Raw genomic sequence first — 55,664 nt, forward strand, 5'->3', positions numbered from 1 at the left:
TGTCGCTGCCGTTCGTGATCCGCAAGCTCGGGTTCCACGGCGACGAGGAGCGGACCGACGCGCTGGCCGAGGCGCAGGTGCAGCACGCCGCCGCGCAGGCCGCCGTGCGCAAGCTGGACGAGATGATCGGCGACGACGGGACGTCGGACGACGTCGTGGACCGGTTGCGGATCATGGCCGAGCACCGGGGCAACGCGGCGTGGGAGCGGTTGGGCCGGCAGGAGGACGAGAGCCCGGCCGCGTCCTACCGGCGGCTGCGGCGCACGATGCTGGAGGCCGAGCGGCAGGTGTTCGTCCAGGCCCGCGACGACGGGCGGATCGACGACGAGGTGCTGTTCCGGGTGCTCCGCGAGCTCGACCTGGAGGAAGCGGCCATATCCAGGGAGTGACGAACTCCGAACCCCTCCCCACGCGTTCACCGTGACGTGGCCGGTTCTTCGCCTTAGCGTGTTCGGGACGTCGCGGTGCGCGACGAGGCTGCCGCGCGTCAGGAGTCTCCGGGCAGGAACCCTTTGGGGAGGTCGGCGATGGTGCGGACGAGGATCGTCGGGGCGGCGCTCGCGGCGCTCGCGGTGGCGGGGGCGGTGGTGCTGCCCTCGGCGTCGGCGAGCGGTGACGCGGAGGTGGCGTCGTCCCGCAGGGGCCCGCTGGTGATCGGCCACCGCGGCGCGTCGGGCTACCGGCCCGAGCACACGCTGGCCTCCTACGAGCTGGCCGCGCGGATGGGCGCCGACTACGTCGAGCCGGACCTGGTGGTGACCAAGGACGGCAGGCTGGTCGCCCGGCACGAGAACGAGATCGGCGGCACCACGGACGTGTCGGCGCGCCCGGAGTTCGCCGGGCGCCGGACCACCAAGGTCATCGACGGCGCGTCGGTCACCGGCTGGTTCACCGAGGACTTCACGCTGGCGGAGCTGAAGACGTTGCGGGCGAAGGAGCGCATCCCCGAGGTCCGGCCGCGCAACACCCTCTACGACGGCCGCTTCGAGGTGCCGACGCTGGAGGAGGTCATCGACCTGTCCCGCAGGCTGACCCGCGAGCTGGGTCGCGACATCGGGATCTACCCGGAGACCAAGCACCCGACGTACTTCCAGGACATCGGCCTGCCGCTGGAGCCGCGCCTGGTCGACGTGCTGACCAGGGCGGGCCTGAACCGGCACGGCGCGAAGGTGTACGTGCAGTCGTTCGAGGTGGCCAACCTCAAGCAGCTCAAGGGCAGGCTGCGGGTGCCGCTGGTGCAGCTGGTGAACGGGTCGGGCGCGCCGTACGACTTCGTCAAGGCCGGTGACAAGCGCACCTACCGCGACCTGGTGACGCCGGAAGGGCTGCGGGAGATCCGCACGTACGCGTCCGGGATCGGCGCGGCGAAGGACTGGATCATCCCGCGCGACGCGGCGGGGTTCCTGCGCGAGCCGACCACCCTGGTGCGCGACGCCCACACGCGTGGCCTGATCGTGCACGCCTGGACGTTCCGCAACGAGAACACGTTCCTGCCGGCGGACTTCCGCGGGTCCACCGACCCGGCGGCTTACGGCGACGCGTTCGGCGAGTACGCGAAGTTCTACGCGACGGGCCTGGACGGCGTCTTCGCCGACAACCCCGACACCGCCGTCGAGGCCCGCAAGGGCTGACCCGCGCCACGTCCCCGGTCCGGCCTCACCTCCGAACCGGGGACGGCGTGGTCAGGAACCGCCGTGCGCGGCTTCGCGGAGGTCCCCGCCAAGGGGAGCCCCCGCGGTGATCCGACCGGCGGGGACCGGCAGTCCCGGGTGGTCGTGGGTCGCCGGGCGGGCCAGCAGGCCGCGTGCCGCCAGGATCGGGAGGACGCCCTCGCCGAACCAGTAGGCCTCCTCCAGGTGGGGGTAGCCGGAGAGCACGAACTCCTCCACGCCGAGGTCGTGGTACTCCTCGATCAGGTCCGCCACCTCCTCGTGGCTGCCGACCAGCGCCGTGCCCGCGCCCCCGCGCACCAGGCCGATGCCCGCCCACAGCCCGGGGTGGACCTCCAGGCCGCGCACCCCCCGGCCGAGGTCGCCGCCGTGCAGCGCCACCATCCGCTGCTGCCCCACCGACTGCGACGTCCGCAGCTGCTCCTGCGCCGCGGCCACCTGCGCGGGGTCCAGCGCCTCCAGCAGCTTCTCCGCCTCGCGCCACGCCTCGGCGGACGTGTCGCGGCTGATCGTGTGCAGCCGCACGCCGAACCGGATCGGCCGGTCGCCCGCCAGCGAGCGCACCCGGCCGATCTTCTCCGCCACCTGCGCCGGCGGCTCGCCCCACGTGAGGTACACGTCGGCCCGCCGCGCGGCGACCGGCAGCGCCGCGTCCGACGACCCGCCGAAGTAGATCGGCGGCACGGGGTCCGGCGCGGCCATCACGGTCGCGCCCGACACCCGGTAGTGCTCGCCGGCGAAGTCCACCGGCCGCCCCGACCACACCGCCCGCACCACGTGCAGGAACTCGTCGGTCCGGGCGTAGCGCCGGTCGTGGTCGAGCCAGTCGCCGAACCGGCGCTGCTCCACCTCGTCGCCGCCGGTCACGACGTTGAGCAGCAGCCGGCCGCGCGAGATCCGCTGGTAGGTCGCGGCCATCTGCGCGGCCAACGTCGGCGAGATCACCCCGGGCCGGAACGCGACCAGGAACTTCAGCGTCGAGGTCCGCGCGAGCAGCGCCGCCGTGGTCAGCCACGCGTCCTCGCACCACGTGCCGGTCGGCGTCAGCACGCCCGCGAACCCGTTGTGCTCGGCCGCCCGCGCGATCTGCGCCAGGTAGTCGATGTCCGGTTCGCGCGCGGCCGCCGCGCCCCGGGACCGGTTGGCGTGGAAGCGCTCGACGACGGTCCGGCCGTCACCGGACGTGGGCAGGAACCAGTGCGGCACCACGCTCATGACAGCTCCTCCTGGAAACGCGTGTCCACGAACTCCCGGAAATCGACCTTGCCGGGCAGCGCGCCGTCCGCCGTGAACGCGTCGGCCAGCTCCTGCTCGGACGCGATCACCTCGTCGTCCAGCGCCACCGGCAGGTCGCCGCCGCGCTCCACGGCCGCCCGCGCCACCTCGAGCTTCAGCCCGGTCTCCGCGGCCCACGCCCGCGCCCACTCGTCGCGGTGCGTGTCGGCCCACCGCTGGGCCTCGCCGATCCGCTTCACGAACTCCTTGATCGCCTCGCTCTTGCCCGGTGACGCCAGCGCCGCCCGCCCGGCCACCTGGAACGTGTAGCCGTTGGACTTGCCGCGCCCGTCGGTCAGCACCCGCGCGCCCGCCTCCAGCTCCGCCTGCGCCGTGTAGGGGTCCCAGACCGCCCACGCGTCGACCCGCTTCTGCGTGAACGCCGAGTAGGCGTCCGACGGTTGCAGGAAGTTGAGCGTCACGTCCTTGGTCGTGAGCCCGGCCGAGGCGAGCGTCAGCAGCACCTGGCCGTGCGCCGAGCTGCCCTTGGCCACCGCGATGCCGCGCCCCTTGAGGTCCTGCACCGTGCGCAGCGGCGAGTCGGCGGGCACGAGCAGCGCGTCGCTCTCCACGTTGCCCTTCGCCGAGTACACCGCGGCGATCTTCGCGTTCGCCGCCGCCGCGAAGATCGGCGGCGTGTTCCCGACCCCGCCGACGTCGATCGCGCCCGCCGACGCCGCTTCCAGCAGCGGCGGACCGGACGTGAACGTGGACCACTCGATCGCGTGCGGGAAGTCGTCGAGCAGCCCGGCCGCCGTGAGCAGCGCCTTCGAACCGCCCTTCTGGTCGCCCACCTTGAGCACCACCGGGCCGTCGGCCGACGACGACGCCGTGCCGCAGCCCGACAGCGCCAACACCGCGACCACCAGCGCGCTAAGCAGCTTCGACATCGTCCACTCCCAGGTCCGACAGCACTTCCGACCGCAGGTCGGCGAACGACGCGCGGCGCCGCGGTCGCGGCAGGTCGACGTGGTGCTCGGCCACGATGCGACCCTCGTCCAGCACCACGACGCGGTCGGCCAGCAGCAGGGCCTCGTCCACGTCGTGGGTCACGAACAGCACGGCGGGCCGGTGCTCCCGCCACAGCTGCTCCACCAGGTGGTGCATGGCGAGCCGGGTCAACGCGTCCAGCGCGCCGAACGGCTCGTCCAGCAGCAGCAGTTCCGGCTCGCGCACCAGCGCCCGCGCCAACGACACGCGCTGCGCCTCGCCGCCGGACAGCGTCGACGGCCACGCGTCGGCGTGGTCGGCCAACCGGACCTCGGCCAGCGCCCGCTCCGCGACGGCACGCCCGCGACCGTCCACACCGGTCAGCCCGAGCGAGATGTTGCGCCACACCCGCCGCCACGGCAGCAGCCGGGGCTGCTGGAAGGCGACGGACACGCGTGCGGGCACCGAGAACGTCCCCTCGACGTCGGCGTCCAGCCCGGCCAGGATCCGCAGCAACGTCGACTTGCCGCACCCGCTGCGCCCCAGCAGGGCCACGAACTCGCCGTCCGCGACGTCGAGGTCGAGCCCGGCCAGCACCCGGCGCGGCCCGAAGTCCTTGACCAGTCCCCGGATCCTCACCGCGCCCGCCACCGCAGCACCCTCCGTTCCAGCGCGCGCACGAGGGCGTCCGTGGTCAGCCCGAGCAGCGCGTAGACCAGCAGGCCCACCACGACGACGTCGGTGCGCAGGAACTCGCGCGCGTTGTTGATCAGGTAGCCGATGCCCGCGTCCGCGTTGACCTGCTCGCCGACGATGAGCGACAGCCACGCGGTGCCGAGCGCGATCCGCAGGCCCACCAACGTCTGCGGCACCGCCGACGGCAGCACGACGTGCGCGACCCGGTCGGACCGGGAGTAGCCGAGCACGCGCGCGGCTTCCAGCAGCGCCGGGTCGGTCTGCCGGATGCCCGCGTGCAGGTTCAGGTACAGCGGGAACGCCACGCCGGCCGCGACCAGCGCCAGCTTCGGCTCCTCGCCGATGCCGAACCACAGGATGAACAACGGGACCAGGCCGAGGTGCGGCAGCGTGCGCAGCATCTGCACCGGCGGGTCGAGCAGCCGTTCACCCCAGCGGGACAGGCCGGAGGCGAGGCCGAGGGCGCCGCCGACGACCGCGCCCAGCGCGAACCCCACCGCGACCCGGCTCGACGACACCAGCAACGCGTCCACCAGCTGCCCGTCCACGACGAGCTCGTAGGCGGAGCGGAACACCGTCACCGGCGACGCGAGCTTGTCCGGCGGCAGCACGCCCGCGCTGCTCGCGGCCTGCCACAGCAGGAGCAGCCCGAGCGGGCTCAACCACCGGCCCAGGTCGGGCCACTTCCTCTTCCTCGTGGCGGGTGCGCGCGCGGTGGCAACCGATTCAGGACGCGCGAGGACACCCGCGGTGGAAATCGACACGGATTTCTCCCAGCGGACGGGGAACATCGGACGCGCTGATCAGCGAGTCCGAGTTTCGATATCCGGCCGGGGCAAGTCAACGCGTCCCGAATTGTGAAAGTGCCTCCGACGCCGATTGCTTCGGCCTCGGAGGCACTTCTCGCCCGAAGGCTCAGATGATCTCGTGGCGCACGATGGTCTGGTCGCGGCCGGGGCCGACGCCGATCGCGGACATCCGGGCGCCGGAGATCTGCTCCAGGTGCTCCACGTAGGCGCGCGCGTTGGCGGGCAGCTCCTCGTAGGCGCGGCAGTGGCTGATGTCCTCGAACCAGCCCGGCAGCTCCTCGTACACCGGCACGGCGTGGTGCACGTCGGTCTGCGACATCGGCATCTCGTCGACCCGCTCGCCGTCGATCGTGTAGCCGACGCAGACCGGCACCTTCTCCAGGCCGGACAGCACGTCCAGCTTGGTCAGGAAGTAGTCGGTGATGCCGTTGACCCGCGCCGCGTAGCGGGCGATCACCGCGTCGAACCAGCCCGTGCGCCGGGACCGCCCGGTCGTCACGCCGAACTCGCCGCCGGTCTTGCGCAGGTGCTCGCCCATCTCGTCGTCCAGCTCGGTCGGGAACGGGCCCGAGCCCACGCGCGTGGTGTAGGCCTTGAGGATGCCGATCACCGTGGTGATCCGCGTCGGCCCGATGCCCGACCCGGCGCTCGCGCCGCCCGAGGTCGGGTTCGACGACGTCACGAACGGGTAGGTGCCGTGGTCGACGTCGAGCAGGGTGCCCTGCGAGCCCTCCAGCAGCACCGTCTCGCCGCGCTCCAGCGCCTGGTTGAGCAGCAGGCGGGTGTCCGCGATCCGGGAGGTGAACTTGGTGCCGTGCTCCAGCACGCTGTCCACCACCTGCCCGGGGTCGAGCGCCTTGCGGTTGTAGACCTTGACCAGCACCTGGTTCTTGAAGTCGAGCGCGGCCTCGACCTTCTGCCGGAGGATCTTCTCGTCCAGCAGGTCCTGCGCGCGCACGCCGACGCGGGCGATCTTGTCCTGGTAGCACGGGCCGATGCCGCGACCGGTGGTGCCGATCTTGGCCTTGCCCAGGTACCGCTCGGTGACCTTATCGATCGCCACGTGGTAGGGCATGATCAAGTGCGCGTCCGCGGAGATGAGCAGCTTGCTGGTGTCGACGCCCTGGGAGTCCAGCCCCGCCAGCTCCTCGAGCAGCACGCCGGGGTCGACCACGACGCCGTTGCCGATGACGCTGGTCACGCCAGGGGTGAGGATGCCGGAGGGGATCAGGTGCAGGGCGAACTTCTGGCCGTCGGGCAGCACCACGGTGTGCCCGGCGTTGTTGCCGCCCTGGTACCGGACCACCCACTGCACCCGGTCACCGAGCAGGTCGGTTGCCTTGCCCTTGCCCTCATCGCCCCACTGGGCACCGATCAGCACGACGGCCGGCATGTGAAACTCCAAGCGGTTGGACGGGTAAGCGCCGAGTGTCCTGTGGTGGTCCAGCCGTCACAGGACGGCTGTTGAGGTTAGACCAGGAGATGAAGGTGCGCGGAATCGTGCTGGCCTGCGGAAACTCGCAGTCGCCATTGATCACGGACGGTGACCGTTTCGAGGTCCGCCAGGTGGCGGAACGGCCCGGGAAGGCCGAGGTGGACGCGGTTCTCGCCGATTCGGGTGACAAACGTCTCGTCGTGCACGGCACCGACGGCGACCTCAACGCGGTCGTGCTGCGGCTGCTGCGCACCGAACGGCTCGCCGACGTGCCGCTCGGGTACGTGCCCGCGGACCCGCGGTCCGAGGTGGCCGCGCTCTGGGGCCTGCCGACCGACCCGGGCCGCGCGCTCGACCTCGCGCTGTCGGGTGATCCCGACCGGGTGCCGCTCGTCCGCGACGACGTCGGCGGCGTGCTCGTCGGCCTCGGCTCGCTCGGCCCGGTGCGCGGGGTCGGCTACGGGGACGACACGGTGGTGCTCCGGGGCCAGGCGTCCCGGCTGGAGGTGACGCCGGACCCGGAGGGCGGGCCGGGTCTGGTCGTGCGGGTCATCCACAAGCGGTTGCTCGGGCGGAAGGTGACCAGCACGCAGGCGCGCGCGTTCCAGCTGGGCTGCCTGCCGGTGCAGGTGGACTCCGACGGCGTCCCGCACCCGCGGCCGATGGGCAAGTGGACTTGGTACCGCCACACGGAAGATTTGCGGCTGGTCCGCGGGATGTAGCGACGGAGGAATTTTCTCGGCCGCCATTCAGGCGTCACTCGAAAGCGTTGTAACGGAAGGAGAATTGACCCAAGGTAATTCCGACAGCTTCCAACTAGGAAGGTCGGAATTATGTCAACGGTCAACAAAACCGCGCGTTCCACCGCATTCCCGCGGCTTCCGGCTCTTTCCCTGCTCCTGGCTGGTGCGCTGGCAGTCGGCCTGGTCACCCCCGCCCAGGCGACACCGCCGAACATCCCGAGCACCAGCACCGCCCTGTCGGAGCTGGCCGCGCTGAGGGTGGCCACCGAAGGCTCGACCAGCGGCTACTCGCGGGACCTGTTCCCGCACTGGAGCACCGTGTCGGGCGCCTGCAACACCCGCGAGACCGTGCTCAAGCGCGACGGCGCGAACGTCGTCACGGACTCCGCCTGCGCGGCCACGTCCGGCCGCTGGTACAGCCCGTACGACGGCGCGACGTGGACGGCGGCGTCCGACGTCGACATCGACCACGTCGTGCCGCTGGCCGAGGCGTGGCGCTCCGGCGCGTCGTCGTGGACCACGTCGCGCCGGCAGTCCTTCGCCAACGACCTGACGAGCCCGCAGCTCATCGCCGTCACCGACAACGTCAACCAGGCCAAGGGCGACCAGGACCCGGCGCTCTGGAAGCCGCCGCTGACCTCCTACTGGTGCACGTACGCGAAGATGTGGACGCGCTCGAAGCACACGTGGGGTTTGAGCGTGAACCCGGCGGAGAAGTCTGCACTGCAAAGCATGCTCGGGAGGTGCTGACGACCGATGGCTGACCTGTCTTCCGCCTTCGTGGCCGGACCCGGCGGCGTGATGACCGACGAGGTCGGCGTGGTGACCGGCGACCTGGAGCTGCGCACCACGCTCGACGGCGGGAAGCTGCGCGCGAGCGTGCGCTACGAGGGCGCCGAGGAGTGGTACGCCATCACCGGCGCGTCGTGCGAGATCGCCGACCCGGCCGACCACCAGGCGGTGCACGCCGTCCTGCTCGGCGTGCTGAACCGCCCGGAGGGCTAGGCGCTCCCGGAGTCGTTGCCGCCCGCCGGACCGCGCCGGCGGCTCACCGCCGGGTGAGGGGCGGCAACGACTCCGCGGCTTCCGACCTGGACAGCCCGGTCGCCTGGAGCAGGTCCACGGCCACCGACCGGACCTGCGCCAGCACCACCTTGGTGGAGAAGCCCTCGCCGCCCAGGTGCTGCGCCGTGGCGCAGGTCGCCGCGTCGCGCACCGCCGCCCGCGCCCGCTTCGGCTCGACACCGCGCTCCAGCTCGCCGCGCAGCACGTCCACCGCGTCCGCGTACTGCCGCAGCACGTCGGGGAGCACGTCCGGCATCCGCTCGCCGTCCCGCAGCGCCGCCAACGCCCGCCGCGCCAGCACCCTGGTGTTGCGCAGCGCGTAGTCCACCGGCGTCGCGGCCGTCTCGTACCGGCCCAGCTCGTGCCGCCTGCGCCAGCGGATCGGCGCGATGGTGGCGATCTCGCCGCCGGTCTTCAACGCCGCCGCGAACTCGTCCACCGCCTCCTGGCTGCCGCGCAACCGCGCCAGCACCCCGGCGGCCTGCACGGCGTCGGACTCGGTCACCGCCGTCGCCACGCCCCGCAGCGCCTCGGTCAGCTCGCCGAGCACGACCTTCGCCTGCCGGTGCGCCACGGTCAGCGGGTTCGCCGGCAGCAGCGCCGTCACGGCCAGCCCCACGAGGCCGCCGACCAGCGCGTCCACCATCCGGTCCAGCCCGCCGCCGGCGCTGGGCGGCAGCAGCGTGGCGACCAGCACCGCCGACGAGCCGGACTGCAGCGCGATCACCGCGCCGCCGTCCAGCAGCACCGCCGCGGACATCGCCAACGCCACGACCAGCGCGATCTGCCACGGCCCGGAGCCGATCAGCGAGATCAGCACGTCGCCGACGCCGACGCCGACGGACACGCCGACGACCAGCTCCACCACCCGCCGCAGCCGCTGCCCCAGCGACACGCCGAGGCAGACGACGGCGGCGATCGGCGCGAAGAACGGGTGCGCGTGACCGACCAGGCCGGTGGCGACCAGCCAGGACAGACCGGCGGCGAGCGCGGCCTGGCCGATCGGCAAGGCCGTGCTCTGCCACCGCTTCAGCCTGCGCGCCACCTCGTCGCGCACGGCACCCACGTGCTCAGCTCAGGCCGAGCGCGGCGGGCGCCGCCGGGTCGCTGTCGCCGAGGAACTTGCGGCAGCGCTCGTACTCCTCGCTCTCCCCGATCTCGTCGGCGGCCCGCGCCAGCGCCGCCAGCGCGCGCAGGAAGCCCTGGTTGCCGCGGTGCGACCAGGGCACCGGGCCGTGGCCCTTCCACCCGGAGCGGCGCAGCTGGTCGAGACCGCGGTGGTAGCCGGTGCGCGCGTACGCGTAGCCGGCCACCGGGTCGCCGGTCTGCAGCGCCCGCTCGGCGAGCAGCGCCCACGCCTCGCTGAAGTCGGGGTAGGCGCGGACGATCTTGGCCGGGTCGGTGCCCGCCTCGGCGGCGGCCTGCGCCTCCGGGCGGTCCGGCAGCAACGTGGGTTCGGGACCGAGCAGGTTGTCCATGCCCTCAGCTTAGGAATACCCGGGCCACCGCAGCGACCAGTGCCAGCACCAGCGCGGTGACGATGAGGCCGGCGACGACCTTCTTTCCCATGGAGGCGCTCCTCGGTTCTCAGTGAACTCTCAGGGCGGCACCTTTCCCGTTGCGGCCATTCGGAGCAACGAACATCACCTGTTAGCATGAGTCGACCCGGAATACGCTGGTCATGGACATCCCCTAGGGGATGTTCCGGGAAAATTCCAGGGCGGGGCACCCTTCCAGCCACCCCAGCCGGGACGCATCATGGGCGGGTGAACATGGGGGTAACCAATCGCGTCGCGCACTTCCGCGACCAGTACTGGGAGCGCGGCGAGCCGGGGCGTGAGACGCCACCGGCGCTCGTCGCCGGGCTCTACAAGCTCTGGCTCGTCGGTCTGCTGCTCAAGCTGATCGGCTCCTCGTGGGACGTGGCCTGGCACTTCAAGTGGCTGCGCGACGAACTGGCGCCACCACACATGATCAACACCGTGGGCACGGTGATCGTGGTCGGGTTGACCCTGTTCCACACCTACACCGGCTACGGCGCGGACAAGACCGCGCTGCGGCTGATGCAGTGGGGCACCGGCGTCTTCCTGGTCGCGCTGCCCATCGACCTGATCAACCACCGGATCAACGGCCTCGACATCACGTCGTGGAGCGGGTCGCACGCCCTGCTGTACCTGGGCACCGCGATCATGATGGCGGGCGCGATCCGCGGCTGGATCCGGCTCTTCCCGGCCGGCGGCCGGTGGCGGGTGCTCGGCCTGACCGGGCTGTGGCTGCTGTTCCTGGAGAACATGTGGTTCCCGAACCAGCACCAGGAGTACGGCGTGCTGGAGATCGCCTCGTGGGACCGCGGCGACCCGTACGCCGAACCGAGCCTGCTGCAGTTCGCCGCCGACCAGATCGGCCGGCCCGTGGACCGCGAGTCGATCGTCCAGTTCTCGCTGCCCATCCCCGACTGGGTCTACCCGGTGTGGGGCCTGGTCGCGGCGGCGCTCGTGCTGGTCATCGCGCGGCGCACGATCGGCGTGCCGTGGGCCGCGACGGCGGTGGCGGGCGGCTACGTCGCCTACCGCCTGCTGATCTGGCCGCTGCTCGGCGTCGCCGACTTCCCGCTGTCGACCGTGCCGGTGTTCCTGCTGCTGATCGGCCTGGCCGTGGACGCGGCGCACCTGGGCAGGCTGCCCGGGCCACTGGCCGCCGTGCTCGGCTCCGCGGCCGTCACCGGCCTGGGCTACGGCGGGATCTGGGCGTTGCAGGCGGTCGACGCCGCGCCGCCGATCCTGTACCCGTCCGCCGCGGTGACGTTCGTGGTGCTGACCGCGCTCTGGCTGGTCGCCGACCGGGTCGAGGTGGGGCAGACCCCCGGACGACCACTGGTGGTCGCCTGATTCCGGGCGCTCCGGTTCCCCCCGAGGATCGGTCGGGCACAGCCCGAACCCTTGGGGGAACCTTTCATGCGCCGACTTCTCCGCGCCGCCGTGGCCGGGGCACTGGCCCTGTCCCTGACCGCGACCACCGCGGGCCTCGCGGCCGCCGCCCCGCCGGACCGGTTGGCGAGCGCCGTCGACCGGGCCCTGGCGGCGGGCGTCCCCGGCGTCGTCGTCCGGGTGGACGACGGGCGCGGCCGGCCGGTGGAGGTCGCCCGGCAGGCCCGCTGGACGCTCCCGGACCACCGGCTCCGGTCCGACGACGAGTTCAAGATGGCGTCCAACACGAAGACGGTGTCCGCGACCCTGGTCCTGCGGCTCGTCGCCGAACGGCGGATCGGCCTGGACGACCCGGTCGGGCGGTGGCTGCCGGGTGTCGTGCCGAACGGTTCGGCGATCACGCTCCGGATGCTGCTCAACCAGACCAGCGGCCTGTTCGACTACCTCGACGACCCGCGCCTGCTCGGCCTGCTCACGGGGTGGCAGCCGCGGCCCTGGCCGCCCGCCGACCTGGTCGCCGTGGCCGTGTCGCACCCGCCGCTGTTCGCGCCCGGTGAGCGCTGGGACTACAGCAACACGAACTACACGCTGATCGGGATGGTGCTGGAGGCCGTGACCGGCCGGCCGTACACCGACCTGGTGGAGCGGCAGGTGCTCCGGCCGCTCGGGATGGGCGACACCTACTTCGCCGACGGGACCGGGTTCCGCGGCCGGCACGCCCGCGGGTACGAGCCCGACGCCGAGCACCTCGGCCCGCTGCTCCCGCCCGGCGTGCCCGTCGGCGACGGCTTCGCCGGTCCTCGGCGCCACGAGCACGTCGACGTGACCGGGATCGACCTCAGCCCCGCGTGGGCCGCCGGTGGCCTGATCTCCACCCCCGCGGACTGGCGCCGCTTCCTCACCGCCCTCATGTCCGGCCGGCTGATCCCCCGCCACCTGCTCGCGGAGATGCGCGACGCGGTGCCCCAGGGCGGCTCCAGCCCCCACGGCTACGGCCTGGGCGTCATGGAGGTGAAGACGTCCTGCGGCACGGTCTGGGGCCACTCGGGCGGCTTCCCGGGCTACCGCAGCCACAACTACGCCGACGCCGCCGGCGACCGCACCGTCACCGTGCTGCTGACCACCAATTTCGCCCTCGCCGCGCCGGACGCGGCCGCCGCGCAGGCGGAGCTGGTGGACGCCGCCGTCTGCCGCCTGAACGGCAGGTAGCGGGTCGGCCGGGAACGCGGAACGGCCCCCTCCGCGACCGGGAGGGGGCCGTTCGCCGTGCGGGACGTCTCAGCCGGCGATCATGCGGCCGGACGACTTCAGGTGCTCGCACGCCTGCGCGATGCGGGCGGCCATGCCCTGCTCGGCGGCCTTGAGGTAGGACCGCGGGTCGTAGGCCTTCTTGTTGCCGACCTCCCCGTCCACCTTGAGCACGCCGTCGTAGTTGGCGAACATGTGACCGACGATCGGCCGGGTGAACGCGTACTGCGTGTCCGTGTCGATGTTCATCTTGATCACGCCGTACGTCAGCGCCTCGTGGATCTCCTCCAGCAGCGAGCCGGAGCCGCCGTGGAAGACCAGGTCGAACGGCTTGGAGCCGGCCGGCAGGCCCAGCTTCTCGGCCACCACGTCCTGACCCTGCTTGAGGATCTCCGGGCGCAGCTTCACGTTGCCCGGCTTGTACACGCCGTGCACGTTGCCGAACGTCGCCGCGACCAGGTAGCGGCCCTTCTCACCGGCGCCGAGGGAGTCCACCGTCTTCAGGTAGTCCTCGGGGGAGGTGTAGAGCTTCTCGTTGATCTCGGCGACGACGCCGTCCTCCTCGCCGCCGACGACGCCCACCTCGATCTCGAGGATGATCTTCGCCTTGGCGGTGAGGTCGAGCAGCTCGGACGCGATCTTCAGGTTCTCGTCGAGCGGCACGGCCGAGCCGTCCCACATGTGCGACTGGAACAGCGGGTTGAGCCCGCGGTCCACCCGCTCCTGGCTGATCGCGACGAGCGGCCGGACGTAGCCGTCGAGCTTGTCCTTCGGGCAGTGGTCGGTGTGCAGCGCGATGTTCACCGGGTACTTCTCGGCGACCACGTGCGCGAACTCCGCCAGCGCAACCGCGCCGGTCACCATGTCCTTGACCTTGGTGCCCGAGGCGAACTCGGCACCACCGGTCGAGACCTGGATGATCCCGTCGCTCTCGGCTTCCGCGAAACCTCGCAGGGCCGCGTTGAGGGTCTCGGACGAGGTGACGTTGATCGCGGGGTAGGCGAACTCGTTCGCCTTCGCGCGGTCGAGCATCTCGGCGTAGACCTCGGGGGTTGCGATGGGCATCTGTGGGTCCTCCTCGGGTGCCCGGAACGCGGTGTCGGCAGCATCCTACGGGCACGGGCCGGCGACCGAAGATGATCAACGGCATAGTGGTGTCATGGCGATCGCACGGTGGAACGGCGAGATCATCGCCGAGAGTGACAAGACCGAGATGGTGGAGGGGAATCACTACTTCCCCCTGGAGTCGGTGCACGCCCAGTACCTCAGGCCGTCGGACACCACGTCGGTCTGTCCCTGGAAGGGCACGGCGAGCTACTACACGCTGCACGTGAAGGGTCAGGACAACGCCGACGCCGCGTGGTTCTACCCGACGCCCAGCGAGGCCGCGGCGAACATCAAGGACCACGTCGCGTTCTGGAAGGGCGTGGAGGTCTCCGAGAACTAGTCGTCCTCCAGCGCGGCGGCGACGTCGCGCAACGCCTGCTGGGCGTCGGGGGCGCCGACCACTTGGACGGCCACGTGGTCGGCGCCCGCTTCGTGGTGCTCACGCAGGCGTTTCGCCACCCGTTCGACCGAGCCCCAGGCGACCAGGGCGTCCACCAGGCGGTCGCTGCCGCCGCCGGCCAGGTCGTCCTCGGTGAAGCCGTGCCGCAGCCAGTTGCGGGTGTGGTCGGGCCGGCCCAGGTACTCGGCCAGCGCCTCCCGCCCCAGGTCACGGGCCCGTGCCGGGTCCTCCTCCAGCACCACGTGCTGCTCGGGGGCGAGCAGCACGCCCGCGCCGACGGTCTCGCGCGCCCTCGCCGTGTGGTCGGGCGTCACCAGGTAGGGGTGGGCGACGCTCGTCCGGGCGGCGGCGAGCCGGAGCAGCCGCGGGCCGAGCGCGGCCAGCGCCAAGCGGTCGCGCGGCACGTCCAGCTCGTCCAGGTAGTGGATCAGCTTCTGGTAAGGGCTGTGATGGACCTCACCCACGAGTTCACCGTTCCCGGTGCCGATGCCGACCAGGAACCGGTCCGTCCACGCCAGCGCCCGGTAGCCGTCGTTGACCTCGCCGGCCGGTGTCGTCCAGACGTTCATCACGGCGGTCGCCACGGTGATCTTCTCGGTGGCGTCCAGGAGCTCGGAGACCGTGGTCATGACGCTGCCGTCGGGCGACCCGCCCAGCCAGAGCGCGCCGAACCCGAGCCCTTCCAGCTCGGCCGCGTCCTCGCCCCGGCCCACCCACCGCGCGGCCCGGTCCCACACGCCGTACCTGCCCAACTCGACCGTCATTTCGTCTCCCCGCGAACTAGGTGCTGACGACTGCCAACCGCGCCGCCGCGCCATTTAGTCCTGGCTGGTCCATTCGGCGAGATCGGACCGGCGCGCCTAGCTTCGCGACATGACGAAACTCGGAACCAGCGACCTCGACGTGTCGCGCCTGTGCCTGGGTGGCAACGTGTTCGGCTGGACCGCCGACGAGGACGCCTCGTTCGCCGTGCTCGACGCCTTCACGGCGGCCGGGGGCAACTTCGTGGACACCGCCGACGCGTACTCGGCGTGGGCCGAGGGCCACGTCGGCGGCGAGTCGGAGACGATCATCGGCCGGTGGCTGCGCAGCCGCGGCAACCGGGACTCGGTCGTCGTCGCGACCAAGGTCGGCATGCTCGACGGCCTGGCCGACCTCAAGGCCGACACGATCGAGCGCGCCGCCGAGGACTCCCTGCGCCGCCTCGGCGTGGACCACATCGACCTGTACTACGCGCACAAGGACGACCTCGACACGCCGCAGGAGGAGACGCTGGCGGCGTTCGACCGGCTGGTCCGCGCCGGCAAGGTCCGGCACGTCGCCGCGTCCAACTACACCGCCGAGCGGCTCACGTCGGCGCTCGCCGTGTCCGGGCGCGAGGGCTTCGCCGGGTTCGTCGCGCTCCAGCAGGCGTACAACCTCGTGGACCGCTCCTACGAGGGCGAGCTGTCCCGCGCGGTGGCCGACCACGGGCTCGCGTCCGCTCCGTACTGGGGCCTGGCGAAGGGCTTCCTGACCGGCAAGTACCGGCCGGGCGTCGAGGTGGAGAGCGCGCGGGCCGCCGCCGCGTCGAAGTACCTGGACGAGCGCGGCCTGCGGATCCTCGCGGCGCTGGACGAGGTCGCGGCCGCGCACGGCACCACCCAGGCGGCGGTCGCCCTGGCGTGGCTGGCGGAGCAGCCGACGGTGGCCGCGCCGATCGCGTCCGCCCGCACCGCCGACCAGCTCGCCGACCTGCTCCCGGCCCTGGAGCTGGAGCTGAAGGCCGACGAGGTGGCGGCGCTGACCGCGGCCGGCGCCGTTTAACTCCCCAGTAGCTTACTGGCGGTAAGTTGCGTTACGGTGGCCTCCCTGGCTGGACGGGCTGAGGAGGTCACCGTGGACGTTGCGGGCAAGGTTGTCCTGATCACTGGCGCGGCGAGGGGCATCGGCGCGGAGGTGGCGCGGCGGTTGGCCGCGAAGGGCGCGAAGCTCGCCCTGGTCGGGCTGGAGGGCGACCGGCTGCGGCAGGTGGCCGAGGAGTGCGGCGGCCGGGCGTGGGAGGCCGACGTCACCGACTGGGCGGCGCTGGAGACCGCGGTGGCCGGCGTGGTCGACCACTACGGCGGCATCGACGTGGTCGTCGCCAACGCGGGCGTCGCCGCCACCGGTTTCATCCGGTCGATGGACCCAGCGGCCTTCGAACGGGTCATCGAGGTCAACCTGCTCGGCGTGTGGCGCACGGTCCGGACGTGCCTGCCGCACCTCGTCGCGAGCCGCGGCTACTGCCTCGTCGTGTCGTCGCTGGCGGCGATCGTGCACATCCCCGGCAACGGGGCCTACTCCGCGGCGAAGGCGGGCTGCGAGGCGTTCGCGGACAGCCTGCGCGCGGAGGTGCGGCACCTGGGGGTGGACGTCGGCGTGGCGTACTTCTCGTGGATCTCCACCGACATGGTCGACAGCGCCGACGAGCACCCCGTGTTCGGCCCGATGCGCCGCGGCATGCCGGGGTTGGCGGGCAAGAAGTACCCGGTCGCCGACGTCGGCAAGGCCGTGGTCCGGGCGATCACCCGGCGGTCGAAGGCCGTGCACGTGCCGGGCTGGGTCGGCGGGCTGAAGCTCTTCCGCGCGTTCACCCCGAAGGTCGTCGACCGGCAGGCGGCGAAGTCGGTGCCCGCCGCCGACCGCGAGATGGCGGCGAACGACCTGTCCGGACTGGTCGGACCGGGCGGCTCGGCCGCCGCCGCGGCCGAGAAGGGCTAGAGCCAGACGCCCGTCAACGCCTGCCACTCGTGCACGCGCGTCTCCTTGACGACGCCGGCGGGCGTGTACGGGTCGGCGGCGAGGACGTCGCGCAGCTCCGCCTCGTCGGCGACCTCGTAGACCAGCAGGGCGCCGGACTGGTCGGCGTAGGGGCCGGACACGAGCAGCACACCCCGTTCGACCAGCGTCGCCAGGTACTCGCGGTGCGCGGGTCGGACCGCCATCCGCTCGTCCTGGTTGTCGCCGAAGACCAACTCGACCGCGAACCGAGCCATCGAATGCCCACCTCCGTTGTGCAGCGCCGCACCGAAGCTACCCCGTGAGGAGGTAACGTCATTTCCGTGGTCGGTCCCGATCGGAACAGCGGCGGCATCGCGCGTGTGCAGGACACGCTGACGAACCTGCGGATCCAGGACGGCGCGGCACCGGCCCCGACCGGCCCGCTGACGCTGGAGGACCTGTACCGCCAGCACCGGATGCGGCTGGTCCGGCTGGCGCTGCTGCTGGTCGACGAGCCCGCCACGGCGGAGGACGTGGTCCAGGAGGCGTTCACCGGCCTGTACCGCAACTGGAAGAACCTGCGGGACGCGCAGGCGGCCGTCGGCTACCTGCGGACCGCCGTCGTCAACGGCTCGCGCAGCGTGCTGCGGCGGCGCAAGACGGCCCGCGACTACACCCCGCCGCACGTGGCGAACGCGCGTTCGGCGGAGAGCCTCGCCATGCTCACCGCCGAGCACCAGGCGGTCGTGCGGGCGCTGTCCCAGCTGCCGCCGAGGCAGCGGGAGGTGCTCGTGCTGCGCTACTACGGCGACCTCTCCGAAGCCGAGATCGCCGAGGCCACCGGCATCAGCAAGGGCACGGTGAAGAGCACCGCGAGCCGCGCTCTGGACGCCCTGCAGAAGATCATGGCCGGCAACTAGCCGCCAGGCTCGCGGTCGCCGGGTCCGCCGGTCGCCGGGCCTCGCCCCTCACGGCCACGTCGTCGCCCGACCCACGGGCGACCGGCCGTTCCGAACGGCATCGCGGAACCCGGCCGACCCGAACCGACGCCGGCCTCCGCCGGCCTGTCGCCTCGCCGACCGTCACCCGGGGCCGGCCCTCGCCCACCGTCGGGCCATCGAGTCGCTGGTCGCCCGCCCACCCCCGGCGAGCCGGAACGGCTGCGCAGGGGTCCCCGCCCAGGGGATCCCTGTTCTTGATCCTGCCACCGAGCACCGACGGATCCGGCCCGGCGAGGGCGGCCTGTGGACAACTCGCGGCCGGACCGGACTCGCCCAATCGGACACTTGGTATAGACCAATGGCGGTCGGATGCCGCAGTATCGGTCCTCGTGGCGCGCACAAGACACGTGATAGCCGTCGACGTCGGCGGGACCGGGACGAAGGCGGCCCTGGTCACCGGTGGTCCCGGCGGGGTGGTGGCGGTGAAGCAGCAGCGGCGCGCGACCAGGCCCGGCGGTGACGCCGTGGTCGAGGACGTGGCCCTGCTGGTCGACGAGCTGCGCACCGCCTCGGAGCACCCGGTCGACGCGATCGGGCTGGTCGTGCCGGGCATCGTGGACGAGGCGACCGGCACCGGGGTCTACTCGGCCAACCTCGGCTGGGCCGACTACCCGTTCCGCGACCGGATCGAAGCGGCGACCGGCCTGCCGGCCGCGTTCGGCCACGACGTGCGGGCCGGCGGCCTGGCCGAGCTGCGCCAGGGCAACGCCCGCGACCTGACCGACGCGGTGATCATGCCGATCGGCACGGGCATCGCCGCCGCCCTCGTCCTGGACGGCCGGATCTCGTCCGCGCCGGGCGAGGTCGGGCACGTGGACGTGGGCCACGGCGACCCGTGCGGCTGCGGCCAGACGGGTTGCGTCGAGGCGCGGGCGAGCAGCGCCGCGATCGCCCGCCGCTACACCGAGCGCACGAACCGCCACGTCAACGGCGCGGTGGACGTGGCGAGGCTGCTCACGGAGGGTGATGTCGACGCGGCCGAGGTGTGGCGCGAGGCCGTCGACGCGCTCGCGAAGGGCATCCTGCTGGTAGCCGCGCTGCTGGGCCCGCGAGCCGTCGTGCTCGGCGGCGGCCTGGCGCTGGCGGGTCCGAAGCTGACGGATCCGCTGGGCGGACGACTGGACGAGCTGATCACGTTCCAGCGACGCCCGGAACTGCGGTTGGCCGCGTTGGGCGACGAGGCCGGGTGCCTCGGGGCCGCGCTGCTGGCCATCGACATGCTGGAGGAGAGATGAGCACGTGGGGTGGACCCGTGGACGTGACCCTGACCGGTGGTCGGGTCGTCACGCCCGACGGGGTGCTCGACCAGGGGTGGGTGGCGGTGCGGGACGGCCTGATCGCGGCCGTCGGCGAGGGGGCGCCACCGGACGGCCCGACGACGGACGTGGGCGGCGGCTGGCTGGTGCCGGGCTTCGTCGACATCCACTGCCACGGCGGCGGTGGTGAGGCGTTCACCAGCGCCGACCCGGCCCGGGTGGTCAAGGCGGCGAACGCGCACCGCAGGCACGGCACCACCACGCTGCTGGCGAGCCTGGTGTCCAGGCCGGTGCCGGAGCTGGCCGACCAGGTCAGGGCGCTGGCCGAGCTGGTGCGGGACAACGTGGTCGCGGGCATCCACCTGGAGGGCCCGTTCCTGTCCGCGGCGCGCTGCGGCGCGCACGACCCGGCGATCCTCCGCCCGCCGGACCGCGCCTCGATCGACGAGCTGCTCGGCGCGGGCGGCGGCGCGGTCCGCATGATCACCGTCGCGCCCGAGCTGGAGCACGGCGTGGACGCGGTGCGCCACCTCGTCGCCAACGACGTCCTGGCCGCGATCGGCCACACCGACGCCACCGAGGCGCAGATCCGACCGGCCGTCGAGGCGGGCGCGTCGGTCGCCACCCACCTGTTCAACGGGATGCGGCCGCTGCACCACCGCGAGCCGGGTCCGATCGGCGCGCTGCTGGACGACGAGCGCGTCACCGTCGAGCTGATCTGCGACCTGGTGCACCTGCACCCGACGGCGGTGCGGCTGGCCGCGCGGCACGCGGGCGTGCGGCGGACCGTGCTGGTGACCGACGCCATCGCGGCGGCGGGCGTGGGTGACGGCGTCTACGACGTGGGCGGCCTGGAGGTGCGGGTGGTGGACGGCGTGCCGACGCTGGCCGGTGGCGCGTCCCTCGCGGGCAGCACGCTGACCATGGACGCCGCGTTCCGCAACGCGGTGCAGTCGTGCGGCCTGACCGTCGAGGAGGCGGTGCACGCCACCTCGACGCGTCCCGCCCGGCTGCTGGGGTTGCAGGGCCGCACGGGTGAACTCCGGGCCGGGCTCGCCGCCGACGTCGTGGTACTCGACGCCGAGCTGAAGCCGCGCGAGGTGATGAGCCGGGGCGCGTGGGTGAAAGACTGAGCCGGTGCCCGAAGACCACGAGAAGCTGGTGGCCGACGCGTTGCGCGCACAGGCCACCAGCTCCGGCGCGCACCCCCACCTGCCCGTGCGGCGGGCCCGTCCGGCGCTGGGCGCGGGGTGGGTGCTGCTGCTCTCGGTGCTGCTCGGGCTGGCCGCGGGCACGGTCGTGGCGGTCATGACCCTCAGGTAGGTGCCTGTACCGTGGTGGCCGTGACTGTCGCGCTCACCTCCACGGTTGCCCTCGGTCCGGACTGGCTCGACCCGGCGATCCTGCTCAAGGGGCTCGGGCCGTACATGCTGGTCGGCCTGTGCTTCATCATCTTCGCGGAGTGCGGCCTGCTGGTGGGCTTCTTCCTGCCGGGTGACTCGCTGCTGTTCACCGCGGGCCTGTTCGTGGCCTCGGGGGTGCTGGAGTACCCGCTGTGGCTGGTGTGCCTGCTCCTGACGGTGTGCGCGCTGGCGGGGAACGTGGTCGGCTACTGGATCGGCCACCGGGCGGGACCGGCGCTGTTCGCCAAGCCGGAGTCGAAGATCTTCAAGAAGGAGTACGTCGACAAGACGCACGAGTTCTTCGACAAGTACGGCGCCCGCGCGATCGTGATGGCCCGGTTCGTGCCGATCGTGCGCACGTTCATCACCGCCATGGCGGGCGTCGGCCGGATGGACCCGCGCAAGTACTTCACGTACTCCCTGATCGGCGGCGTCGCGTGGGCCGCGGGCCTGACGGTGCTCGGCTACTTCCTCGGCCAGATCCAGTTCGTGCGCGACAACCTCGAGATGATGCTGATCCTGATCGTGCTGCTCTCCGTGGTGCCGATCATCATCGAGATCGTGAAGGCGCGCCGCGAGAAGAAGTCCCTGCTCGCGCAGGAGGCGGCCGACATCACGCAGGTCATCGAGCGGGTGGACGAGACGCAGCGCATCCGGCCCGTCGACTGAGCCTCGCCCGGGCCGCCGGCTACCCCAGGTCGAACATCGAGCCCGGGTTGAAGAGGTTCTCCGGGTCCAGCGCGCGTTTGATCTCGCGGTGGACCCGCAGGCCGACCGGGCCGATCTCGCGGGCCAGCCACTCGCGCTTGATCTTGCCGACGCCGTGCTCGCCGGTGATCGTGCCGCCCAGCGCCAGCCCCAGGGCCAGGATGTCGTCGAACGCCCGCCGCGCCCGCGCGAACTCGTCCGCCGACGTCGGGTCGTAGACGATCGTGGGGTGCATGTTGCCGTCGCCCGCGTGCCCGACCACGGCGATCCGCAGCCCCAGCGACTCGCTGATCCGCTCGCACCCTGCGATCAGGTCCGCGATCTTCGTCCGCGGCACGCACACGTCGTCGGTCAGCCACGCGCCGTAGACCTCCAGCGCGGTCAGCACGGCCCGCCGCGCGGTGAGCAGGTCGCGGCCCTCGCCGAGGTCGTCGGTGGCGTAGACGAGCTCCGCGCCCGCCGCCACGCACGCCTGCTCGATCGCGGCCAGCTCGTGCCGCCCCGCCTCGCCGCCCGAGTCGGACTGGCACAGCAGCAGCGCCGCGCCCGCGTTCAGGTCGGTCTTGAGGTGCTGCTCCACGGCCCGGATGGACGTGCGGTCCATGATCTCCATCAACGACGGCACGATGCCCTCGGTCACCACGCGGCTCACCGCCACGCCCGCGGCCGCCGTGCTGCCGAACGTGGCCACCAGCGTGGCCGGGGCCTGCGGCAGCGGCCGCAGCGCCAGGGTCGCCCGGGTGATCACGCCGAGCGTGCCCTCGCTGCCGACGAACAGCTTGGTCAGGTCGTACCCGGCCACGCCCTTGACGGTCCGCCGACCGGTCCGCAGCAGCTCGCCGTCGGCCAGCACCACGTCCAGCCCGAGGACGGAGTCGGTGGTCACGCCGTACTTCACGCAGCACAGCCCGCCCGCGTTGGTGGACAGGTTGCCGCCGATGGTGCACCAGTCGTAGCTGGACGGGTCGGGCGGGTAGAACAGCCCGTGCTTCTCCACCGCGCCGCGCAGGTCGAGGTTCACCACGCCCGGTTCGACCACGGCCAGCCGGTTGTCCGGGTCGATCTCCACGATCGCGTTCATCTTCGTGGTCGCCAGCACCACGCAGCCCTCGACGGCGTTCGCCGCACCGGACAGCCCGCTGCCCGCGCCGCGCGGCACGATCGGCGTCCGCGCCGCCGCGCAGGCCCGCACGACCGCCTGCACCTGCGCCGCCGACGTCGGCAGCACCACCGCCAGCGGCTGCCCGTAGGGCGCCAGCGGCATCATGTCGCGCTGGTAGCTCGCGGTGACGTCGACGTCGGTCAGCACCGCGTCGGCGCCCACGGCGGAGCGGAGTTCGGCGAGCAAGGCCTCCATCCGTCCACGCTAACCCCCGCGACCGCGATCACTCCAGCCCGTGTTCGGGCCCGTGCGATCCGTGACGACGTCGAGGCTTCGGCAAGGCGTTATCCCCATGTCGCCCAGCCCGGGTCGGTGTCCCACGTAGGCTGCATGGCGTGGTGTTGTCCGCAACGTCCGAAACCGTCGCATTCGTTCAGCTCGATTCCGCAGGCCCGCTGGCCGTGTGGCTGATCACGCTGAGCTTCATCTTCTTCGAGTGCGCGTTCATCTTCGGCCTGTTCCTGCCCGGCGACTCGCTGCTGTTCGCCGCCGGTGTGGTGCTCGCGTCGCACGACAGCGAGCTGTCCGCCTGGCTGCTCTCGGGGGTCGCGCTCGCCGTGGCCGTCGTCGGCAACCAGATCGGCTACTACATCGGCCGGCACACCGGCACGCGCCTGCTGGCCCGCCGCGGCGGCAAGGTCCTCAACAAGGAGAACCTCGCCAAGGCCCGCGACTTCCTCGACCGACGAGGCTTCTGGGCGATCGTGCTGGCCCGGTGGATCCCCTGGGTCCGCACGCTGGCGCCGATGATCGCCGGCGCGGCGCGGATGGACCCGAAGCGGTTCATGCTCGCCACCACGATCGGCGCCGTCGCGTGGGTGCCGACGCTGGTGCTGGCCGGCTACTACGGCGCGGGCCTGCTCACCGCCGTGCCGTGGCTGGAGACGGTGGCGGTCGTCGTCAGCATCGCGTTCTTCGTCTTCGGCACCGCCTACGGCCTGTTCCGGTACCGGCAGGAGATGAAGAAGCCGGTGGACGAAGAGGTGCCCTCGACGACGCCGTGACGGGTCACAGCACCTCGGTGATCACCAGGTCGGCGGTGAACCCGGACGCGTTCACCATGCGCGCGTTCACGTGGTCGGAGCCGTGCAGCACGCGTTCGCGCGCGTCCTGCGCCGACCGCCCGTACCGGACGTGCCGGTCGATCAGCCGTGCCACCCGCAGCTCCTCGTCGATCATCAGGAACCACGCCTCGTCCAGCACGACCCGCACGCGCTTCCACTTGTCGTACCGCATCAGCAGGTAGTTGCCCTCGGTGACGACCAGCGGCACGGCCGGGTCGACCGGGACCGCGCAGGCGATCGGCTCCTCGATCTCGCGGCGGAACTCCGGCGCGTACACCACGTCGGGCCCGCCCGCCTTCAGCCGGCCGAGCAGGTCGAGGTAGCCGGGGACGTCGAACGTGTCCGGCGCGCCCTTGCGGTCGGCGAGGCCGAGCCGGTCCAGCTCCCGCTGCGCCAGGTGGAAGCCGTCCATGCCGACCAGGGCGGCGTCCTCGCCCAGCGCGTCGACCAACCGGCGCGCCAACGTCGACTTGCCCGAGCCCGGCGCGCCGCCGATGCCGAGGAGCCTGCGCTCGCCGGTGTCCACCAGCAGCCGCGCCCGGTCGACCAGCTCGTCGAACTTCACCCGCTGTCCCGCCACCGTCCCAGCTCCTCCACCCAGTCCCGCGCGGTGTGGCGCACCCGCACCGCGGCGACCTCGTTCGCCCACCGGACGGCGTCGTGCACCGCCAGGCCCTCGGCGACCGCGACCGCCAGCGCACCGTGCCACACGTCGCCCGCGCCGTTGGTGTCGCGCGCCTCGACAACAGGTACCGGTTGGGAGCCGGTGACACCACCACGCGACCAGGTGACGGGCCGCGGGCCGTGCGTGCGGATCACCAGCGGCACGCCCCTGGCGTGCAGCTCGGCCTCCGACAGCTCGAACGCCGCCGAGCACGCGGCCACGTCCACCAGCGGCAGCAGGTCGTCCAGCACGGGTTTCCAGCTGCCCGCGTCGAGCACCACGGGCACGCCGGCGCGTTTCGCGAGCCGCGCCGCGCCCACCGCGAGCGGGCCGAGGTGGCCGTCCACCAGCACCACGTCGGCCGCCTCCACCAGCGCCGGGTCCACGGTGACCGCCGCGTCGGGCCCGGCCGCGTCGACCGCGGCGGCGTTGCGCGAGATCACGGTCCGCTCGCCGTCGCGCTCGCGCACCGCGACCATGCTCAGCGCCGGGCCGGCCGCGCCGACCGAGCGCACCCGCACCGGGTGCAGCCGGGCCAGGGCGAAGTCGCCCAGCTCGCCGCCCAGCGACGTCAGCAGCACCGCCCGGTGCCCCAGCGCGGCCACCGCGCGCGCCGCGTTCGCCGCCGGACCGCCGGGTGACAGGTGCACGCCGAGCGACTGCACCTTCTGGCCGGGGACGGAGAACTCGGCCACCCGCTGGCTCACGTCGACGGTGGTCAGACCGACGCACAGCACCGAAACCACGGGACGTCCTCCTACCAGGTAAAGTCCCCACGCAATCGCTTGCGCCAGCCCGAACGGGGACGAGTCCATGGTCACCATGCGGGAGGTCGCCAGTCTCGCCGGCGTCTCCATCACCACGGTCTCACACGTGATCAACGAGACCAGGTCCGTCGCCGCGACCACCCGCGAACGGGTGCTCCAGGCGATCGAGGAGACCGGCTACACCGGCGACGCCATCGCCCGCTCGCTCGTCACCGGCGGCACGAAGTCCCTGGGCCTCGCGGTGTCGCTGGTGTCGCACCCGTACTTCGCCGAGCTGATCGCGGCCATCGAGGGCGAGGCCACCCGGGCGGGCTACACGCTGGTGCTCATCGACACCCGGGACACCGCCGAGTCCGAGCAGGCCGCGGTGCGGATGCTGCGCTCACGGCGGGTGGACGGGGTGCTGCTCACGCCGACGTCCGGTTCGGCCGCGCTGCCCGAGCTGCGCCGGTTGGGCGTGCCGACGGTGCTGGTGGACCGGCTGACCGTGGCCCAGGACGTCGACCAGGTCGGCCCGGAGAACGTGCAGGCCACGTCCACGCTGGTCCGGCACCTGGCGGAGCTGGGCCACCGGCGGATCGGGCTGGTGTCCGGCCAGCCGGGGCTCGCGACCACCGACGAGCGGGTGCTCGGCTACCGGCTGGGCCTCGGCCGGGCCGGGCTGGCGTGGGACGAGGACCTCGTGCGACCGTCGCTGGAGCCGCTGCTCGGGCAGGTGTCGGGCGTGGTGGTGAACGACCACCAGGTGCTGATCGACGTGCTGCACACGGCGCGGGCGCGGGGGGTGCGGATCGGGTCGGAGCTGGCGCTGGTCACCTACGACGAGGTGGAGTGGGCCGAGCTGGTCGACCCGCCGCTGACCGCGATGGCGCAGCCGGTGGAGGAGATCGGGCGCACCGCGGTGCGGCTGCTGCTGTCCCGCATCGAAGACCCGGACCGGGCGCCGGAGACGATCCGGCTGCCGCCCGTGCTGCGACACCGGCAGTCGTGCGGCTGTCACTGACGGCCGGTTCCCGGGCGCCGGCTCAGCTCCGCGACGGCGTGATCCCGTCGCGTTCCAGCAGGGCCGCGGCCTCCAGCGCCATCCACCCGCCGAGCTGGACCGACAGGTCGCGCTCCGGGCCGCCGTCCTTGACCGCGGGTTCGGCCCACTCCGGGCCGAACAGGGGGCCGGACACCACCGCGGTCCGGTTCGCCCACACGGCCTCGGCGGAGTGGAGCACGAGGTCCGCCGCGCGGGCCGCCTCGGGCCGGTCGAGCCGCAGCGCGGCCTGCGCCAGGTAGCGGGTGAGGATGCCGCTGAACAGGCCGCCGTCACCGCCGCCGTGGCCGCGCAGCACGCCGTCGGTGGCCAGGTGCTTGTCCACGCCGTCGATGATCCGGGCCGCCTTGTCCTGGTACCGGCCGCCCAGCTCCACGCACGCGCCCAGCACCACGCCCTGGCAGTAGGTGTAGAGGTTCTTCTCGACCTCGCGGACCGTGCCGTCCGGGTGGACGTGCAACCCGTCCCACAGCAGCCCGGTGTCCGGGTCGGCCAGGGTGTCCTCGACCCAGTCCACGATGGACCGGGCGCGGCCCAGGTCGGCCCGCGCGCCGAGCCGGGCGAACAGGATCGCCGCCGGACCGTTGGCCGGGACGTTCTTGAAGTCGTCGTCGCGGCGCCACCAGATGCCGCCGCCGCCGTGGTCGGTCCACCCGGAGCGGAGGCGGTCGGCGATCGTGGCGATGGCCTTCGGCCGGGCGATCCCGACTTCCCGTTCGGCGCGCAGCAGCGCCAGCCCGAGCCACGCCACGTCGTCGTAGTAGTCGTTGGTCCAGCCGACCAGGTTGCGCACCCGGATGCCGCGCACGAGCCGCTGCACCAGCGCGACCCGCGCGTCCTTCGGCGAGCGCAGCTGGGCGTCGAGGACGCAGTCGAGCAGGTGCGCCTGCCACCAGTAGCCGAACCGGACGTGCAGCCGGCCCGGCCAGCCGGGCGGCCAGGCGACCGCGCCGAGGACCGTGCCCGGCACCCCCCAGACCCGGCGCAGGTGCCGGGACTCGATCGCGCGTTCGGCGACACCGGCGCGCGCGGCGAGGAGCTTCGGTGGTGACGTCACCTCACCAGCCTGCCTACTGAACCGTTCAAGAAGCTCGCCGGAGCAGTTGCCAGTGGTAGAGGCCCATGGCGACGCTCGTGGTCAGGTTATAGCTGGACACCTTCGGCCGCATGGGCAGCGACACCACCAGGTCGGCCCGCGCCCGCACCTCGGGCGACAGCCCGTGCCGCTCCGAGCCGAAGGCCAGCACCGCGTCGTCGGGGATGAGCGCGTCCCCCAGGTCCCGGCCGTCGGCGTCGAACGCGATCACCGTGCCGCGGACGTCGTCGACCCCGGCCAGCCGCCCGACGGGGAGCGCGAAGTGCAACCCGGCGCTGCCGCGCAGGACGTTCGGGTGCCACGGGTCGACGTCGCCCAGCGAGACGACCCCGCCGGCGCCGAGCCCGGCCGCCACCCGGATCACCGCGCCGAAGTTGCCCAGGTTGCGCGGGTTGTCGAGCAGCACCAGCGGCGCGCTCCGCCCCGCTTCCGCCCACTCGACCGCGGGCCGTTCGGCCAGCGCGCCCACCCCGGTCGGGTGCGTCCGCCCGATCACCCGCTCGAACTCGGCCCGCCCGACCACCTCGGCCCGTTCGAAGACGTCCACGAGGTCGGGCGCGTGCGACCTCGCCAACCCGACCGCCCTGTCCCGGTCGAGCACCACCACGGTCCCCACGGCTCCACCGAACCGAACCGCGTGCTTGACCGCGTGAAACCCTTCGAGGACCACTCGCATGCCGCGATCATGACCCACCCGCGCGGGCGCGACCAAGCCGGACCTGGGGCACCGGGTACGCTGATGCGTCCCTCCCACCGACCGGGAATTCGATTACGAGTCGAGTTCGCATTTTGCCGATGCCGATCTTTACGGCATGATTCCACCCCGGCAGGAATAACGGCACGGCGGCTTCGCGCGGTCGACGACAGAACAGGAAACCCTCGTGGTCGCAGGTGGGGAAAGCGGCAGCGGCGGCGACACCGACAAGTGACGTCGGACCGCCCATGACGGGCCCGCCGCACTATCGGGCCCGTCACGCCAAGTCCAACCGCACACCGAACTTCCGGTAGGCGGGCAGGTTTCGCACCGTCAACGTCGTTTCCGGTTGACCGACCTCGTTGAGTTCCCTGTTGAGCGAGTAGTCATCCTGCTCGGTGAGCATCCCGATCTTGTCGAACGACGCCCTTTCCCCGACGGGGAGCCGGATCACGTAACGGGCGAACGGCACCGGTTCGGCGAACGAGGTCAGGAACTCGTCCGCCCGGTCCCCCCGCATCAACGGCAGGCACTTCGCGGGCCAGAACATGTCCACCGAAAGACTGACCTCCCCGCCGCGCGGCACCCTTTCGTGGAGGTGGACGATCATCTTCAGCACGCCGTTGTCCTGCCACGACGTGGTGAAGTCGTACCTGGTCCCGCCCTCGCCGCGAACCTCGACGCTGCGCACGTGCGCCTGCACCCGACGCCGGTGGCGCCTGGGCCAGTTCCAGTTCACCCGGTCGTGGAACGTGCAGAAGTACAGCACCTCGCACAGCGCGACAACGGTGAACGAAATGCGCTGCCGCACGTCGCCGTTGGGCTGGATGTCGACTTCCTGCACCCAGCTCTTGACCGACCACTTCTGGCCGTGGACCTTTTCCAGCCGGTCGCAGTACTCCAACAAGAGCCTGCGTTCCAGGACGTCCCGACCTCGCCACACCACGCGGTTCACCACGAGCATCGCGAACAGGACCGCGATGGCGGTCGCCGCCGACGCCAGCCCGGCGGTCCGCACCAACCCCTGCCCCGTGAAAGCGACCGCGCAGCCGCCGACCAGCGCGAGAGCCGCCCCACCCTCGACCGGTCCCAGGATCGGCGTGTAGACCACGTAATCCCGCAACCGCGAACCGACCGCCGACGCCGACGACCTGCGCCTTGCCCGGTGTGCCGGTTCGCGAACGTCAAGACTTGCCCGAGCCACCCCCATCGCCGCCCACCCTTCCCCGACCCATAGCTGAAGGGTAAGGCACCGGACAGCCCCGGAAATGAGATTGGTACGGACGGGTCGAACGATTGGGCCACCCCGGTGAGGGCGAATGGCCGATTTATCGCTGATTGGTGAACTGCACTGAATTACAGGTCTGTTCACCGCGTCTTTTGAGGTAGTAACCGGTCCACGAGGCCAGCACCACGACCGCCACGAGCACCTGCACCAGGCGGGCCGCGGAGTCCGGGTAGAGGACGCCGTCGATGTAGGTGTCGATGAAGCCGCTCGCGAGTTCCGGCCGGCCGGCGGCGGCGCGGAGCTCGTTCTCCAGCCAGGTGAGGGGGCAGGCGATCGGGAACAGCACGACCAGCAGGCCCCAGGTGGCCATCGCCAGGTGGAAGTACAGCGCCCGAGGCCACTTCCAGGCCAGGAATCCCCCGACCACGAGGAACACCAGGACGGCGAAGTGCACCACCATGACGAGTTCGGCGAAAGCGCGCGCGACCATAGCGACCTCCCTGCCTGCCACAGTAGGCCGCCGGGCGATCACATGCCGCCGTATTAAGCGGTGCGACCGGGGTTCAGCCCCGCGGCAGCGACTGCCACGGCACCCGGCCCGCCACGTCCAGCAGCAGGTCGGCCAGGTGGGCGAGCGGCGCCTGCAGCAGCGGTCCCGGCACGGCGGCGGCGAGGGTGTGCTCGTCGAACGCGATCGCCACCCCGTTGGCCCTCGGGTCCTGCAGCAACGCCTGCGTGAGGCCGGAGGCGAGCAGGGCGGAGGCGAACGCGGGGTTGCGGCGGCGCACCTCGTACCGCCCGTCGAACACCGGGTCGCCGGTCTCCACGAACTGCTCGAACAGGCCCCACACGCTGTCCGCGCGCGGGCTGATCAGCACCCACGGGCCCGGCATCGGGCGCGGCACGACCACCACCGTGTAGGTGCGGTACTCCGACGTGACCACGTTGTCCGCGCGGAACACCACCTCCACGGCGAGCACGGGCACGCCGCGCCAGTGGCCGACGAGCTGGAACTTCACCCGGCTCCGGTCGGCCTCCAGCATCCGCCCGATCTGCGGCACCCGTTCCTGGAAGCCCTGGTCCTCGGCGACGAACCGCCACCCCAGGGACGCTTCCAACGCCCGCATCTGCTGCTCCCACTGGCTCACGAACTGCTGGTTCGTGAACGGGTTCCGCTTCCGGCGCGCCACCCCGACGGCGACCCCGACACCCAGGATCGCCACGATCACCAGCAGCAGGACCAGGGCGGCGGCCACGTCAGGCCAGGCCCAGGTCGGCCAGGTCCAGCAGGTACCGGTACGGCAGCCCGGCTTCCTCGATCACCTCGCGGGCGCCCGTGCCGCGGTCGACGACCGTCGCGACGCCGACCACCTCGGCGCCGTGCTCGCGCAGCGCCTCGACGGCGGTCAGCACGCTGCCGCCGGTGGTGGAGGTGTCCTCGACCGCCAGCACCCGCTGCCCGGCGACCTCGATGCCCTCGATGCGGCGCTGCATGCCGTGCTGCTTGGCCGCCTTGCGCACGACGAACGCGTCCAGCACCTCGCCCGCGTTCGCGGCGGCGTGCATCATCGCGCAGGCGACCGGGTCGGCGCCCAACGTCAGCCCGCCCGCGGCCACGTAGTCCCAGTCGGCGGTGAGCTGCCGGAGCAGCTTGCCGATCAGGGGCGACGCGGCGTGGTGCAACGTCGCCCGCCGCAGGTCGATGTAGTAGTCGGCCTCGGCGCCCGAGGACAGCGTCACCTTGCCGTGCACCACGGCCAACTCGCTCACCAACCGCGCCAGCTCGGCCTTCGCCGCGGCGTCCAGGACCACATCAGTTCGCACGGGTGCCAAGAGTGTCATACCTCGCCGTACGCTGGCACACCGTGACCCTTCCCGGCACCGACACGTTGATCATCGAGCAGCCCTGGGGCGTGCTGCGCCACCTGCTGGGCACCAGGTACCGCAACGACGTCTACGACGGCGGTGGCGCGTTGATCGCGTCGGTCTCCGAACGCCGGTTCCTCGGGCCGCTGCGGAAGCTGTTGCGCGTCACCGCGTTCTCCGGCCGCACGACGTTCGACCTGGCCCTGGCCGACCGCGGGCGGCAACTGCTGCTGATCCGCAAGGGCGCCGGCCGGCCGCCGACCCGGGTGACGTGGCCGAACGGCGCGGTGGCCGGGTCGGTGCGGCACGAGGGGCACGGCGCTTACGGGCTGCTCGACGCGGCCGGGCAGCGGCTGTGCCTGCTGCACGAGGTGGCGTCGTTCAGCCCGGGCGCGATCGTGAAGCGGGACGGGCGGCGCGTGCGGCGGGACGTGCTGACCCTCCGGCCGGGCACCCCGGACCCGGTCCGTTCGCTGGCGATCGCCGCGGCGGTGGCTTACGACGTGGTGCGCGGGGCCGGGACGAACCACACCAGCGCCGGCGCGTTCGACTTCCCCACGCTGACCTGAACGCGGCCCCGCCGACGCCCAGGCCACCCCGCGCCGGCCGCCCTCCGCCACCCGTCTCGTCCGCTCCGGATCTCTCACGGCTCAGATCGGCAGGGGTTCCGGTGGGTCGACGCCTCCGGCCGGCCACCGTTCGGAGCTACGCAGGCGTCCCCGCCAGAGGGACCCCTGATTTTATTCTGCCCCACGGGTCCGACGGTCAGAGGTGGTCAGGCCCGCACCTGTGGACAACTCGGTGTCGTCCCCGGTGACCAGGCCTGACCTCACGCTCGTCTACCAGGCGTCCTCGGTGAACTTGTTCGGCTGGTCGTCGTCATCGTCGCCGCGCCCACCGGGCCGGGGCGTGCCGGCGGAGATGACGTCCTCCGGGTCGTTGCCCTCCTGGATCGCCGTGTAGGCGCGTTGCAGGTCCGGCACACCGGTCTGCAGAGCGCGCTGCACGCCCTCGTCGTCCACGGCCCGCCCGGATGCGATGTCCTCCCAGGACATCTCACCCGCGTCGACCCGCCGGGCCAGCTCCTTCAGCTCCCGGGGCGCGCCGGGGCTGTTGGCGAACCGCGAGATCTCGGCGAAGTCCGCCTGCGTCAGCCCCCGCGACCGCAGCTGCACGTGGCCGGCCGCCCGCGCGGTCTCCTCGACGTTCGCCATCCGCTTCTCGACGTCGGCGACCAGCGCGTCCAGCCGTGCCTTGTCGTACGGGAACGTCACTGGCCGTCACCCCCGCCGGAGCCGGACCCGGAGCCCGAACCCGCCCCGGAGCTAGCCCCGGCCGGAGCGGGCGCGGGCGCTGTGGGCGGTGGTTGGCTGTAGCGGCCGTTGGCGGCGTTGCCGGCCTTGCCCAGGCCGTACGCGCCGAGCCCGACGCCGATCGCGCCGCTCTTCGCCGCGGCCACGCCGTTGTCGTACTTCTCCTTGCCGTCCTGGTACCCGTCGACCACGTCGAGCAGGTCGCTGACGTCGCGCACGTCCTTCAGCTTGGACAGCGCGGTGCCCATGGCGACGATGCCGTCGATCATGCCCTGGACGCCCTCGATCAGCGTCTGGATCGCGATGATGATCTTGCGGATGGCGTCGACGATCTGGATCGCGTCGTAGACCATCCACACCGCGCGGCCCCAGCCGACGACCGGGATCCACGCCGTCATCGCGGCTTCCATCAGCTTGCCGACCAGCATGTCCAGCAGCGTCAGCGCCAGGCCGCACGCGGTGCGGCAGGTGCCGGCCGTCGACCGGAACTGGTTGCCGATGATCCGCGCGACCTGCGAGTCCGCCTCGATGGCGATCACCCACATGGTGCCCATGCGCGTCTCGAACGCCTTCGCCGCGTCACCGTCCCAGTGCGACGACAGCTGCTCCGCGCCCGCGTCCACGTTGTGCCGCACGGAGTCGAGCGCCTTGGCGACCCGGTCCCACGCGTTGGCGTTCTCGTCGATCTTCTCGAAGTCGCCGAGCAGCGGCTTGATCAGCGCGTCGAGCAGGTTCTCGCCGGTGACCTGCTCGTAGATCCAGTTGACGCCCTGGATCTTCCAGCCGGCCTTCTCGATGAGCTCCTTGGTCGACTGCCGGCCGGGCCGGTCCTCCGCGGCGGCGCTGAGCGCGACCGACGGGTCTTCGACGTCCGCGTAGGCGGTCATCGGCCGCCACCCCCGAGCGAGGGCGCCTCGGCCACGGAGTGGAGCTGGGAGAGCACCCGGTCGAGGATGCTCATGACCATCTCCTCGTTCTTCTCGTACATGTCGGCGGCCTTGTTGATGCTCTCCGCCTCCTTGACCATCATCTGGTTCGCGAAGTCGAGGGTCTCCCCGTACAGGGACGCCACGCCGGTCACGATGGGCTGCAGCAGCGAGAGCAGACCGGTGAACCCCGAGGTGTCGCCACCCTTGGAGATCGCGTGGTCCTTGATCGTCATGAAGTGCTGCGCGTTGCGCGTCAGCAACTCGCCGTAACCGCGGAGCTCCGGCGGCTCCACTCTGAACTGCTCGCCCATGGACGGTTCCTCCCTGTTCCAACTAGTGGAGTGGGACGGACCGGACCGGGTCGGGGTTCCCGGCAGTTCTAAGTGCGTCCCCGCCCGCCCGCCACGCGGGAGGCCAGCCGCCTGACCAGCGCGCGCGGAACCAGGCGGGCGAACAGCGTGATGGCCTTGTACTGGGCGCCCGGCACGGAGACCGGCTTGCCCGCGCGCAGGTCGGCGAGGCAGTCGTGCACCACCCGGTCGGCGTCGAGGTAGAGCAGGTCCGGTGTCTTGGACATGTCGATCCTGGCCCGCTGGTGGAACTCGGTGCGCACGAAACCCGGGCACAGTGCCATCACGCGCACACCCGTGCCCGCCGTGGCCATCGACATGCCCTCGGAGAACGCGGTCACCCACGCCTTGTCCGCGCTGTACGTCGTGCCGCGGCCGGGCAGGAAACCCGCCACGCTGGACACGTTGACCACCGCGCCACGCCCGCGCGCCACCATGCCGGGCAGCGCCGCGCGGGTCAGCCGCAGCACGCTCGTCACGTTCACGTCCAGTTGGGACTGCAGGTCGAGCGGGTCGGCGGTGACGAACTCCGACGAGATCGCGAAGCCCGCGTTGTTGACCAGGAGGTCGATGTCGCGTTCGGCGAGGAAGTCCGCGACCTTCGCCCGGCCGGTGTCGGTGGCCAGGTCGGCGGGCAGCACCTCGGCGGTGATGCCGTGCGCGGCGCGCAGCTTGGCCGCCGTCTCCTCCAGCCGCTGTTCGCCGCGGGCGACGAGCACCAGGTCGTGGCCCTCGGCGGCGAGCCGGCGGGCGAACGCGGCGCCGATGCCCGACGAGGCGCCCGTGACCAGGGCGGTCGGCGGCGTCACGGCTTGCGCCCGAACTGCGGGCGGTGGATCTCGGCGTCGGCTTCGGGGTCGGCCTCGAACGGGTCGATCACGTCGGCCAGTTCGCCCAGGTCGCGCAGCAGCCGTTCCAGGCGGGCGGGGGTCGAGTTGGGCGGCGCGGCGGCCAGCACCCAGTCGTTCTCCAGCCAGACGACGGTGACGTCGCCGCCGATCTCCTCGGCGGCGTCGACCAGGTCGGGGGTGATGAGCTTGCGCGCGGCGGGCAGCTCGCTGACGAACGCGTACCGCGAACCGACCGGTCCGAGCAGGTCGGGCATCTGGTCGCGCTGGAACGGCACGCTGGGCAGCCACAGCTCGATGACCACGGACAACGCCCGGCGGCAGCGCACGCCGACGAGCACGGAGTTGACCTTGCCGCCGGTTTCGTGGTCGAGCACGTACACCTGGCGGCGGCCGTCGGCGGTGAAGGTGGAGCCGGCGACGACGTCCTTGGCCACGCCGACGCCGTAGTAGGCGATCGCGCCGCTCTCCCAGCGGGTGGGCAGCACGTGGTCGGTCTCCTCGAACTGCCAGCCGCGCAGCGCCGCCCAGCGGCGGCGTTCGCGGTTTCGCGCGGTTCGCTGTGCCCGGTCGGTCGCGAGCAGGGCGAACCCCGCCACGCCCGCCACCGCGGCGACGGTGAACCAGACCCACGCCGGTATGCCCACGGTGCGAGAGTAGCGGGCGGCGGTGAACAAACGAAGATCACTTGGGGCGTGGGTCGCGCAAACGGATCAAGCTGTTACCCGGATCGCGGGCCGGGCGCGCCGGGCTCCCACGCCTGCCCGACGACCGCCAGCCACGACTTATCCACAGGCCACAGCGTTGTCCACAGGCACATGCCGGCCACTCGCCCGGTGTCGGTCCCGGCCGGCAGAGTAAAAATCGGGGATCCCCCGGTCGGGGACCTCTGCGCAGCCTGCTCGGCACGCGGAGGCGCAGAACGGCGGACTCCGCGCGGGAGCGCCGGACGCCCCGGAAGCGCCGAAGCGCTGGACGCCCCGGGAGCGCGGAAGCGCCGAAGCGCCGGACGGACGGCTGGGCGTCCGGACGGAAGGCTGAACGGCGGCGGCGCCGTGGACGAGCGGACGCGCCCGGGAGCCGGTGGTGCGGGCTTCCCGGGCGCGTCCGCGACACAGCAGGTCGAACGCCAGGTGCGCCGAAGCGGCAGACGACCCCCTAGGCCTTGCCGACGATCAGGCCCGAGTGGTCGTCCAGCACCTCGACCTTCACCGTGTCGCCGTCACGCACCTCGCCCGCCAGCAGCTCCTTCGCCAGCTGGTCGCCGATGGACGACTGCACCAGCCGCCGCAGCGGCCGGGCCCCGTACACCGGGTCGAAGCCGTTCAGCGCCAGCCACTCGCGCGCGGCGGGGGTGACGTCCAGGGTCAGCCGCCGCTGCGCCAGGCGCTGCGCCAGCCGGTCGACCTGGATGTCCACGATGGACGTCAGCTCCTCGGTCGCCAGCGAGTGGAACACCACGACGTCGTCCAGCCGGTTGAGGAACTCCGGCTTGAAGTGCGCCCGCACGACCGACATGACGGCGTCGTCGCGCTGCCGCTCGTCCAGGGCGGCGTCCGCGATGACGTGCGAGCCGAGGTTCGAGGTCAGCACCAGGATCGTGTTGCGGAAGTCGACCGTGCGGCCCTGGCCGTCGGTGAGCCGGCCGTCGTCGAGCACCTGCAGCAGCACGTCGAACACGTCCGGGTGGGCTTTCTCGACCTCGTCCAGCAGCACGACCGAGTAGGGGCGGCGGCGGACCGACTCGGTCAGCTGCCCGCCCTGGTCGTAGCCGACGTAGCCGGGAGGCGCCCCGACCAGGCGGGCCACCGAGTGCTTCTCGGAGTACTCGCTCATGTCGATCCGGATCATCGCCCGCTCGTCGTCGAACAGGAACTCCGCCAGCGCCTTGGCCAGCTCCGTCTTGCCGACGCCGGTCGGGCCGAGGAACAGGAACGAACCGGTCGGCCGGTCCGGGTCCGCCACGCCCGCACGGGTGCGCCGCACCGCGTCCGACACGACCCGCACCGCCTCGGCCTGGCCGACCACGCGCTTGGCCAGCTCGTCCTCCATGCGCAGCAGCTTCGCCGTCTCGCCCTCCAGCAGCCGGCCCGCCGGGATGCCCGTCCACGCGGACACCACGTCGGCCACGTCGTCCGGCCCGACCTCTTCCTTCAGCATCACGGCGGCGTCCTGCGTGGTGCGGGTGGCCGTCTCCAGCTCCTTCTCCAACGCCGGGATGCGCCCGTACCGCAGCTCGGCGGCCCGGCCCAGGTCACCGTCGCGCTCGGCCCGCTCCGACTCGCCGCGCAGCTGCTCCAGCTGCTCCTTCAGGTCGCGGACCTTCTCGATCGAGCCCTTCTCGTTCTGCCAGCGCGCGGTCAGCCCGGCCAGGTCCTCGCGCTGCTCGGCCAGCTCGGCGCGCAGCGCGGCCAGGCGTTCCACCGAGGCCGCGTCCGACTCCTTGGCCAGCGCCATCTCCTCGATCTCCAGCCTGCGCACCGCGCGTTCGACCTCGTCGATCTCGACCGGCCGGGAGTCGATCTCCATGCGCAGCCGGGACGCGGACTCGTCGACCAGGTCGATGGCCTTGTCCGGGAGGAAGCGGGCGGTGATGTACCGGTCGGACAGGGTGGCGGCGGCGACCAGGGCGGCGTCGGTGATGCGCACGCCGTGGTGCACCTCGTAGCGGTCCTTGAGGCCGCGCAGGATGCCGATCGTGTCCTCGACCGACGGCTCGCCGACGAGGACCTGCTGGAAGCGGCGCTCCAGGGCGGCGTCCTTCTCGATGTGCTCGCGGTACTCGTCCAGCGTGGTCGCGCCGACCATGCGCAGCTCGCCGCGGGCCAGCATGGGCTTGATCATGTTGCCGGCGTCCATGGCGGACTCGCCGGTCGCGCCCGCGCCGACGATCGTGTGCAGCTCGTCGATGAACGTGACGACCTGGCCCGCGGAGTCGGTGATCTCCTTGAGCACGGCCTTCAGCCGCTCCTCGAACTCGCCGCGGTACTTCGCGCCCGCCACCATCGAGCCGAGGTCGAGCGCGACGACCTTCTTGCCGCGCAGGCTCTCGGGCACGTCACCGGCGATGATCCGCTGGGCCAGGCCCTCCACGATGGCGGTCTTGCCGACGCCCGGCTCGCCGATCAGCACCGGGTTGTTCTTCGTGCGGCGCGACAGCACCTGCACCACGCGGCGGATCTCGGTGTTGCGGCCGATGACCGGGTCCAGCTCGCCCTTGCGGGCGCGTTCGGTCAGGTCGACGCCGTACTTCTCCAACGCCTTGTAGGTGCTCTCCGGGTCCGCGCTGGTGACCCGCGCCGAGCCGCGGACCTTGCCGAACGCCTCCTTGAGCGCCTCGGGGTGCGCGCCGTGGCGGCGCAGCAGGTCGGCGACCTGGCCGCCGTGGTGGGCGAGGCCGACCAGCAGGTGCTCGGTCGACACGTACTCGTCGCCCATCTCGGTGGCGAGCTCCTGCGCCTTGCTCAGCACGCGGGCCGCGTCGCGGGAGAACTGGGGCGCCGACACGGACGACCCGCTGGCCGCGGGCAGCGCCCTGGCCAGCTGTTCCAGCTCCTTGTGCACCTGCTTCGGGTCCGCGCCGACGGCGGACAGCAGGGGCGCGGTCAGGCCGTCGCCCTGGGCCAGGAGCGCGCCGAGGAGGTGGACCGGGACGACGTCGGGATTGCCCGCGATGGTCGCCGCCTGCACGGCGGCGGACACGGCCTGTTGCGTCTTGGTGGTCGGGTTGAAAGCGTCCATTCCTCACCTCGGTCGGTGTTCGTGCGCAGGGGCCGGCGTCCGGCACCAGCCATCATCCACGTCAACGTCAGAAAAGTTGAGCCAGTTCCGCTCAACCCGGTGGAAGTCGTGTGGTGTGGGCCACGGTCGGGGTGCGACCGGAAACTCGCGTGCACCGCATCGTCCTCGGCGTAGACCATCACCGCATGACCTCACTCGTGCGCCACATCACGATCGGCTGCCGGGACGCCTACGAGCTGGCCGGCTTCTGGAGCGCGGTGACCGGGCAGCCGCTCACCGACGAGGACTTCCCGGGCGACCCCGAAGTGCTCATCGCCCTGCCCGGGGGACCGGGACTGCTGTTCATCCACGTGCCCGAGCCCAAGTCGGTGAAGAACCGGGTCCACCTCGACCTGCAGCCCGACACCACCCGTGACGCCGAGGTCGAGCGGCTGCTCGGGATCGGGGCGACGCTCGTGTCCGACATGCGCCGCCCCGACGGCAAGGGGTGGGTCGTGCTGGCCGACCCGGAGGGCAACGAGTTCTGCGTTGAACGCAGCGCAGCCGAGCGGTCCGAGAACGGCTGACGGCCGTCACCCACATGTCGCAGCCGGTTGTCCACACCGGCACCTGAGTTGTCCACAATCCGCAGGTGGGAATCCACAGGCGACTGCGGCCCACCGCACCCGGGAGCGTTGCCGGCCGCCACCAGGGTGAACCTCGGCCGGGAACTCCGGCCGGACGCCTCGACCGTGTCGTGTGGCCCACGTCGCGTGAGGGGTGGTGCGTCTGGCGGTGGGCCGCAAGCGCTGGATTCGGTATACGTGGAAGGGAATGTCCACCCGTTCGCGGGAACGTTGCGCGACCGTCCGTAACCGCACTGCACTCGAAGGTGGCATCAAGGAGTCGACCGGCCAGTTGGCGGGTTAGTGTCCCCTCGTCGGGGATGGAAGCTTGACGAGGACGTAGCGCCCTTGCTGGCGCCGCCAGAAACGTGGAGACTGCGCCCGGACCATGACTGCGAACGCCGTGTTGAGCCCCATCCCGAGCCCGCCACACCGCGAACCTCCTCCTGGTGTCACCGCTATGGTGCGGATGATCCGGGAGAGCTTCGCGGTGGTGGAGCCGCGCGCCGAAGAGGTAGCCAAGTTCTTCTACGGCATGCTCTTCAGCCTCGCGCCGGCGACCCGTGAGATGTTCCCCGTGAACATGGAGGTCCAGCGCAGCCGACTGCTGCGCGCCCTCGTCCACGTCGTGCAGATGGTGGACAGACCCGACGACCTGATCCCGTTCCTGCGCCAGCTCGGCCGCGACCACCGCAAGTTCGGCGTCCTCAACGTGCACTACGAGTCCGTCGGCACGGCGTTGCTCGCGGCGGTGAAGAAGTTCGCCGGGCCCGCGTGGACGCCGAAGGTCGAGATGGCCTGGGCCGAGGCGTACACGATCATGGCCAGGGCCATGCAGGAGGCCGCGGCGGCCGACGACGGCCCGGCCTACTGGCACGCCACCGTGCTCGACCACCAGCGGGTGAGCTGGGACCTGGCGGTCGTGCGGCTGCAGCCGGACCACCCGGTCGGGTACCGCGCCGGGCAGTACGTGAGCGTCGAGACGCCGCAGCGCGCGCGGCTGTGGCGGTACTACTCGCCCGCGAACGCGCCTCGCGAAGACGGCATCATCGAGTTCCACATCCGTTCGGTCGAGGGCGGGTGGGTCAGCCGGTCGATCGTCGGCCACACCCAGCCGGGTGACGTCTGGCGGCTCGGCCCGCCGATGGGTCGGCTCAGCGTCGACCGCAAGTCCGGGCGGGACGTGCTGATGGTCGCCGGCGGGACCGGGGTCGCGCCGATGCACGCGATCATCGACGAGATGGCGCAGTGGGGCGAGAACCCGCGCGTGCACCTGTTCATGGGCGGGCGGAGCCGCGAGGACCTGTACGACCTGGACAACCTCCAGCGGTTCGCCATGACCAACCCGTGGCTGACCGTCGTGCCGGTGCTGGAGTCGGACCCGGGCGCGCGCGGCGTCGAGCAGGGCACCCTGGCCGACGTGGTCACGCGCTACGGGGCGTGGGAGGACCGGGACGTGCTGGTGTGCGGCTCGCCGTCCATGATCCGGGCGACCGTGTCCCGGATGCTGGTCGCCGGCACCCCGCTGGACCGGATCAAGTACGACCCGTTCACCCTGGACTGACCTCTTCGCGAAAGTTTTTCACGTTCGTCGCGGGGTCCCCCACCACCGACCCCACGGCACGTCAGGGCCGCGCGGGCCGCGCCGCGCCCAGCACGGCCGCCAGCGTCTCGGGCCGGCTGGTCTGCGGGCAGTGCCCGCCGTCGACCTCGATCGCCTCGACCCCGAGCCGGTCGCGCGCGGCCCGGCGCATCCACGACGGCCGCAGCGTGCGGTCGCCGCGCGGCAGGACGTAGGTCGACGGCAGGTCCGGCACCTCGTGCACCTCGCGGTACGTGGCGGCCGGGTAGAACAGGCGCAGGGTGCGCAGGCCCGCGCGCACACCGGCCAGGTCGCAGTCGTGGAACAGGAAGTACGAAGCCACCACGGGGTCCGCGGTGGGCGGTTCGGTGAGGGAGCGCCACTCCGGGTTGAACATCTCGCCCGTGTCGACGGCCAGCTCGTCGGCCAGGGACACGGGGCCGGGGACCACCGCGGCGATCCAGGCCAGGTGCGACGCGCCGAGGGCTCGGGCGATGGCGGGCATCAGCAGGCCGGCGCCGGAGTGGCCCACCAGGATCGGGGCCAGCGCGTCGCCCGCCTGGGCGCGGGCGATCGCGGCGTAGTCGACGGCACGCAGCTCCGGCCGGTCGGTCGGCAGGTCCACGGCCACGGTGCGGTGGCCGCGTTGGCGGAGCAGGTCCTCCACCGGGCGCCAGGCCGCGGGTGACTGGGTGGTGCCGTGCACGAAGACGTAGTCCACGGGGTCCAGTCTGGCCCGGGTTCGGCGTTCGCGGTGGTTGTGGCGGTCGGAGGCGCGATCCGGGGCGGCGGGGTGGGGGTTGGCGTCGCGGGGTTCCTCATGCTTAACCGAGGTACGGGAACAGTGTTTCCGTACATTTTCCCCCGATGATCACCCCATCGGGCGACGCGGCGCGTGGTCAGCGCTTCGAGTTCGGCTTCCAGACGACCAGGGCCGTCTCGTGCCGCACCGGCACCAGGTCGCGGCGGTACGACGCGTGCACCGACGCGGCGGCGTGCTCGGCGGCGGCCATGGCGGAGGCCACCTGCTCGGTCAGCTCCTGGACCTTGGCGCGCAGCGCCCCGACCTCGTTCTCCAGCTCGATGATCCGCTTGACGCCCGCGAGGTTCACGCCTTCCTCCTGCGAGAGGCGTTGCACCTCCCGCAGCAGCACGATGTCGCGCATCGAGTACCGGCGCCCGCCGCCGGACGTGCGGCCCGGCGACACCAGGCCCAGCCGGTCGTAGGCGCGCAGGGTCTGCGCGTGCAGGCCCGACAGCTGGGCCGCCACGGAGATGACGAAGAACGGGGTGTCCTCGTCGGTGCCGGGCGGGAACGGGAAGCTCACACCGACCTCTTCTCCAACAGGGCGTTGAGCTCCGCGCGCGGGTCGTGCTTCGCCGTCGCCGACGCGTAGTTCTCCAACGCCTCCCTGGCAGCGGCGTCCATGTTGTTCGGCACCGCGACGTTCAGCGTGATGAGCAGGTCGCCGACCTGGCCGTCGCGCTTGGCGATGCCCTTGCCCTTGGCCCGCAGCACCCGGCCGCTGGCCGTGCCCGCGGGGACCTTCAACGTCACCTTGCCCTCGAGCGTCGGCACGGTCAACGTCGTGCCCAGCGCCAGCTCGGGGAAGGTCACCGGCACGGTCACGGTCAGGTCGTTGCCCGACCGGCCGAAGACGGGGTGCGGGTTGACGTGGACCAGCACGAACAGGTCGCCGGCGGGCCCGTTGTTGCGGCCCGGCTCGCCCTGCCCGGCCAGCCTGATCCGCTGGCCGTCGTCGACGCCCGACGGGATCCGGATGGTCAGGGTCCGGGTCTTGGTGCTCACGCCGTCGCCCGCGCACTCCGGGCACGGGTCGTCCACGATCCGCCCGGTGCCCCGGCAGTCGGCGCACGGCTCGGAGAACGCGAACGCGCCCTGGCTGCGGGTGACCAGCCCGGCGCCGCCGCAGTTCGTGCACGTCCGCGGCGACGTGCCGGGACGCGCGCCGGAGCCCGCGCACGTGCCGCAGGTCGCCGGGCTGGACAGCCGCATGGGCACGGTCGCGCCCTTGACGGCCTCGGTGAAGTCGATGCGGACGTCGGTCTCGACGTCGTCGCCGCGGCGTGGCCTGGTGGCGGAGGCGCCCGGGCCGCCCCGGCGGTTGAACAGGCCGCCGAGCAGGTCGCCGAGCCCGCCCATGCCGCCGGGCTGCTGGGCGCCCTGGCGGCCGAACAGGTCGCCGACGTCGAACCCGCCGCCGCCCGTGCCGAACCCGCCGGGGAAGCCGCCGCCTCCGGAGAAGAGGCGGCGGGCCTCGTCGTACTGCTTGCGCTTCGCGGTGTCCGACAGCACGCCGTACGCCTCGGACACCGCCTTGAACCGCGCCTCGGCCTTGGCGTCACCGGGGTTGGCGTCGGGGTGCAGTTCCCGCGCCAACTTCCGGTACGCCTTCTTGATCTCGTCGGCCGAGGCGTCGGAGGTGACGCCCAGCTCGCGGTAGAAGTCCTTCTCGATCCAGTCGCGAGCGCTCAACGGACGCCGCCCCCTTCCTCAGTCAGTCCTGCTGCTCTTCGACCGGCTTGTCGACGGCCTCTTCGACGACGGGCTGCTCGGCGGCGGGCTCGTGGTCGGTCACGGCGACCAGCGCGGGCCGCAGCACGCGCTCGCCGAACCGGTAGCCGCGGCGGAGCACGGCGGTGACGGTCGGCCCGCTGACGTCCGGCGAGGTGCCGTGCTGCACGGCCTCGTGGACGGACGGGTCGAACTCCTCGCCCTCGTGCCCGAACGGTTCGAGGCCGGTGCCGTGCAGCGCGCCGACGAGCTTGTCGGCCACCGCCTTGAACGCGCCGGTGAGGTCGCCGTGCGTGCCGGCCCGCTCGACGTCGTCGAGCACGCCGAGCAGCTCGCCGGCCACCTGCGCCTTGGCCGTGGTGATCACCAGTTCCCGGTCGCGCTCGACGCGCTTGCGGTAGTTGGCGTACTCCGCGGTCAGCCGCTGGAGGTCGGCGGTCCGCTCGTCGAGCTGCGCCTTGAGCTCGACGGACGGGTCGTCGGCCAGGGCCGGTTCGGGGGCGGCGTGCTTGCCGCCGCCCTCCGGACCGGTCTCGGGTTCGCCGGTCGCGCCGGCGTCCGACTCGGCCGGCACGTCGGCCTGCGACGTCTCGGCCCGCGCGTCCTCGTCTGCCGGGTGCTGCCGCACCTGACCCGTCTCGGGGTCGACGCGCCTGCGGTCGTGCACCACCACGTGGGGCTGTTCTTCGGGCTGGGTCACTTCTTCTCGTCCTCGTCGACGATCTCCGCGTCCACCACGTCGTCGGCCTTCGGCGCGTCACCGGCGGTGGCGCCACCGGTGGCGCCCGCGGCGTCGGCCGTGGGTGCGGAGTTGGCGTACAGGGACTGGCCGATGGCCTGGGACTCCGTGGCGAGCTTCTCCACGGCGGCGCGGATCTTGGCGATGTCCTCGCCCTTGAGCGCCTCGGTGGTCTCGGCGAGGGCCGCGGCGACCTTGTCCTTGACCTCGGCGGGGAGCTTGTCCTCGTTCTCCTTGAGGACCTTCTCCGTCTGGTAGACGAGGGTCTCGGCCTGGTTGCGGACCTCGGCCTCGTCGCGGCGGCGCTTGTCCTCCTCGGCGTGCGCCTCCGCGTCCTTGATCATCTGCTCGATGTCGTCCTTCGGCAGCGCGGAGCCGCCGGTGATCGTCATCCGCTGCTCCTTGCCCGTGCCCATGTCCTTCGCGGAGACGTGCACGATGCCGTTCGCGTCGATGTCGAAGGTGACCTCGATCTGCGGGACGCCGCGCGGCGCGGGCGGCAGGCCGGTCAGCTCGAACATGCCGAGCTTCTTGTTGTCCCGGGCGAACTCGCGCTCACCCTGGAACACCTGGATCTGCACGGACGGCTGGTTGTCGTCGGCCGTGGTGAAGATCTCCGAGCGCTTGGTCGGGATCGTCGTGTTGCGCTCGATGAGCTTGGTCATCACGCCGCCCTTGGTCTCGATGCCCAGGGACAGCGGGGTGACGTCGAGCAGCAGGACGTCCTTGACCTCGCCCTTCAGCACACCGGCCTGCAGGGCCGCGCCGATCGCGACGACCTCGTCCGGGTTCACGCCCTTGTTCGGCTCACGGCCGCCGGTCAGCTCCTTGACCAGCTCGGCCACCGCGGGCATGCGGGTGGAGCCGCCGACCAGCACCACGTGGTCGATGTCGCCGACGCTGATGCCGGCGTCCTTGATCACGTTGTTGAACGGGGCGCGGGTGCGCTCCAGCAGGTCGTTGGTGATGCGCTGGAACTCGGCGCGCGACAGCGTCTCGTCCATGAACAGCGGGTTCTTGTCCGCGTCCACGGTGATGTAGGGCAGGTTGATGGAGGCGTTGTTCGAGCTGGACAGCTCGATCTTGGCCTTCTCGGCGGCCTCGCGGATCCGCTGCAACGCCATCTTGTCCTTGGTCAGGTCGATGCCGTTGGTCTGCTTGAACCGCTCGACCAGCCAGTCCATGATCCGCTGGTCCCAGTCGTCACCGCCGAGGTGGTTGTCGCCGGAGGTCGCCTTGACCTCGACCACGCCCTCGGCGAGCTCGAGCAGCGAGACGTCGAACGTGCCGCCACCGAGGTCGAAGACCAGGATGGTCTGCTCCTTGTCGCCCTTGTCGAGGCCGTAGGCCAGGGCGGCGGAGGTGGGCTCGTTGACGATGCGCAGCACGTTGAGGCCCGCGATCTGGCCGGCCTCCTTGGTGGCCTGCCGCTGCGCGTCCTCGAAGTAGGCGGGGACGGTGATCACCGCGTCGGTGATCTCCTCGCCCAGGTAGGCCTCGGCGTCGCGCTTGAGCTTCATCAGCACGCGCGCGCTGATCTCCTGCGGCGTGTACTTCTTGCCGTCGACGTCGTCGGTCCGCCAGTCCGTGCCGATGTGGCGCTTCACGGACCGGATCGTCCGGTCGACGTTGGTCACCGCCTGGTTCTTGGCGGGCTGACCGGTGAGCACTTCGCCGTTCTTGGCGAAGGCCACGATGGACGGTGTGGTGCGCGACCCCTCGGAGTTGGCGATCACCGTCGGCTCGCCGCCCTCGAGAACCGCGACGACGGAGTTGGTCGTCCCCAGGTCGATGCCGACCGCTCGCGCCATTGGATTCCTCCTGGTAGTGCGTGTGTGAGAGCCCCGCGTTGAGCGGTGCCGACTCAAGTTTAGCCGGCTCGGGCGGACTTGAGTCCACCCGGCTCAATCTTCCTGCCTGTCCAACGGCCGGCGGCGCCGTGGTGTTCCCGGCCAGAGGTGATCCGGGACACTCGTCCACTTCTCGCGCGCAGCCGTCGGCCCCGACCGGGCGGCGCACGGGGCGTCGCCGGCCGGGGCCGACAGGGGTGGGAGCGGGGCGGCTAGGCGGCGGACCGCACCGTGACGTCGCCGCTGCCGGCGCGCAGGTACAGCTCGGCGGAGCCGGTCGGGTCGTTCTCGACGTCGATGGACTTCTCGCCGCTGTCGGCGTCCACGTCGATCTTGTAGGCGCCCTGCGGGACGGTGACCTTCAGGCTGCCGCTGCCCACGTCGGCGCGCACGGACCTGACGGAGGCGATGGCCACGTCGACGTCACCGGAGTCGGCGTCGATGGTCACCGAGCCGCCCATGGCCGCCAGCCTGGTGCTGCCCGAGCCGACCCGGCCGATGAAGTCGCCGCCCACGGTGGTCGCGTCCAGGTCGCCCGAGTCGTTGTCGACGGTGACCGCGCCCGCCACCTCGCGGACCGTCGTGCTGCCGGAGCCGACCTCGACGTCGACGCTCGCCACCCGTTCGAGGACGACGTCACCGGAGCTGTTGCGGCCGGTGATCTTGACGTCCTCGGTGGGGAGGGTCACCTCGTAGCTCACCGAGCACTGGCTGCCGCAGCCGTCGAGGACGAGGACGGAGCCCTCCACGCGGTGGGAGACGCCGCCGGGCTTGTCCGAGCCCTTCGGGTACTCGACGCGCCGGCGGACCTCGGTCGCGGTCGCGCCGGCCTGGCCGCGGACCGTCACGTCGCCCGAGCCGTTCTGCAACCGCACCTCGGTCACCCGCTCGGACACCGAGTGCTGGTCGTCGAAGCCGTTCTGGACGAGCCGCACGCACGACGTGAGCGCCAGCGCCGCGGCCACCGCCACACCGACCGTCAACGCGATCCGCTTAACCACCGCTGCCCCCTAGAAAGACACCAAGCTGTGCGACTCCAAGTTAGGGGTACGGGATCGGTCGACCCACCAGGAAGACCCCCGGCCGGATACGGGGGCTGGCCCTACCCCTCGGGTCAGCGGGCCGTCAGCGGCTCGGCGTGTCGTGAGCGTTCAACTCGGGTGTCGCGAACGTAGGACACACGTGTCGCGAATGTAGGACACGCGCGTTCCGGACGTAGGACACGCGCGGGTCAGGCCAGGGATTCGACGACGGCGCGCAGGGCCGGGGCGGAGAGGGCCGGGTCGACCAGGAAGCGCTGCGAGGCGATGACGTGCGTGTCCGTCATCCGCTCCCACACCATGCCCTGCACCGGCACCTCGGTGATGACCAGCCGGAACGGCCGCACGTACCGCCCGAGCCTGCCCTCCACCCCGCGCACCACCTCGCCGATCGGCAACGCGCCCCGCGACGTCACGTGCCGCTGGTCGTACTCGGCCGCGGCCGGGGCCAGCGCCAGCACCGCCGCCCGCAGCGCGGGCCGGACCTGCAACGACGCGCCGGCCGGGTCGGCGGGCGAGCCGCCGGCCAGCTCGGCGCGGGCGTGGTCGAGCACGTCGGCCCACCAGCCGAGCCACTCCTCCGCCGCGCCCGCCCGGTCGACCCCCGCCGGCACCACGACCGGCACGGACGGGTCCAGCCCGGGCAGCTCGGGCACGGTCTCGACCGAGAGCGCGAGCGTGTCACGGACGAACAGCGCGGTGTTGACCGTCTGACTCGTCCCGTGCGACACCTGCCACGACTCACGACCGGCGAACCTCATGGCACCAGTGTCCCGCGTGAAGGTCATCCGCCAAGCATCAGAAGGGACACGACGGGCTCCAAATCCTGCGCCATTGGGGGGAAATCCGCGATCAACGCCTGGATCAGGAGCCCGTCGAGGCCCGCGAGGACCGCCCGCAGCGCCACCGGGTCGCGCGGACCGGCCACCTCGGCCATGAGCGAGACCCACCGGCGGGCCGCCTCGCGCAGCTCCGGCCGGCGGGCCGCCAGCAGGTACAGCTCGTACTCGGCGAGGGTGCGTCCCCGGTGCGCGCCGGCGGCGTCCGCGATGAACCGCGCCACCGCCGCGGGCGTCAGGGGCACCTCGCGGAAGCTCGCGGCCATCTCGTCGGCCGACCACGTGAGCGTGGCGATCAGCAACTCGTCCAACGTCGCGTAGTAGTAGGTCGTCGACGTCGTCGGCACGCCCGCCTCGCGCGCCACGGACCGGTGGCTCACCCCGGCCACGCCGTCCCGCTCCACGACCCGCAGCGTCGCCGCCAGGATCTCCCGCCGACGCCGGTCGCCGCGGACCCGCCTGCCGTCAGGCGGCGGCGCCACTGCCCACCTCGATGGCCACCACGCCCGCGATCACGAGCAGCAGCCCGACCACCATCGTGGCGTTGACCGGTTCCTTGAACACCAGCACGCCGACGCTCGCGACCGCAGCGATCCCGAAGGCGCACCAGATCGCGTACGCCACCCCGATCGGCATGCCCAGCTGGAGCACCTTGCTCAACGCGCCGAACGCGATCACGTACCCCACGATGACCACGACCGAGGGGATCGGCTTGGAGAAGCCCTCGGAGAGCTTGAGGAACACGGTGGCGGTGACCTCGCCGATGATCGCCACGGCCAGCACCAGGTACACGAGCACGTCCCGCCCCCAACAAGTTGAACGTCTGTTCTACTAGTCTACCGACCCTATGTGATCGGCCACGTCCAAGTGGTTACCGGCCAGTAATCGGGCGTAGGCTGCCCAGCCAGGAGAACGGACGAGAAAGGCCGCCACCACAATGGGAGCCCTCCAGCTCACCCTCGGCGCCATCGGCGTCGCCGTCAGCGTGTTCGCCTGGGGTCTGTTCGTCGCCGGTGTCGTGCGGATGATCAAGATCATCCGTCTCGGCCAGCCGGACTCGACCCGCAACGGGCCGTTCGGGCCCCGCCTGCGCACGCTGGTCGTCGAGTTCGTCGCCCACACCCGGATGGCCAAGTTCCGCAAGGTCGCGCCCTGGCACTGGATGGTGATGTGGGGCTTCCTGATCGGCTCCGCGGTGCTGTTCGAGGCCTACGGCGAGGTCTTCGACCCGGGCTTCCACTGGCCCGTCATCGGCACCTGGTCGCTGTGGCTGCTGCTGGTCGAGCTGCTCGGCATCGGCACCGTCGTCGGCGGCGTCGCGCTCGCCGTCATCCGCCAGCTCAACCACCCGCGCCGCGCCGACCGGGTGTCGCGGTTCGCGGGCTCGGACTTCAAGTCCGCCTACTTCGTCGAAGCGGTCGTCATCATCGAGGGCCTCGGCATCCTCGGCGTGAAGGCGTTCAAGCAGGCCTCCGGCCTGGAGGACCCCCCGCTGTGGACGTCGTTCGTCACCGCGCCGCTGTCGAACCTCCTGCCCGCGAGCCCGAACTGGGTCTCGATCATGGCGATCACCAAGCTGCTGTCCGGCATGATCTGGCTGATCGTCGTGTCGAAGAACCTCACCATGGGCGTGGCGTGGCACCGGTTCAGCGCGTTCTTCAACATCTACTTCAAGCGCGAGGACGACGGCGGCGTCGCGCTCGGCGCCCTGAAGCCGATGATGAGCGGCGGCCAGGTCCTCGACCTGGAGGAGGCCGACCCCGACAAGGACGTGTTCGGCGTCGGCAAGGTCGAGGACTTCTCCTGGAAGGGCTGGCTGGACTTCAGCACCTGCACCGAGTGCGGCCGCTGCCAGTCCCAGTGCCCCGCGTGGAACACCGGCAAGCCGCTGTCGCCGAAGCTCGTCATCACGCAGCTGCGCGACCACGCGTTCGCCAAGGCGCCGTACCTGCTCGCGGGCGGCAGCAAGGACATGGCGGGCGACGAGGTCGGCCTGACCGAGGACAAGTACGAGGACTACAAGAAGCGCCTGGAGTCCATCGACGTGCTGGCGCTGGCCGAGTCGGAGCGCCCGCTGGTCGGCGGCGCGGACGAGCTCGGCGTGATCGACCCCGAGGTGCTGTGGTCGTGCACCACGTGCGGCGCGTGCGTCGAGCAGTGCCCGGTGGACATCGAGCACGTCGACCACATCGTCGACATGCGCCGCTACCAGGTGCTGATCGAGTCGAACTTCCCGTCGGAGCTCGGCGGCATGTTCAAGAACCTGGAGAACAAGGGCAACCCGTGGGGCCAGAACGCCAAGGACCGCCTGGCGTGGACCGAGGGCCTCGACTTCGACGTGCCGGTGTTCGACGGCGAGCTGGGTGACGCCGAGTACCTGTTCTGGGTCGGCTGCGCGGGCGCGTTCGAGGACCGGGCGAAGAAGACCACGCGGGCGGTGGCCGAGCTGCTGCACACCGCGGACGTCAAGTACACCGTGCTCGGGCCGGAGGAGACCTGCACCGGCGACCCGGCGCGGCGCGCGGGCAACGAGTTCCTGTTCCAGATGCTGGCGCAGCAGAACGTCGAGGTGCTCAACACCGTGTTCGACGGTCGCGGGCCGGGTCAGCGCAAGATCGTCGTGACGTGCGCGCACTGCTTCAACACGCTGGCCAACGAGTACCCGCAGGTCGGGGGCCAGTTCGAGGTCGTGCACCACACGCAGCTGCTCAACCGGCTGGTGCGCGAGCGCCGGCTGGTGCCCGTGGCGGAGGTCGCGGAGGACGTCACCTACCACGACCCGTGCTACCTGGGCCGGCACAACAAGGTCTACGAGGCGCCGCGCGAGCTGGTCGGCGCGTCGGGCGCGACGTTGCGCGAGATGCCCCGCCACGAGGAGCGCTCCATGTGCTGCGGCGCCGGCGGCGCCCGCATGTGGATGGAGGAGCGGATCGGCAAGCGCATCAACCTCGACCGCGTGGACGAGGCGCTCGGCACCGCGCCGTCGAAGATCGCGACGGGCTGCCCGTTCTGCCGCGTGATGCTGACCGACGGCGTGACGGCCCGGCAGAACGAGGGCGCGGCGGGCTCCCACGTCGAGGTCGTGGACGTGGCGCAGCTGCTGCTGACGTCCGTGCGCCGGGGCCAGGCCCTGGAGCGCGGCGACATCCCGACGGACGAGACCCCGACCGGCACCCCGCTGCCGGACGAGGACAAGGCCTCGTCGAACTAGTCGGCTGTGGACGGACGCCCCCGGTCCTCTTCGGACCGGGGGCGTCCGTCGTCCCGGGGGTCAGTCGCGGTCGGTCACGCGGTCGAAGGCCAGGTTCAGCAGCCAGCTCGCGAGGGCCACGATGATCGCTCCCCAGAACGCGGGCCAGAAGCCGGTCACGTCGAACGGCAGGCCCAGCTCGCCGGCCAGCCAGCCGGTGAGCCAGAACAGCAGCGCGTTGACGACCAGGCCGATCAAGCCGAGCGTGACCAGGTAGAACAGGCAGCCGAAGAACTTCACCAGCGGCTTGACCACGGCGTTGACCAGGCCGAACAGCAGCGCGACACCGATCAGGGTGCCGATCTTCGCGGGCGTCGACGCCCCCGCCTCCAGGTCGATGCCCGGGATGAGCGTGGCGACCCAGACCGCCACCGCCGTCAGCAGTACGTGCACCAAAATGCCCATGCCGCAGGCTAACGGCAGCGGTGCTCCGTTCGGGTCAGGCGCGACGACGCCCGCGTGCCGCCAACAAGGCCAACGCGCCTGCGCCGAGCAGCAGGCCGCCGATCGCCAACCACGGCAACGGCGTCGCGCCCGTGCTCGCCAACCCGCTGCCGTCACCCGACACCCGCGCCACGGCCGGGACGGTGGTCGTGGTGGTGGTGACAGGGGCGGTCGTCGGCGGCGTGGTCGTCGGCGGCTGTTCCCCGGTCGTGTACTTCAGCGGCACGATCGCGTGGTTGTCGTCGACGTTCGTCTCCTTGTGCGCGAGCGCCGAGATCGGCCGGACGAACAGGTGGAACCGGCCGAACGCGGGGTCGTCCAGCCGGTAGGTCAGCCGCACGTCGACGGTCGCGCCGACCGCCATCCGCTCGCTGAGCCGGAAATCCTGGCCGGGCGTGACCACGGAGACCCCGTCGCCCGCGGCGACGAACTCCGGCGTCGACCCGAACACCACCATGTCCGGGATGTCCGACGCCTCGCCCCGGTTGGTCACCGGCACCACGAACGTGACGACGTCACCCACCCGATAGGTGTCCCGCGCGGGCTCCAGTCGAGGCGTGCCGGCCACGAAGTCGGCGTCCAGGTGCGTGTAGCGGACGTCCACCCGGGTCGTCTCGCCCGCGCGGACCACGACCTTCTTCGCGCGGGTGGCGGGGTCGACGTCGTACTCGGTGACCGCGGGCGCCAGCTTCAGCTCCGGGGCGTCGTCGCCGACGATCGTGACCTGGTCGCCGACCGGCACGTCGGTGAACTCGTACTCGCCGTCCACCCCTCGCGTGGCGGGCTTCACGTCGACGACGCCGTGGATCAGCCGCACGGTCGGGGCGCCCGGCACGTCCTCCTCGTTCCCCTGCCGCACGCCGTCGCGGTTCGTGTCCTCGAACGAGGAGCCGCGCACCGTGCCGCCGCGGAAGCCGAAGTCGAACGTGCCGCCGCCGCGCACCGGGTTGTACGTCGCCGGGGTCGTGGCCTCGTAGAGCTCGGTGCTGTAGTTGTAGATCGCGAGCGGCACGTCGGGCAGGCCCGTGGCCCTGTACCGGCCGTTCGCGTCGGTGCGGAACTGCCCGATGGGCCGGCTCTTGTCGCTGACGTCGTAGACGTCCACCCCGCGGCCGTCGGCCAGCGGCGGCTCACCCGGGTCGACCACGCCGTCGGCGTCGCGGTCGAACCACACCAGGCCCTCCAGCGTGACGGTGTTCTCCTGCGCCACCGCGAACGGGCTCGTGAGCGTCGCCACGGCCGCAGCCGCGAAAAGGGCCGCGAGACGGCCGGTCAGGTTGCGCACCTGGTATTCCCCCCGGAAAAGAAAGACGCTGTCACCTCGACGTCGCGAGAGCCGCCGCGATCGTTTCACGACAGCGGCCACAACCGGCGGATCGCGTCGGTGCGGCTTAACGTCAGGGCATGGCAGCCGATCAGTCGAAGGGCGGCGAGAGCACGGTCACCGTCCTGCTCGCCCTGGCCGTGAACCTCGCCATCGCCGTGATGAAGGCGATCGCCGGCGTGATCACCGGGTCGGCGGCGATGATGGCGGAGGCGGCGCACTCGGTCGCCGACACGTTCACCGAGGCCCTGCTGCTGACGGCGTTGCGCCGGTCGGCCCGGCCCGCGGACCGCAGGCACCCGTTCGGGTACGGCAAGGACCGGTACTTCTGGTCGCTGCTCGCCGCCGTGTCGATCTTCGTGTCGGGCGCGGTGTTCGCGTTCTACGAGGGCATCCGGACCGTGTTCGGCTCGCCGCAGGAGCAGAACAGCCCCGTCGTCGGGTACGTCGTGCTGGCCATCGCGTTCGCGCTGGAGTCGGTGTCGTGGACGCAGGCCGCGCGGCAGGTGCGGCGGGAGGCGAAGGCCGAGGACCGGTCCGTGCTCGCGTTCCTGCGGGTGTCGGACGACCCGACGGTGAAGACCGTGTTCCTGGAGGACTCGGCCGCGCTGGTCGGGCTGGTGCTCGCGTTCGGCGGGCTGGGGCTGCACCACCTGACCGGGTCGTCGGTGTGGGACGGCGTGGCGTCGTTGGCGATCGGCGTGCTGCTCGCGTTCGCCGCCTACACGTTGGCGGCGACCAACCGGGGGCTGCTGATCGGCAGGCAGGCCGACCCGGTGCTGGTGCGGGCGGTGTGGGAGCGGCTGCGCGCCGAGCCGGAGGTGGAGCAGGTGGTGGACCTGCTGACGATGGCGGTCGGCACGGACCGCGTGCTGGTGTGCGCGCGGCTCGACTTCGACGACTCGCTGGGCGCGGCCGACCTGGAGCGGGCGTGCGTGCGGATCGACGCCGAACTGCGCGCCGCGCACCGTGAGCTGGACGAGGTGTTCCTCGAGCCCGTGCCGCGCAACGACCCGGAGCTCAGGTCACGGGTGCTGGCCCGCTACGGGAACCTGAAGCTCTAGCGCTTCGTGTCGGTGCGGTGGAAGTTCAGGTAGGCGCGTGACGGCGTCGGTCCCCGCTGGCCCTGGTAACGGGACCCGGCCTGGGCCGAGCCGTACGGGAACTCGGCCGCGCTGCTGAGCCGGAACAGGCACAGCTGGCCGATCTTCATGCCGGGCCACAGCGTGATGGGGAGGTTGGCGACGTTAGACAGCTCCAGCGTGATGTGCCCGGCGAAACCGGGGTCGATGAAGCCCGCCGTCGAGTGCGTGAGCAGACCGAGGCGGCCCAGCGAGGACTTGCCCTCCAACCGGCCCGCCAGGTCGTCGGGGAGGGTGACGAGCTCGAACGTCGAGCCGAGCACGAACTCGCCGGGGTGCAGCACGAACGGCTCGCCGTCGGCCGGCTCGACCAGCGAGGTCAGGTCGTCCTGCTGCATCGAGGGGTCGATGTGGGTGTACCGGGTGTTGTTGAAGACCCGGAAGAACCGGTCGAGCCGGACGTCGATGCTGGACGGCTGCACCATGACGTCGTCGAACGGGTCCAGCCCCAACCGGCCGGACTCGACCTCTTTGCGCAGATCGCGGTCACTTAGCAGCACGCGCACAGCCTAGGTGACAGCGCCCGCCCACCCCGCCACCGGCTGTGTGTATGATCGGGCACGCAACACGCGGGTGTAGTTCATTGGTAGAACGACAGCTTCCCAAGCTGTAGAGGCGGGTTCGATTCCCGTCACCCGCTCAGACAGACGAAGGCCCAGGTCAGCACCGGTTCAGCCGGACGGCCTGGGCCTTTGTCGCACTCGGGTCAGCGCGTCGCCGTGGCACCCGGCGACCGCTACGGGCTGACCTATTGGATTCCCGTAGTGGACGAGTGACCACGCCGCTCGGCCAAGGTCCGGCCTACTGGTGAGTATCTTCTCTACTGGTTCAAGGCGGCCCTTGGCGGGGCCGCTCAGCCGCACTGGCTGTCCCCGCTCGCCAGGTCCTGATCGGCCCCGTCCCCGTGTCGCTCGGGCAAGCGGGCGGGGCCCGCCCGCGCCCGGCGACGGGAGGCAGGGCCGGGACTGGGCGAGCGGGACAGCGGCCGACCGGCCCCGCCAGGGTCCGCGAAACGAAAGATCATGTCCTCGCCGGACGGACAGGCCAGCAGGGTGACCGGGAACCGTCGACAGCTCGCGAACCAGCGGGACCAGGTTTCGTGTCATCCCGCCGACCTCCACGAGGGCAACCACACGCGCCAAGGGGCAGTGCCAGCCCAACAGTCCAGAATGGACGGAAAGTGCCCCCTTGACCCGAGCGGTTGGGACGAGCCAGGTCGACGGAATGACACGAAGCCCCTCGTTAGAGAGCCGCGATTTGATCATATGGCAGAATTGAACCGTGCGCGCCGCGTTGAGACTGGTGATTGCGGGCATCCTGCTCGCCGGTACCGGTGCGTCTCAGGTTCTCGCAGGAACCGGATCAAGCCTCAGCACGTGGCAAACTCTCTGGTTGATCTTGACCGGTCTGACGGCGTTGAGCGCTGGCGTGGTGACAAGCCTTCCGGCGCTGGTACCTGCTCAAAAAAACTCATCCCGGTGTGACCTGGAGCACCTGGGTTACCCCCAGTCGGCTCATCTGGCCACTGGCGGCGGTAGACCGCACCGCCGCTCCGTGCTGTTCGCGTGCTGCGAGCCCCGGTCAACAGCGGCCAACACCGGCGCAAGACCGGACTAGCCCGCAGGTCAAGCCGTCCACCAGGGCAGCAAGATCAGGTTCCCATCAGGCAGACGAAGGCCCAGGTCAGCGCCGGTTCAGCCGGACGGCCTGGGCCTTCGTCGCGCTCGGGTCAGCGCGTCGCCGCGCGACCGCGCCCCACCAAGCCGTGGTCGTGGCGGAGGCCGCTCGGCCGCACTGCATGCCCCCCTCGCCGGGCTTCCGCGGCCCGAAGGCTGCTTGTCGGGGGTGTTCGCTAGTTTGCCGCGAGCAGGTGTGGTGATCGGCTCAGGGGAGTGGCGTCATGGGGAGTGGTCTGCACGTCGAGCGGGCGGAGGGGTTGTTGGACCCTGCTCGGACCTACTCGCGCGACGAAGTTCTCGTGCGGGATTCCCCGATCCCGAAGCGGGCCGGTGTGTACGCCTGGTACTTCGACGAGGTCCCGCCCGGGGTGCTCACCGACGGGTGCCGCGTCACCGGGGCCGGGACGTTGCTCTACGTCGGCATCGCGCCCAAGGCGCCGCCGGCGAACGGGAAG

The 55,664-nt window shown here is 71.8% G+C and carries 60 protein-coding genes and 1 tRNA gene (2 of these 61 cut by a window edge); 24 read left to right on the forward strand and 37 right to left on the reverse strand.

From position 1 onward, the window contains the following. Window positions 1-389 carry the end of a Na+/H+ antiporter gene (locus tag IOD16_RS35620; protein WP_201437899.1) on the forward strand. 1,162 nt of this gene lie to the left of the window's left edge, so 389 of the gene's 1,551 nt are visible here — the last part of the coding sequence; its start codon lies off the left edge, out of view; the stop codon is at window positions 387-389. Between the two features lie 138 nt (window positions 390-527). Continuing rightward, a complete protein-coding gene (locus tag IOD16_RS35625; protein WP_201437900.1) occupies window positions 528-1,631 on the forward strand; it encodes a glycerophosphodiester phosphodiesterase in 1,104 nt (367 codons plus the stop codon). 51 nt (window positions 1,632-1,682) lie between these two features. Here IOD16_RS35625 and IOD16_RS35630 read toward each other — a convergent pair whose 3' ends face one another. The 5 genes from IOD16_RS35630 to IOD16_RS35650 form a co-directional block, all read right to left on the reverse strand. After that, window positions 1,683-2,885, reverse strand: a complete 1,203-nt coding sequence (locus tag IOD16_RS35630) for an LLM class flavin-dependent oxidoreductase (protein ID WP_201437901.1) — start codon at window positions 2,883-2,885, stop codon at window positions 1,683-1,685. Continuing rightward, window positions 2,882-3,835 carry an ABC transporter substrate-binding protein gene (locus tag IOD16_RS35635; protein ID WP_201437902.1) on the reverse strand — a complete coding sequence of 318 codons (954 nt, stop codon included), beginning with the start codon at window positions 3,833-3,835 and terminating at the stop codon, window positions 2,882-2,884. The genes IOD16_RS35630 and IOD16_RS35635 overlap by 4 nt, the downstream gene beginning before the upstream one ends. After that, window positions 3,819-4,526: an ABC transporter ATP-binding protein gene (locus tag IOD16_RS35640; RefSeq protein ID WP_201437903.1), complete on the reverse strand. Its 708-nt coding sequence runs from the start codon at window positions 4,524-4,526 to the stop codon at window positions 3,819-3,821. Before IOD16_RS35640 ends, IOD16_RS35635 begins: the two co-directional genes overlap by 17 nt. Next, on the reverse strand, window positions 4,511-5,335 hold the full coding sequence (locus IOD16_RS35645; protein WP_201437904.1) for an ABC transporter permease: 825 nt from the start codon (window positions 5,333-5,335) through the stop codon (window positions 4,511-4,513). The genes IOD16_RS35640 and IOD16_RS35645 overlap by 16 nt, the downstream gene beginning before the upstream one ends. Before the next feature lie 151 nt (window positions 5,336-5,486). Next, a complete protein-coding gene (locus IOD16_RS35650; RefSeq protein WP_201437905.1) occupies window positions 5,487-6,773 on the reverse strand; it encodes an adenylosuccinate synthase in 1,287 nt (428 codons plus the stop codon). An 89-nt stretch (window positions 6,774-6,862) separates the two neighbouring features. On the opposite strand from IOD16_RS35650, the gene IOD16_RS35655 reads away from it, so the two are divergent. The 3 genes from IOD16_RS35655 (at window position 6,863) to IOD16_RS35665 (ending at window position 8,563) form a co-directional block, all read left to right on the forward strand. Continuing rightward, window positions 6,863-7,537 carry a diacylglycerol kinase family protein gene (locus tag IOD16_RS35655; RefSeq protein WP_201437906.1) on the forward strand — a complete coding sequence of 225 codons (675 nt, stop codon included), beginning with the start codon at window positions 6,863-6,865 and terminating at the stop codon, window positions 7,535-7,537. 111 nt (window positions 7,538-7,648) lie between these two features. Next, window positions 7,649-8,308 (forward strand): HNH endonuclease family protein, encoded by a 660-nt coding sequence (locus tag IOD16_RS35660; RefSeq protein WP_201437907.1) that lies wholly within the window; start codon window positions 7,649-7,651, stop codon window positions 8,306-8,308. A 6-nt stretch (window positions 8,309-8,314) separates the two neighbouring features. Then, window positions 8,315-8,563, forward strand: coding sequence for a hypothetical protein (locus IOD16_RS35665; protein ID WP_123744991.1), 249 nt, complete (start codon window positions 8,315-8,317; stop codon window positions 8,561-8,563). 43 nt (window positions 8,564-8,606) lie between these two features. Here IOD16_RS35665 and IOD16_RS35670 read toward each other — a convergent pair whose 3' ends face one another. Further along, window positions 8,607-9,689 (reverse strand): FUSC family protein, encoded by a 1,083-nt coding sequence (locus tag IOD16_RS35670; RefSeq protein WP_201437908.1) that lies wholly within the window; start codon window positions 9,687-9,689, stop codon window positions 8,607-8,609. A 4-nt stretch (window positions 9,690-9,693) separates the two neighbouring features. Next, window positions 9,694-10,101: a DUF3151 domain-containing protein gene (locus IOD16_RS35675; protein WP_123744989.1), complete on the reverse strand. Its 408-nt coding sequence runs from the start codon at window positions 10,099-10,101 to the stop codon at window positions 9,694-9,696. A 294-nt stretch (window positions 10,102-10,395) separates the two neighbouring features. Between IOD16_RS35675 and IOD16_RS35680 the strand changes: the two genes are divergently transcribed. Further along, window positions 10,396-11,511: a hypothetical protein gene (locus IOD16_RS35680; RefSeq protein WP_236595266.1), complete on the forward strand. Its 1,116-nt coding sequence runs from the start codon at window positions 10,396-10,398 to the stop codon at window positions 11,509-11,511. Between the two features lie 66 nt (window positions 11,512-11,577). Next, window positions 11,578-12,759, forward strand: a complete 1,182-nt coding sequence (locus IOD16_RS35685; protein ID WP_201437910.1) for a serine hydrolase domain-containing protein — start codon at window positions 11,578-11,580, stop codon at window positions 12,757-12,759. Between the two features lie 69 nt (window positions 12,760-12,828). Here the strand turns inward: IOD16_RS35685 and fbaA are convergent, their stop codons facing one another. Next, window positions 12,829-13,863, reverse strand: a complete 1,035-nt coding sequence (gene fbaA, locus IOD16_RS35690) for a class II fructose-bisphosphate aldolase (protein WP_123744986.1) — start codon at window positions 13,861-13,863, stop codon at window positions 12,829-12,831. Between the two features lie 94 nt (window positions 13,864-13,957). On the opposite strand from fbaA, the gene IOD16_RS35695 reads away from it, so the two are divergent. Further along, window positions 13,958-14,245, forward strand: coding sequence for a DUF427 domain-containing protein (locus tag IOD16_RS35695; RefSeq protein WP_123744985.1), 288 nt, complete (start codon window positions 13,958-13,960; stop codon window positions 14,243-14,245). Here the strand turns inward: IOD16_RS35695 and IOD16_RS35700 are convergent. Beyond that, entirely contained in the window at window positions 14,242-15,069 is an 828-nt protein-coding gene (locus IOD16_RS35700) for a TIGR03620 family F420-dependent LLM class oxidoreductase (protein WP_123744984.1), read from the reverse strand. The genes IOD16_RS35695 and IOD16_RS35700 overlap by 4 nt on opposite strands. Before the next feature lie 109 nt (window positions 15,070-15,178). Here IOD16_RS35700 and IOD16_RS35705 point away from each other — a divergent pair, with 109 nt between their 5' ends. Further along, complete coding sequence (locus IOD16_RS35705) at window positions 15,179-16,111, forward strand: aldo/keto reductase (RefSeq protein WP_201437911.1); 933 nt, start codon at window positions 15,179-15,181, stop codon at window positions 16,109-16,111. Window positions 16,112-16,183: 72 nt separating this feature from the next. Then, window positions 16,184-17,047, forward strand: coding sequence for a short-chain dehydrogenase/reductase (locus IOD16_RS35710; protein ID WP_236594574.1), 864 nt, complete (start codon window positions 16,184-16,186; stop codon window positions 17,045-17,047). Here the strand turns inward: IOD16_RS35710 and IOD16_RS35715 are convergent. Continuing rightward, window positions 17,044-17,322 carry a YciI family protein gene (locus IOD16_RS35715; protein WP_123744982.1) on the reverse strand — a complete coding sequence of 93 codons (279 nt, stop codon included), beginning with the start codon at window positions 17,320-17,322 and terminating at the stop codon, window positions 17,044-17,046. The genes IOD16_RS35710 and IOD16_RS35715 overlap by 4 nt on opposite strands. 66 nt (window positions 17,323-17,388) lie before the next feature. Between IOD16_RS35715 and IOD16_RS35720 the strand changes: the two genes are divergently transcribed. From IOD16_RS35720 to IOD16_RS35740, 5 genes are all read left to right on the forward strand, one after another. Beyond that, on the forward strand, window positions 17,389-17,967 hold the full coding sequence (locus IOD16_RS35720; RefSeq protein WP_053714368.1) for a SigE family RNA polymerase sigma factor: 579 nt from the start codon (window positions 17,389-17,391) through the stop codon (window positions 17,965-17,967). 410 nt (window positions 17,968-18,377) lie between these two features. Further along, window positions 18,378-19,283: an ROK family protein gene (locus IOD16_RS35725; protein ID WP_236594575.1), complete on the forward strand. Its 906-nt coding sequence runs from the start codon at window positions 18,378-18,380 to the stop codon at window positions 19,281-19,283. Further along, window positions 19,280-20,437 carry an N-acetylglucosamine-6-phosphate deacetylase gene (gene nagA / locus IOD16_RS35730; protein ID WP_123744980.1) on the forward strand — a complete coding sequence of 386 codons (1,158 nt, stop codon included), beginning with the start codon at window positions 19,280-19,282 and terminating at the stop codon, window positions 20,435-20,437. The genes IOD16_RS35725 and nagA overlap by 4 nt, the downstream gene beginning before the upstream one ends. Window positions 20,438-20,441: 4 nt before the next feature. Next, a complete protein-coding gene (locus tag IOD16_RS35735) occupies window positions 20,442-20,627 on the forward strand; it encodes a hypothetical protein (protein WP_201437912.1) in 186 nt (61 codons plus the stop codon). Between the two features lie 11 nt (window positions 20,628-20,638). Beyond that, window positions 20,639-21,376, forward strand: a complete 738-nt coding sequence (locus tag IOD16_RS35740; protein ID WP_123744978.1) for a DedA family protein — start codon at window positions 20,639-20,641, stop codon at window positions 21,374-21,376. A 19-nt stretch (window positions 21,377-21,395) separates the two neighbouring features. Here the strand turns inward: IOD16_RS35740 and IOD16_RS35745 are convergent, their stop codons facing one another. Continuing rightward, window positions 21,396-22,772 (reverse strand): FAD-binding oxidoreductase, encoded by a 1,377-nt coding sequence (locus IOD16_RS35745; RefSeq protein ID WP_201437913.1) that lies wholly within the window; start codon window positions 22,770-22,772, stop codon window positions 21,396-21,398. A gap of 140 nt (window positions 22,773-22,912) precedes the next feature. Here IOD16_RS35745 and IOD16_RS35750 point away from each other — a divergent pair, with 140 nt between their 5' ends. After that, on the forward strand, window positions 22,913-23,581 hold the full coding sequence (locus tag IOD16_RS35750; protein ID WP_123744976.1) for a DedA family protein: 669 nt from the start codon (window positions 22,913-22,915) through the stop codon (window positions 23,579-23,581). 4 nt (window positions 23,582-23,585) lie between these two features. On the opposite strand, the gene IOD16_RS35755 is transcribed toward IOD16_RS35750, so the two are convergent. Next, a complete protein-coding gene (locus tag IOD16_RS35755) occupies window positions 23,586-24,221 on the reverse strand; it encodes a nucleoside/nucleotide kinase family protein (protein WP_236594576.1) in 636 nt (211 codons plus the stop codon). Then, window positions 24,203-25,051 carry a PfkB family carbohydrate kinase gene (locus IOD16_RS35760; RefSeq protein ID WP_236594577.1) on the reverse strand — a complete coding sequence of 283 codons (849 nt, stop codon included), beginning with the start codon at window positions 25,049-25,051 and terminating at the stop codon, window positions 24,203-24,205. The genes IOD16_RS35755 and IOD16_RS35760 overlap by 19 nt, the downstream gene beginning before the upstream one ends. Before the next feature lie 67 nt (window positions 25,052-25,118). Here IOD16_RS35760 and IOD16_RS35765 point away from each other — a divergent pair, with 67 nt between their 5' ends. Then, window positions 25,119-26,075, forward strand: coding sequence for a LacI family DNA-binding transcriptional regulator (locus IOD16_RS35765; protein ID WP_201437915.1), 957 nt, complete (start codon window positions 25,119-25,121; stop codon window positions 26,073-26,075). A gap of 22 nt (window positions 26,076-26,097) precedes the next feature. Here IOD16_RS35765 and IOD16_RS35770 read toward each other — a convergent pair whose 3' ends face one another. From IOD16_RS35770 to pyrE, 6 genes are all read right to left on the reverse strand, one after another. Next, window positions 26,098-27,171, reverse strand: a complete 1,074-nt coding sequence (locus IOD16_RS35770; RefSeq protein WP_201437916.1) for a glycoside hydrolase family 76 protein — start codon at window positions 27,169-27,171, stop codon at window positions 26,098-26,100. A 25-nt stretch (window positions 27,172-27,196) separates the two neighbouring features. Further along, window positions 27,197-27,826, reverse strand: coding sequence for a TrmH family RNA methyltransferase (locus IOD16_RS35775; protein WP_236594578.1), 630 nt, complete (start codon window positions 27,824-27,826; stop codon window positions 27,197-27,199). 355 nt (window positions 27,827-28,181) lie between these two features. Beyond that, window positions 28,182-29,027, reverse strand: a complete 846-nt coding sequence (locus tag IOD16_RS35780; protein ID WP_201437918.1) for a hypothetical protein — start codon at window positions 29,025-29,027, stop codon at window positions 28,182-28,184. A 205-nt stretch (window positions 29,028-29,232) separates the two neighbouring features. Beyond that, a complete protein-coding gene (locus IOD16_RS35785; RefSeq protein WP_201437919.1) occupies window positions 29,233-29,622 on the reverse strand; it encodes a DUF2784 domain-containing protein in 390 nt (129 codons plus the stop codon). Window positions 29,623-29,695: 73 nt separating this feature from the next. Next, window positions 29,696-30,388, reverse strand: coding sequence for a hypothetical protein (locus tag IOD16_RS35790; RefSeq protein ID WP_123744969.1), 693 nt, complete (start codon window positions 30,386-30,388; stop codon window positions 29,696-29,698). Window position 30,389: 1 nt separating this feature from the next. Further along, window positions 30,390-30,944: an orotate phosphoribosyltransferase gene (pyrE, locus tag IOD16_RS35795; protein ID WP_123744968.1), complete on the reverse strand. Its 555-nt coding sequence runs from the start codon at window positions 30,942-30,944 to the stop codon at window positions 30,390-30,392. Between the two features lie 53 nt (window positions 30,945-30,997). Between pyrE and IOD16_RS35800 the strand changes: the two genes are divergently transcribed. Then, complete coding sequence (locus IOD16_RS35800; RefSeq protein ID WP_123744967.1) at window positions 30,998-31,567, forward strand: hypothetical protein; 570 nt, start codon at window positions 30,998-31,000, stop codon at window positions 31,565-31,567. 270 nt (window positions 31,568-31,837) lie between these two features. Here IOD16_RS35800 and IOD16_RS35805 read toward each other — a convergent pair whose 3' ends face one another. The 6 genes from IOD16_RS35805 to clpB form a co-directional block, all read right to left on the reverse strand. Continuing rightward, window positions 31,838-32,272 (reverse strand): hypothetical protein, encoded by a 435-nt coding sequence (locus tag IOD16_RS35805; RefSeq protein WP_201437920.1) that lies wholly within the window; start codon window positions 32,270-32,272, stop codon window positions 31,838-31,840. Further along, complete coding sequence (locus IOD16_RS35810) at window positions 32,269-33,198, reverse strand: WXG100 family type VII secretion target (protein ID WP_123744965.1); 930 nt, start codon at window positions 33,196-33,198, stop codon at window positions 32,269-32,271. Before IOD16_RS35810 ends, IOD16_RS35805 begins: the two co-directional genes overlap by 4 nt. Then, a complete protein-coding gene (locus tag IOD16_RS35815; RefSeq protein WP_123744964.1) occupies window positions 33,195-33,551 on the reverse strand; it encodes a hypothetical protein in 357 nt (118 codons plus the stop codon). Before IOD16_RS35815 ends, IOD16_RS35810 begins: the two co-directional genes overlap by 4 nt. Window positions 33,552-33,619: 68 nt before the next feature. After that, window positions 33,620-34,399: an SDR family NAD(P)-dependent oxidoreductase gene (locus IOD16_RS35820; RefSeq protein ID WP_123744963.1), complete on the reverse strand. Its 780-nt coding sequence runs from the start codon at window positions 34,397-34,399 to the stop codon at window positions 33,620-33,622. Further along, window positions 34,396-35,085 carry a hypothetical protein gene (locus IOD16_RS35825; RefSeq protein WP_201437921.1) on the reverse strand — a complete coding sequence of 230 codons (690 nt, stop codon included), beginning with the start codon at window positions 35,083-35,085 and terminating at the stop codon, window positions 34,396-34,398. The genes IOD16_RS35820 and IOD16_RS35825 overlap by 4 nt, the downstream gene beginning before the upstream one ends. A 511-nt stretch (window positions 35,086-35,596) precedes the next feature. Further along, on the reverse strand, window positions 35,597-38,179 hold the full coding sequence (clpB, locus tag IOD16_RS35830) for an ATP-dependent chaperone ClpB (RefSeq protein ID WP_123744962.1): 2,583 nt from the start codon (window positions 38,177-38,179) through the stop codon (window positions 35,597-35,599). Window positions 38,180-38,364: 185 nt separating this feature from the next. On the opposite strand from clpB, the gene IOD16_RS35835 reads away from it, so the two are divergent. Further along, on the forward strand, window positions 38,365-38,745 hold the full coding sequence (locus tag IOD16_RS35835; protein WP_201437922.1) for a VOC family protein: 381 nt from the start codon (window positions 38,365-38,367) through the stop codon (window positions 38,743-38,745). A 499-nt stretch (window positions 38,746-39,244) separates the two neighbouring features. Then, window positions 39,245-40,348 carry an FAD-binding oxidoreductase gene (locus tag IOD16_RS35840; protein ID WP_123744960.1) on the forward strand — a complete coding sequence of 368 codons (1,104 nt, stop codon included), beginning with the start codon at window positions 39,245-39,247 and terminating at the stop codon, window positions 40,346-40,348. Between the two features lie 61 nt (window positions 40,349-40,409). On the opposite strand, the gene IOD16_RS35845 is transcribed toward IOD16_RS35840, so the two are convergent. The 9 genes from IOD16_RS35845 to IOD16_RS35885 all read right to left on the reverse strand — a co-directional run bounded on the left by IOD16_RS35845 (window position 40,410) and on the right by IOD16_RS35885 (window position 48,168). Then, window positions 40,410-41,087 carry an alpha/beta fold hydrolase gene (locus tag IOD16_RS35845; protein ID WP_201437924.1) on the reverse strand — a complete coding sequence of 226 codons (678 nt, stop codon included), beginning with the start codon at window positions 41,085-41,087 and terminating at the stop codon, window positions 40,410-40,412. Window positions 41,088-41,265: 178 nt separating this feature from the next. Then, complete coding sequence (locus tag IOD16_RS35850; protein ID WP_123744958.1) at window positions 41,266-41,694, reverse strand: heat shock protein transcriptional repressor HspR; 429 nt, start codon at window positions 41,692-41,694, stop codon at window positions 41,266-41,268. Beyond that, window positions 41,691-42,863 (reverse strand): molecular chaperone DnaJ, encoded by a 1,173-nt coding sequence (gene dnaJ, locus IOD16_RS35855; protein ID WP_201437925.1) that lies wholly within the window; start codon window positions 42,861-42,863, stop codon window positions 41,691-41,693. The genes IOD16_RS35850 and dnaJ overlap by 4 nt, the downstream gene beginning before the upstream one ends. Before the next feature lie 22 nt (window positions 42,864-42,885). Next, a complete protein-coding gene (gene grpE, locus IOD16_RS35860) occupies window positions 42,886-43,602 on the reverse strand; it encodes a nucleotide exchange factor GrpE (RefSeq protein ID WP_123744956.1) in 717 nt (238 codons plus the stop codon). After that, window positions 43,599-45,452, reverse strand: a complete 1,854-nt coding sequence (dnaK, locus tag IOD16_RS35865) for a molecular chaperone DnaK (RefSeq protein WP_123744955.1) — start codon at window positions 45,450-45,452, stop codon at window positions 43,599-43,601. The genes grpE and dnaK overlap by 4 nt, the downstream gene beginning before the upstream one ends. A gap of 251 nt (window positions 45,453-45,703) precedes the next feature. After that, window positions 45,704-46,492 carry a DUF4097 family beta strand repeat-containing protein gene (locus tag IOD16_RS35870; protein ID WP_201437926.1) on the reverse strand — a complete coding sequence of 263 codons (789 nt, stop codon included), beginning with the start codon at window positions 46,490-46,492 and terminating at the stop codon, window positions 45,704-45,706. Window positions 46,493-46,722: 230 nt separating this feature from the next. Further along, entirely contained in the window at window positions 46,723-47,292 is a 570-nt protein-coding gene (locus IOD16_RS35875) for a hypothetical protein (RefSeq protein WP_123744953.1), read from the reverse strand. 23 nt (window positions 47,293-47,315) lie between these two features. Continuing rightward, window positions 47,316-47,852 (reverse strand): TetR/AcrR family transcriptional regulator, encoded by a 537-nt coding sequence (locus IOD16_RS35880; protein WP_123744952.1) that lies wholly within the window; start codon window positions 47,850-47,852, stop codon window positions 47,316-47,318. Beyond that, complete coding sequence (locus IOD16_RS35885) at window positions 47,836-48,168, reverse strand: DMT family transporter (protein WP_201437927.1); 333 nt, start codon at window positions 48,166-48,168, stop codon at window positions 47,836-47,838. Before IOD16_RS35885 ends, IOD16_RS35880 begins: the two co-directional genes overlap by 17 nt. A 139-nt stretch (window positions 48,169-48,307) precedes the next feature. Here IOD16_RS35885 and IOD16_RS35890 point away from each other — a divergent pair, with 139 nt between their 5' ends. Then, entirely contained in the window at window positions 48,308-50,581 is a 2,274-nt protein-coding gene (locus tag IOD16_RS35890; protein WP_201437928.1) for a (Fe-S)-binding protein, read from the forward strand. 60 nt (window positions 50,582-50,641) lie between these two features. Here the strand turns inward: IOD16_RS35890 and IOD16_RS35895 are convergent, their stop codons facing one another. Together IOD16_RS35895 and IOD16_RS35900 are read right to left on the reverse strand one after the other, a co-directional pair. Continuing rightward, complete coding sequence (locus IOD16_RS35895; protein WP_123744949.1) at window positions 50,642-51,025, reverse strand: phage holin family protein; 384 nt, start codon at window positions 51,023-51,025, stop codon at window positions 50,642-50,644. Between the two features lie 34 nt (window positions 51,026-51,059). Then, a complete protein-coding gene (locus IOD16_RS35900; RefSeq protein ID WP_201437929.1) occupies window positions 51,060-52,301 on the reverse strand; it encodes a hypothetical protein in 1,242 nt (413 codons plus the stop codon). A 167-nt stretch (window positions 52,302-52,468) separates the two neighbouring features. Here IOD16_RS35900 and IOD16_RS35905 point away from each other — a divergent pair, with 167 nt between their 5' ends. Continuing rightward, window positions 52,469-53,452, forward strand: a complete 984-nt coding sequence (locus tag IOD16_RS35905; RefSeq protein ID WP_201437930.1) for a cation diffusion facilitator family transporter — start codon at window positions 52,469-52,471, stop codon at window positions 53,450-53,452. Here IOD16_RS35905 and dcd read toward each other — a convergent pair. Then, window positions 53,449-54,030 carry a dCTP deaminase gene (gene dcd / locus IOD16_RS35910; RefSeq protein ID WP_201437931.1) on the reverse strand — a complete coding sequence of 194 codons (582 nt, stop codon included), beginning with the start codon at window positions 54,028-54,030 and terminating at the stop codon, window positions 53,449-53,451. The two genes, IOD16_RS35905 and dcd, sit on opposite strands and share 4 nt — an antisense overlap. Window positions 54,031-54,099: 69 nt before the next feature. Here dcd and IOD16_RS35915 point away from each other — a divergent pair. Beyond that, window positions 54,100-54,170, forward strand: a tRNA-Gly gene (locus IOD16_RS35915). Between the two features lie 1,260 nt (window positions 54,171-55,430). Continuing rightward, window positions 55,431-55,664, forward strand: partial view of a GIY-YIG nuclease family protein gene (locus IOD16_RS35920; protein ID WP_236594579.1) — the beginning only. It continues 375 nt past the right edge of the window; the window shows 234 of its 609 coding nt (coding positions 1-234); the start codon lies at window positions 55,431-55,433; its stop codon lies beyond the right edge, outside the window.

The organism is Saccharothrix sp. 6-C (assembly GCF_016695385.1).
GTDB classification, from domain to species: Bacteria; Actinomycetota; Actinomycetes; order Mycobacteriales; family Pseudonocardiaceae; genus Actinosynnema; species Actinosynnema texasense.

Bases quoted from the DNA above. Each gene is read 5' to 3' on its own strand.
- IOD16_RS35660 (WP_201437907.1), top strand. From the start codon at position 7,649: ATGTCAACGGTCAACAAAACCGCGCGTTCCACCGCATTCCCGCGGCTT.
- IOD16_RS35650 (WP_201437905.1), bottom strand. From the start codon at position 6,773: ATGCCGGCCGTCGTGCTGATCGGTGCCCAGTGGGGCGATGAGGGCAAG.
- IOD16_RS35765 (WP_201437915.1), top strand. From the start codon at position 25,119: ATGGTCACCATGCGGGAGGTCGCCAGTCTCGCCGGCGTCTCCATCACC.
- IOD16_RS35705 (WP_201437911.1), top strand. From the start codon at position 15,179: ATGACGAAACTCGGAACCAGCGACCTCGACGTGTCGCGCCTGTGCCTG.
- IOD16_RS35745 (WP_201437913.1), bottom strand. From the start codon at position 22,772: ATGGAGGCCTTGCTCGCCGAACTCCGCTCCGCCGTGGGCGCCGACGCG.
- IOD16_RS35665 (WP_123744991.1), top strand. From the start codon at position 8,315: ATGGCTGACCTGTCTTCCGCCTTCGTGGCCGGACCCGGCGGCGTGATG.
- nagA (WP_123744980.1), top strand. From the start codon at position 19,280: ATGAGCACGTGGGGTGGACCCGTGGACGTGACCCTGACCGGTGGTCGG.
- IOD16_RS35685 (WP_201437910.1), top strand. From the start codon at position 11,578: ATGCGCCGACTTCTCCGCGCCGCCGTGGCCGGGGCACTGGCCCTGTCC.
- IOD16_RS35625 (WP_201437900.1), top strand. From the start codon at position 528: ATGGTGCGGACGAGGATCGTCGGGGCGGCGCTCGCGGCGCTCGCGGTG.
- IOD16_RS35835 (WP_201437922.1), top strand. From the start codon at position 38,365: ATGACCTCACTCGTGCGCCACATCACGATCGGCTGCCGGGACGCCTAC.
- clpB (WP_123744962.1), bottom strand. From the start codon at position 38,179: ATGGACGCTTTCAACCCGACCACCAAGACGCAACAGGCCGTGTCCGCC.
- IOD16_RS35715 (WP_123744982.1), bottom strand. From the start codon at position 17,322: ATGGCTCGGTTCGCGGTCGAGTTGGTCTTCGGCGACAACCAGGACGAG.
- IOD16_RS35630 (WP_201437901.1), bottom strand. From the start codon at position 2,885: ATGAGCGTGGTGCCGCACTGGTTCCTGCCCACGTCCGGTGACGGCCGG.
- IOD16_RS35815 (WP_123744964.1), bottom strand. From the start codon at position 33,551: ATGGGCGAGCAGTTCAGAGTGGAGCCGCCGGAGCTCCGCGGTTACGGC.
- IOD16_RS35810 (WP_123744965.1), bottom strand. From the start codon at position 33,198: ATGACCGCCTACGCGGACGTCGAAGACCCGTCGGTCGCGCTCAGCGCC.
- IOD16_RS35785 (WP_201437919.1), bottom strand. From the start codon at position 29,622: ATGGTCGCGCGCGCTTTCGCCGAACTCGTCATGGTGGTGCACTTCGCC.
- IOD16_RS35840 (WP_123744960.1), top strand. From the start codon at position 39,245: ATGGTGCGGATGATCCGGGAGAGCTTCGCGGTGGTGGAGCCGCGCGCC.
- IOD16_RS35655 (WP_201437906.1), top strand. From the start codon at position 6,863: ATGAAGGTGCGCGGAATCGTGCTGGCCTGCGGAAACTCGCAGTCGCCA.
- IOD16_RS35635 (WP_201437902.1), bottom strand. From the start codon at position 3,835: ATGTCGAAGCTGCTTAGCGCGCTGGTGGTCGCGGTGTTGGCGCTGTCG.
- dnaK (WP_123744955.1), bottom strand. From the start codon at position 45,452: ATGGCGCGAGCGGTCGGCATCGACCTGGGGACGACCAACTCCGTCGTC.
- IOD16_RS35905 (WP_201437930.1), top strand. From the start codon at position 52,469: ATGGCAGCCGATCAGTCGAAGGGCGGCGAGAGCACGGTCACCGTCCTG.
- IOD16_RS35680 (WP_236595266.1), top strand. From the start codon at position 10,396: ATGGGGGTAACCAATCGCGTCGCGCACTTCCGCGACCAGTACTGGGAG.
- IOD16_RS35895 (WP_123744949.1), bottom strand. From the start codon at position 51,025: ATGGGCATTTTGGTGCACGTACTGCTGACGGCGGTGGCGGTCTGGGTC.
- IOD16_RS35675 (WP_123744989.1), bottom strand. From the start codon at position 10,101: ATGGACAACCTGCTCGGTCCCGAACCCACGTTGCTGCCGGACCGCCCG.
- IOD16_RS35890 (WP_201437928.1), top strand. From the start codon at position 48,308: ATGGGAGCCCTCCAGCTCACCCTCGGCGCCATCGGCGTCGCCGTCAGC.
- fbaA (WP_123744986.1), bottom strand. From the start codon at position 13,863: ATGCCCATCGCAACCCCCGAGGTCTACGCCGAGATGCTCGACCGCGCG.
- IOD16_RS35700 (WP_123744984.1), bottom strand. From the start codon at position 15,069: ATGACGGTCGAGTTGGGCAGGTACGGCGTGTGGGACCGGGCCGCGCGG.
- IOD16_RS35875 (WP_123744953.1), bottom strand. From the start codon at position 47,292: ATGAGGTTCGCCGGTCGTGAGTCGTGGCAGGTGTCGCACGGGACGAGT.
- IOD16_RS35695 (WP_123744985.1), top strand. From the start codon at position 13,958: ATGGCGATCGCACGGTGGAACGGCGAGATCATCGCCGAGAGTGACAAG.